The sequence below is a fragment of the Luteimonas aestuarii genome (assembly GCF_004357985.1).
Lineage (GTDB): Bacteria > Pseudomonadota > Gammaproteobacteria > Xanthomonadales > Xanthomonadaceae > Luteimonas > Luteimonas aestuarii.
Genome location: NZ_SMTF01000010.1, coordinates 1 through 57,671 on the forward strand (window position 1 = coordinate 1; position 57,671 = coordinate 57,671).

Below are 57,671 nucleotides of genomic sequence, written 5' to 3' on the forward strand. Positions count from 1 at the left end.
CCTCCGGCGAGGTGCAGGTGGAGTTCACCGTGGGCGTCGATGGCTCGGTCACCAACGCCCGCGTGGTGCGCGCCAACCCGCCACGCGTGTTCGATCGCGAGGCCGTGGCCGCGGTGCGTCGCTGGCGGTTCGAGCCGGTGGCCGCGCCAGTCACCACCCGTCGTGCGATCGCGTTCGATCCCGGAAGCTGAGCCGGGCGACAAGGCAAGGCAAAAGCCCGGCTTTCGCCGGGCCTTCTATCTCGCGCTGCAAACGCTGACCCTTACGCCGAGATCGCCAGCTTCTCGCGATGGTACAGGCGCGATGCGGCGAGCCAGAGCAACAGCCCCAGGCCAAAGCCCGCGCCGAGGTACACCGCCCACTCCAGCATCTGGATCGCCTCGCTGCGCACCAGCTTGAGGATCATCTGGTTCTGCGCGAGGAACGGCACCGTGAACTGCCACAACTGGTCCTTGACCGGATTCACCATCAATACCACGGTGGGGATGATCGGCAGGAACATGAGCATGCTCATGTAGCCCTGGGCTTCCTTCATCGACTTCACGGTCGCCGAGATCAGGGTCAGCAGCGTGGTGCCGATCAACACCATCGGCAGCAACACCAGCAGCAGTTTCAGGATCACCGGCGTGGACACGTCCACCAGTCGCAGTGGGCCGGGCGCCATCGTGAAGCTGAATTTCAGCGCCAGCACCACCAGCAGCAGGCTGAGCATGCCGAACAGGCACGCGGCCAGGATCTTCCCGCTCATGATCGCCGAGCGCGATGCCGGGGTTGCCAGCAAGGGCTCGAGCGACTGGCGCTCGCGTTCGCCCGCGGTACTGTCCATCACCAGGTGCGCGCCGCCGAGGAAACTCAGCAGGATCAGGATGTAAGGCAGGAAGGCCAGCAGCATCCCGCGACGTGACTCGGGCGTGGCCACGTCGCGCTGGGCGACCTGCACCGCGAACGCGGCTTCGGGGCTGATGCCACGGTTCACCCCGCGAAGCACGCCGACGGTCCGGCTGTATTCGGCCAACGCCGCGTTCAGCCGTTGCACCGGAATCTCGGAGTTCTGCCGCGAGCTGTCGTGGATCAACTCCACCTGCGCCGGCCGGCTGTCGCGCCACTGTTCCTCGAATGTCGGCGGAATGCGCAGGATCACGTCCTCGTCCTGGCGACGCACGCGGGCGTCCGGATCATCCACTGCGGGCATCGCGTCGATGTTGCGCGTCTTGAGGAAGGCCACCAGGTTGGGCGCGTGCTCGGCGCCGATCACCGGCAGCTCGAGCGTCGACTCCATCTGCGTGCGCGCCTTCTTCTCTGCCATCGACCCCAGTCCCAGGATCAGCGCGGGGATCATGATCGGGCCCAGCAACAAACTGAGCATCATCGTGCGGCGGTCGCGGAACAGGTCGAGAAGTTCCTTCCTTGCGACGGTCCAGAGTGTCTTCATGCGCGTGCCTCCATGGTGCCTTCTGCTTCAAGGGCGGCGAGGCGGACGAACACGTCCTCCAGGTCCGCCAGCCCGGTCTGGTCGCGCAATTCATCGGGCGTGCCGATGGCGCGCACTTCGCCGTGCGCGATCACCACGATGCGATCGCACAGCGCCGCGACCTCCTGCATGATGTGGCTGGAGAAGATCACGCAGCGCCCCTCCGCCTTCAGGTCGCGCAGGAAGCCGCGCAGCCCGCGCGTGGTCATCACGTCCAGACCATTGGTCGGCTCGTCCAGGATCACGTTGCGCGGGTCGTGCACCAGCGCGCGTGCGATCGCGGTCTTGGTGCGCTGGCCTTGGCTGAAGCCCTCGGTGCGGCGATCGAGGAAGTCGCGCATGTTGAGCGTGTCGGCCATGCCGTCGATGCGCGCGCGGATGGTCGCGTCGTCGAGGCCGTGCAGGTGGCCGAAGTACTCGATGTTCTCGCGCGCGGTCAGGCGCTTGTACACGCCGCGCGCGTCGGGCAGCACGCCCAGCCGCTTGCGCACTGCCGTGGGATCCTTCGCAACGTCGATACCGTCCACCTCGATGCGTCCCTGGTCGGGCGACATCAGCGTGTACAGCATGCGCAGCGTGGTGGTCTTGCCGGCGCCGTTGGGCCCGAGCAGGCCGGTGATCTCGCCGTCGCGGGCTTCGAAGCCGACGCCCTTCACCGCGTGGACGGGGCCGGACTTCGCCTTGAAGGATTTATGCAGGTTGTCGATCAAGATCATCTCATGGCTCCCAGCCGTAGTTGCCGGTGAACGGCGGTTGCGCGGACAGGCGGTCCAGGCATGCGGGGTCGAGCGCGCTGGCGTCGGTCGACTCGATGAACTGCGCGAACAGCTTCGGCATGCAGCCGGTACCGAGCACGCTGTGCCCCTGTCCCGGCAGCACCAGGTGGCGACCGTTCGGCAGGTGTTCCACCACCTCGTCGCCATAGCGCGCGGGCGTGACCGGATCGAACTCGCCGCTGATCGCCAGCACCGGAACGTCGCCGGACAGCGGCGTGCGGAAGTCGTCGGCACGTGTGCCGCGCGGCCACACCTCGCACTGTGCCGTCATCATGTCGACCAGCGCATTGCCCATCACCGTGCCGTCGTCGTCCGGGTTGTTGCGGAACTCCGACACGTCCTCGGCGCACCCCACCGACAGGCCCATGCCCACGGCGATCGCATCGCCCAGCTGCCGCGACAGCATCCGCGATTGCGCCAGCAGGCTTTCGTAACGGCCCTGCGCGGCTTCGTGCAGCAGCAGCGGCAGGGTCGACGCCATCGTCGGCTGGTAGGTGTACATGCGCAGCAGGCCGGCAAGGTGGCCGAAGCGCGGTACTTCCTCACGCCAGTCGCCGCTCACCGGGTCGCGATAGCGCACCGGCGCGATGCCGCCGGCCTGCAGGCGATCGCGCACGAGCGCCAGTTGCTCGCGCGGATCGCCGAGGTTGGCCAGGCAGGCCGCGTCCTCGCGACAGCGCGCGAACTGCGTGTCCAGTGCATCCTCGAGGTTGCGCGCGTGTTCCTGCCCGAGCACCAGCGTATTCGGCGCCACCGAGTCGAGCACGAGGGCGCGCGTATGCTGGGGGAAGGTCGCGGCGTATTGCTGGGCGACGCGGGTGCCGTAGGACACGCCGACGAGGTTGATCCGGTCCACGCCCAGCCTGCTGCGCACCAGGTCGAGGTCGCGGATGTGGTCGCCGGTCGTGTACAGGCGCAGGTCGGCGACCTTCGACAGTGCGTCGCGGCACTGCTCGGTGAACGCGCGCATCGCTTCCGGCGTCTCCGCGGTCGGGTCGGAGAGCAGCGGATCATCCTCGTCGATCCTGCAATGCAACGGGTTCGACTTGCCGGTGCCGCGTGCGTCCACCAGCACCACGTGGCGGTTGCGGCGCACGTCGCGGAACGCCGCGTGCAGGCCGGGATAGCTTTCCAGCGCGGATTGGCCGGGGCCGCCGGCGATCATGTATACCGGGTCGGGCTCGGCCATGCCGCTGGCGGGCACGAAGGCGACGGCGAGGTCGATCTGGCGGCCGTCGGGTGCGTCGTGGTCTTCCGGCACCGGCACGGTGGCGCACTGCGCCTCCACCGAGAGGTTGCCGCCCAGGCTGAGCGCGCATGGCTCGAAGGCGATCTCGCCGTAATGCAGCTTGCCGTCGGCATCGCCGCGCGGACCGCTGGCCTGGTGTGCACCGTCGCTGCACGCGGCCAGCGCCACGGCCAGCAACAGCAGCGGGATGGTTCTTGTTCGTTGGATCATGCCCCTTCCTCCGGGAAGAAAATGGATTCGATGGTGGCGTCGAACACGGCGGCGATGCGGAACGCCAGCGGCAGGCTGGGATCGTACTTGCCGGTCTCGATCGCGTTGACCGTCTGTCGTGAAACCTCCAGACGCTCGCCCAGCTGCGCTTGTGACCAGCCGGCGGCCTCGCGCAGTTCGCGCATGCGGCTTCTCATCGCCCGCGGCTCACTGGTAGCGCCGCGCCACGAACGCCTTGCACACGCCGTAGCAGAAGCAGACCAGCGGCAGCACCCAGATCATCGCCGCGCTGGCCGACAGGTCGATGACACGCGCCGACTGCAGGAACCCGCCCGCCATGTACAGCAGCGACACGAAGGCGGTGGCGATGCTGAGCGCTTCCAGTTCGATGCGCCGCTGCAATTCGTCCGCGCCGCGGATGTAGCGGACCATGGCGCGCACCGCGTAGGCCACCGGCGGCACCGGCAGCAGCGCGATGACGGCACGCAGCGCGACATCGTCCACGCGCCTGAGCAGCCAGACGGACAACAGCACCACGACGACATAGGTGCCCATGCCCAGCATCAGCTCGCGCGTGTAGCGGCGGCCCAGCGCGGCCGGTGCCACGTCGCAGGCCTCGGCCCGGCGATACAGCAGCCCCAGCACGGCGATCATCGAGGCGCTGAGCAGCAACACCGCCGCGACCCCGACCGGCACGCGGCCACCGGATGCCCACGGCAGCACCAGCGCGATCGCCGCCAGTGCCAGTCCACTGCCCACCATCCAGCGCATCGGTTTGCTCGCCATGGCTCAGCCCGGCCTGCGCGCACGCGCCATGACCACCATGCCCGCGCCGATCACCGGGAGGACGATGCCCACCCAGGGCAGCTGGCCGGCGACGGCTGCCGCCATCAGCAGGCCCAGGCCGCAACACAGGAAGCCGAAGCCGCTCCGGCGCATCGTCTGCAGTTGGTCCATGGAACCCTCGTGTCAAGGAAGCTTGACAACAGGTTGCCCGGCAGGACGCGAACTGTCAAGCGTCCTTGACACGTGGCTCAGTTGGCGCGGTGTGTGGGCAGTCGTCCGGACAGTGCATCGAGGTACTCGCCCAGCAGGCGCATGGTCACCGGGTCCGGTGCGAGGGGTAGCAGCGCGCGAGCAGCGGCGATGGCCGCGCCGGCGTCGGCCGCGCCGGTCAGGACGGCCAGTTCGGCATCCAGCCAGGCGCGGATGAACGACAGGTCGGTGATGCCGCCTTCGCAGAGCGGTCGCCACGCAGCCAGCACCTCGGCATCGCGCAGGTTGCGTGCGGCATGGCCGGCCAGCGCGGTCGCCAGGTGCGGTCGGAAGGCGACGGGCAGGTCGTGGTAAGCGGCGGTCAGCTGCCGCGCGGACCCGGCAGCGGTGGCGTCGTCGCCTCGATCCATCGCCCACGACAGCCGCAGCAGGTGGACGTTGGCGGCGAGCATCGGCGTGGGTGAACTGGCGATGGGGGGCGGTTCCGGCAGCAGGGTGTCCGGCCAATCGCGCGGGCGCACCCCGGCCATCGTCAATGCCATCACCTGGTTGAGGCGCTGCTGGAGCGCGGCGTCGGGGGAACCCCGCAGCAGGTCCAGCAGGCCGCGCCCGTCGGAGCGCCAACCCTGGCTATGGAACGGCAACAGGTTCACCAGCCCCAGCAGCAGCGCCCCGGCCGCCGTGCCGAACAGTACGGACGCCAGCCAGCGGCTGTCGGCGGCCACCCACGCCAGCGCGAACGCGACGGCGGCGGTCAGCAGGTTGGCCAGCGGCCCGCCGGACAGGAACAGCGCTTGGTCGCCGCGCGACAGCCCGCGCTCGCCCACCGGCAACAGCGCAGCGAAGCCGCTGATGCCGGCGATGCCGTTGCCACGGCGGAACCGCCAGCCCGATTCGCCACGATCCCAGCGCAGCGGACCCACGCCGAAAGCGATCGGCCGCATCCCGCGCGCCAGGCCCGCGACTGCATGCCCGGCTTCGTGCAGCACGATGTGCGGCCACAGCATCAGCAGGCCGGCCACCACCGCGATGCCGGCCGACACCGGCGGCAGCCAGGCCCCGGACAGCCGGTGCAGGCCGATGCCCGTCCATGCGGCGAGTGCGCCGATCACGCCACCGGCCACCAGCCAGAGCACGAACACCAGCAGCGAGCGCCACCCCGGCTTGCGCTTTGCAGCGGGCGGTTCCGGTGGTGGCAGGAACGCCGCATGCGGGGCGGCAACGTCGCCGGCGTCCGGACTCATCGCGGCGCGATGCCCGGGTTCCGGCCCAGCGGGTGCGAGCGGACCATGTCCGCCGGCCATCGCGCGGCGGGAGCAGGGCTACTTGCTGCTGACATATTTCTCGCGGCGGATCTGCGGCACCGGCAGCCCGGCCTCTTTCAGCGACTCGAAACAGGCATCGACCATGTTCGGGTTTCCGCACAGGTACGCGATGTCGGTTGCCGGATCAGGGGAAAATTCGGCGAGGAACTGCTGCACGTAGCCGTGGCGCACGTCCGGGTGCGGATCGTCCGGCAGCTCGCGCGAGAAGCAGGGCACGAAGCGGAACGCCGGGTGCGCGTCGGCGAAGGCGCGGAACTCGTCGCCGTACAGCAACTCCTGTGGCGTGCGTGCGCCGAACAGCAGCACCACTTCGATGCCGCGTTGGGCAATCGCCTTCTCCAGCAATGGCAGCATCGCGCGGTAGGGCGTGACGCCGGTGCCGGTGGCGATCAGCAGGTAGCGCTTGTTGGCGTCGTTCGGCATCAGGCAGAAGCGCCCGAACGGGCCGCTGGCCTGGATCGCATCGCCCATGGCCAGGCCTTCGAACAGCGCGGTGGCGGCGCCGCCGGGCACGTAACTCACCGCGATTTCCACCGCCTCGCCCGGTCCCAGCGCGTGGTCGTGCACGGTGGCCAGCGAATAGCTGCGGCGCGTGGCCGTGCCGTCGGCGTAGTGGAAGTGCACCTGGATGAACTGGCCGGGGATGTAGTCCAGCGGCTGGCCGTCGTCGCGCACGAACGACAGGTGGGCGACGCTGGGCGCGAGCATGCGCCGTGCGGTGAGCTTGAGCGGGAACTGGACGATGGCCAAGGGCGGGAATGGGACGGTCTGGCCCGGGAGTGGGCCGATGGGGCGCCTATACTAGCGACTTCGCCGCGAACGCCGCGGCCGGAAGCCCGCATGACACCGAACCCCACACCCGTCGCCGGCGCGCCCGCGCTGTCGGTGCGCGACCTGCGCAAGACCTACGACACCGGCGTCGAGGCGCTCAAGGGCGTCTCGCTGGACGTCGCCCCGGGCGATTTCTTCGCCCTGCTCGGCCCCAACGGCGCCGGCAAGAGCACCCTGATCGGCATCGTCTCGTCGCTGGTCAACAAGACCGCGGGCGAGGTGTCGGTGTTCGGCGTCGACCTGCACGCGCATCGCGACGCCGCGATGCGCCTGATCGGCCTGGTGCCGCAGGAAATCAACTTCAACTTCTTCGAGAAGCCGCTGGACATCCTGGTCAATTACGCCGGGTTCTATGGCATCCCGCGCAGCGAAGCGCTGCCGCGCGCCGAAGAGGAACTCAAGCGCGCCTTGCTGTGGGACAAGTCGCGCACCATGGCGCGCACGCTGTCGGGCGGCATGAAGCGACGGCTGATGATCGCCCGCGCGATGATGACGCGGCCACGCCTGCTGATCCTCGACGAACCCACCGCCGGCGTGGACATCGAGATCCGCCGCGGCATGTGGCAGACGCTGAAGGAGATCAACGCCGCCGGCACCACCATCATCCTGACCACGCACTACCTGGAGGAAGCGGAGAGCCTGTGCCGCAACCTCGCCATCATCGACCGCGGCGCCATCGTCGAGCAGGGCCCGATGAAGTCGCTGCTGGCCAAGCTCGACGTGGAAGGCTTCCTGTTCGACATCGACGGTACCCTGCCCGCCGCGTTGCCCGACATCCCCGGCGCCGAGATGCGTGCGGTCGACGACCACACCCTCGACCTCGACATGCCGCGCGCCATGGACCTCAACCGCGTGTTCGCCGCGTTCGAGGCCGCCGGCATCCGCGTGCGTTCGATGCGCACCAAGAGCAACCGGCTGGAGGAACTGTTCGTGCGGATGATCGCGCAGGGACAGGACGCGCAGGGGAGCCAGGCGGCATGAACACCGACACCCGACAGGTCGCCACGATGGCGGACGGCGGCGCGGCGCGCGCCAACTGGGTGGCGCTGGGCACCATCGTCCGCCGCGAAGTGATGCGCATCCTGCGCATCTGGGGCCAGACCCTGGTGCCGCCGGCGATCACCATGACGCTGTACTTCCTGATCTTCGGCGGGCTGATCGGCAGCCGCATCGGCGACATGGGCGGCTTCAGCTACATGGAGTTCATCGTCCCGGGCCTGGTGATGATGAGCGTGATCCAGAACAGCTACGGCAACATCTCGTCGAGCTTCTTCGGCGCCAAGTTCGGCCGCCACGTCGAGGAGCTGCTGGTCAGCCCGATGCCGGGCTGGGTGATCCTGGGCGGCTACGTGGCGGGTGCGGTGATGCGCGGGCTGATGGTCGGCGTGATCGTGCTGGGGATCGCGATGTGCTTCACCCGCGTGCAGATCCCGCACCCGCTGATCACCTTCGCCACTGTGCTGCTGGGCGCGACCATCTTCTCGCTGGCCGGCTTCGTCAACGCGGTGTACGCGAAGAAGTTCGACGACGTCGCCATCGTGCCGACCTTCATCCTCACCCCGCTGACCTACCTGGGCGGCGTGTTCTATTCGGTGAAGCTGCTGCCGCAATGGGCCGAGACCGCCACCCACTTCAACCCAGTGTTCTACATGGTCAACGCGTTCCGCTACGGCCTGCTGGGCGTGAGCGACGTGCCGGTGTGGATCGCGTTCGCGCTGATGGGCTTCTTCGTGGTCTCGCTGGGTGCGCTGGGGCTGTGGTTGCTGAAGAAGGGCGTGGGTTTGCGCAGCTGACACCAGCCACGCATGTCGATCTGTTAGGTTGTGGCCGACCGCGCGTGCGGATCGCCACACTGCAGGAGAATCGACATGGCGCGGATCGCCACGCCCCTTCCCACGCTTTCGCTCGTTGCAGGCATCGCGTTGGCCCTCGCAGCCTGTGGTGGCGCAACGCCTTCCGCAGAGGCAGGCGCCGACGCGCCTGGAGCCAGCTCCGTCGATGCCGCGCCCGCTGCCATCGAACACGCCGACGAGGCCGCGACCGGCGCGGATGACGCAGGCAATGCCGATGCCGCAGAGGGCTTCCGGATCGAGAGCGTTGCCGTCTCCGACGCGCCGTTGGGCGACTTTCCGTACTTCACGCTCCCCGAGGGCTACCACCACCCCAACCGTGCGCTCCCGATGCGCGATTTCGACCGGGTGGCGGCGTGGACCGGCGACCGGCTGGAATGGGTCGAGGGCCGGGTGTTCGAGTCCCTGGTGCATGCGGACCGCCGGGCCGGCAAGGGTTTCTCGCGAATCGAGGTGATCCGCAACATCGACCACCAGGTGGCCGAGGCCGGGGGCGTGAAGGTCACCGACTCGCGGGTGCCGCGCGAGGTCATCAAGGACTGGGACGAAGGACAGCAGCGGTCGCAGGGTCGCGGTGACGTCTACAACCACCCTGCGGCCACCTGGCTGGTCCGGCGCGCCGATCGCAACATCTGGATCCACTTCGTCGCCAGCAGCGCCAGCGGCAGCTGGATGGTCATCGAGAGCGCGCCGTTCGTGCCGACGGCGACCCTGCTGCCGAGTTCCGCGCTGAAGCAGCAGCTCGATGCCGATGGCCGCGTGGCGATCCAGGTCAACTTCGCCACGGACCGGGCCGAGATCCTGCCGGAGTCGCAGCCGCAGATCGAACAGGTGCTGGCGCTGCTGCGCCAGGACGATGCGCTGTCGCTCTCGGTCGAAGGCCACACCGACGACACCGGCACCGCCGCGCGCAACCGCACGCTGTCGCAGGCACGTGCGCAGGCAGTGGTGGATGCGCTGGTGGCCGAAGGCATCGGCGCCGATCGCCTGTCGGCAAGCGGCCATGGCCCGGACACGCCGGTCGCCGACAACGCCACCGAGGCCGGTCGCGCACAGAACCGCCGCGTGGAGCTGGTCAGGCGCTGAGCGCGCCGGTCATCCGGACAAGCGGAAGAACGCTTTTGCAGTCGCAGCCGTCGCGGCTGCGGTGACGGCGACATCCTCGCTACGGTCCAGCGCCAGCTCCTCGACGATGTGCGGCAGGAACGCCGGTTCGTTGCGACGGTCCTTTGGCATCGGCTTGAGGGTGCGCGGCAGCAGGTAGGGCGCGTCGGTTTCCACCATCAGCCGGTGTGCCGGGATGTTCTTCACGATCCCGCGCAGGTGCTGCCCGCGGCGCTCGTCGCAGAGCCAGCCGGTGATGCCGATGTGCCAGTCCCGGTCGAGGTAGTCGAACAGTTCCTCTCGCGTGCCGGTGAAGCAGTGCACCACCGCCGGGCCAAGCTGGCCGTCGAACTGCTTCATGACCGCCATGAAGTCGTCGTGTGCGTCGCGCTGGTGCAGGAACAGCGGCTTGCCCGTCTCGACCCCGATCTGCAGCTGGCGCTCGAAGGCCTTGCGCTGCGCCGGGCGCGGCGAGAAATCGCGGAAGTAGTCCAGCCCGGTTTCGCCCACCGCCACCACCTCGGGATGCGCATGCAGGGCGCGCATCTCGGCATCGCATTCCTCGGTGTACTCGGCTGCGTGGTGCGGGTGCACGCCGGCGGTGGCGAACAGCACGCCCGGATGCGCCTGCGCGAGCGCCAGCGCCTTCGGCGAATGCGCGCGGCTGGCGCCGGTCACGACCATCCGCGCCACGCCCGCATCGCGCGCGCGCTGCAGCACCGCGTCGCGATCGCGGTCGAAGCTGTCATGGGTGAGGTTGGCGCCGATGTCGATGAGATCCATGCGCCTATTGTAGGAGCGCCCCCGGTCGCGATGCTCTTCATCGCGCAGCCTGGTCACGCAAAGCATCGTGCCGGGGGGCTCCTACAATGCCGGCCATGGAATTCCCGATCACGCCGTTGCTGCCCGACATCGTGCGTAGCCTCGCCGAGCGCACGCGGCTGGTGCTGGAGGCGCCGCCGGGCGCGGGCAAGACCACGCAGGTGCCGCTGGCGTTGCTGGACGCGCCGTGGCTCGGCGGCAGCAAGATCGTGATGCTCGAGCCGCGTCGCGTGGCCGCACGCAGCGCGGCGATGTTCATGGCGAGGCAGCTCGGCGAGGACGTGGGCGGTACGGTCGGCTATCGCATCCGCTTCGAAAGCCGCGTCTCCGCGCGCACGCGGATCGAGGTGGTGACCGAGGGCATCCTGACGCGGATGCTGCAGGACGATCCGGAACTGACCGGGATTGGCGCACTGCTGTTCGACGAGTTCCACGAACGCCACCTTGCGGGCGACCTCGGCCTCGCGCTCGCCCTCGACGTGCAGGCCGGCCTGCGCGAGGACCTGCGCCTGGTGGTGATGTCGGCCACGCTGGATGGCGAGCGCTTGGCACAGCATCTGGATGCGCCGCGCCTGTCGAGCGCGGGCCGCAGCTTCCCGGTGCGCATCGAACACTTCCCCGCGCGTCGCGACGAAGCGCTGGAGCCGCAGGTACGCCGGGCGGTGGCGCACGCGCTGGAGAAGCATCCCGGCGACGTGCTGGTGTTCCTGCCGGGGCGGCGCGAGATCGCGCGGGTGGCGGCGGCGCTGTCGCAAGAGCGCCCCCACCCCGGCCCTCCCGGCCTGGCGCAGCGCGCCAGTCGTTCGCATGACCCGCACGGCAATGCCATGCACGCAGGTCATGCTGACCCCCCGCGCGCGGGGGAGGGAGTCAAAGCAGCAGCGGCGGGCGCTCCCTCCCCCGCTTGCGGGGGAGGGTCGGGGTGGGGGCAAGGCGTCGACGTACTGGAACTCCACGGCGACCTCCCGGTCGAGCAGCAGTCGCGCGTACTGCAGCCCGGCGATGGCAACCGTCGCCGCGTGGTGCTGGCCACCAACGTCGCCGAGAGCAGCGTCACCCTCCCGGGCGTGCGCGTGGTGATCGACAGCGGCCTCGCGCGCGAGCCGCGCTTCGATCCCAACAGCGGTTTCTCGCGGCTCGACGTGGTGGCGGTGTCGCAGGCCTCGGCCGACCAGCGCGCGGGGCGCGCGGGACGCGTCGCCGAAGGCTTCGCGTACCGGCTGTGGCCGCAGTCGCAGCGGCTGGAGCCGCAGCGGCGACCCGAGATCGCGCAGGTCGAACTGGCGGGGCTGGCGCTGGAGCTGGCGGCGTGGGGACAGTCGGATCTCCGGTTCGTGGATGCACCGCCACCGGGCGCGCTGGCGGCGGCGCGCGATCTGCTGCAGCGGCTGGGAGCGATCGACACAGGCCCCCACCCCAACCCTCCCCCGCACGCGGGGGAGGGGGCCGTGACATTGACAGTCACGGGCCGGCGCATGCTGAAGCTGGGCACGCATCCGCGGCTGGCGGCGATGCTGCTGGCGGCACGCGACGATGCCGAGCGCGCGCTGGCCTGCGACCTGGCGGCACTGGTCGAGGCGCGCGACCCGCTGCGCGCGCGCAACGACGGCTGGCGCGCGCGCTGGCTTGCGCTGGTGGCCTTCCGCGCCGGACGCAACGATCCCGACGCACATCGCGGCGGCCTGGCCGCCATCGATGCCGCGGCAAGACAGTGGCGCCTCCGCAGCGACGCAAAGGCACCGCCGCCGGGCGGAGTGCCCGCGCATGCGCTGGGCGACCTGCTGGCGCATGCCTTTCCCGACCGCATCGGCCACGTGCATCCACGCGATCCGCAGCGCTATGCGCTGGCCAACGGCCGCATGGCGCGCATCGCCGACGACAGCACGCTGCGAGGCGAACCCTGGATCGTGGCCAGCGAGTTGCGCTTCGAAGCGAAGGATTCGCTGGTGCTGCGCGGCGCGGCGGTGGACGAGGCGCGACTGCGCGCGGATTTCGCGCCGCGTTTCGTCGAACGCGACGAAGTGCGCTGGGATGCCGGCAAGCGCGCGCTCGTGGCCGAGCGCGTGCGCCGCTTCGACGGCATCGTGCTGGACGCGCGGCCTGCCGGTCGCGTCGACGGCGCACTGGCGGCGCGCGCGCTGACCGACGCCGTTGCGGAACTGGGGCTGGATGCGCTGCCATGGAGCGACGGCCTGCGCCAATGGCGCGCACGCGCACAGTCGTTGCGCGCATGGATGCCGGAACTCGCGCTGCCCGACCTGTCCGACGCCGTGCTGCTGGCGTCGCGCGAGGCGTGGCTGTTGCCGCTGTTCGAAGGCGGCACCCGGATCGATGCGCTCTCGTCCGAGGCCTTCGCGGAAGGCCTGCGCGCGCAGCTGGACTGGCCGTTGCGCCAGCAGGTCGACGCACTGGCGCCTGCACGCATCGTGGTGCCCTCCGGCCTGGAGCGGCGGATCGAGTACGCGCTTGCCCACGACGGCGCGCCGGAAGCGCCGGTGCTGGCGGTGAAGCTGCAGGAACTGTTCGGCCTGGCCGAAACGCCACGCATCGCCGACGGCCGCATCCCGCTGACCCTGCACCTGCTCTCGCCCGCCGGGCGACCGCTGCAGGTCACGCAGGACCTGCGCGGCTTCTGGGACCGCACGTACCCGGACGTGAGGAAGGAAATGAAAGGGAGGTATCCGAAGCATCCGTGGCCGGACGATCCCTGGAACGCCATCGCCACGCATCGCGCCAAGCCGCGCGGCACGTAACGAGGGGCGTGGCGGGTTGCGAGCGTCACCGGGGGCGGGCGAGGCCCCGTGCACGCCACAAGGATGGGCGATGACACCCGCGACCGACCCCTGTGTGCGCAGAGACATGCGGCGCCGGCACGCGTGACGCGCCTCCGTGCACCCGGCTTCATGGCGTGCAGCGCAGCGGCGCGACGCGCGATCAGGACCGCGTCCATGGGACATTGCGCGTGCCTCCTCCGCCCCCGGCCCAGTCGGGGCGCAATGTCCCCCAAGCAGGGTGAGGACCCGCCTTCCGTTTGCCGCCATACCTGCCCGCCCGTGCCCTGGAAGCCACTGCCGTCACCGGCGCACACCCCAACGGCTCCTGACTGGATGCGGCCGCGATCACGCGCAATCCACGGGTGCGGCGGCAGACTCGTCCGACCACGGCCATGGGCCGGCGGGCAGTGGCTGCCTCCGGGCGATCCCTCCCACCGCATCCGCGCCGTCGCCTTATCTCCAAGGAAGCAGAACGATGAGCAGACTCGATTCGTACTCCAGCAAGGTCATGGACCTCGTCGGCCAGGTTGGCGACAACCTGCGTGGTGCCGTGCCCGGCAACGCCAGCAAGTGGCTGCAGACCGGCGTCGCCCTGGGCGCGGCGAAGACCGGTAGCCGGGTGGTTGGCTCATTCGTCCGTCGCAATCCCGCCGTGGCGGTGGCCGCGGCGGTCGGCGCTGGCGTGGTCTGGCTGGCGGTGCGCCACCAGCGCAAGAAGGCCAATGGCAACGGTGCCGTGATCGAGGGCAAGTCCAAGCGCGTCGACGCCAAGCGTGCCGCCCCGCGCGCTCGCAAGACGGCTACGCGTGCCCGCACGAGCCCGCGCGCGAAGCAGTAATCAGTCCGCCAGCGACGGTTCCCGATGCCCGGCCCGGTGCCGGGCGTTGTTCTGAGCGCCGTTGATGCGCGTCATCCCGCGCGCTTCAGGACCCGGGTGCCTGCGGCAGCGAAATCACGAATCGCGCGCCACCGCCGTCGCGGTCCTCGTACCAGAGTTCGCCACCCAGGTTGCCCACGATCTGTCGCGCCAGCGACAGGCCCAGGCCGCTGGACACGCCGTCGTCGCGGCTGCCCTCGATGCGGAAGAACGGCGTGAACAATGCCTCGCGCTGCGATGCCGGGATGCCGGGGCCGCGATCCTCGAAATGGATCTGCCAGAAGCCCGGGCCACCACTGCACACGCTGATGTCGAGGTCGCTCCCGGGCGCGTACTTCAGCGCGTTGCTGATCATGTTCTCGCACACCTGGCGCAGCACCACCGGGTCGATGCGGATCCGCGGCGGGTCCGGCAGGTCGGGAAGCCGCAGCCGTGACCCCTGTGCTTCCAGCTGCAGCGCGTAGCGGCCTTCGAGCCACTGCAGCAGTTCGCCGACCGAGGCGACCGCCGCGTCATCCCCGGCCTGTGGGGTGCTCACCGATGCGGCCTGCGTCTCCAGGTAGCGGCGGATGTAGCCGAAAGCATCGTCGGTACTTTCGCGGATCATCCTGAAATAGCGCGCGCGGCGCTCGTCGGACACGCCCCCGGCGAGCAGGATGTCGATTGCGAAATGCACGCTGGTCAGCGGGTTCTTGAGATCGTGCGCGACCAGGTTCACCAGCTCCTGGCGCTCGCGCGCCACGCGCTCAAGCCGGTCGCGCATGCGCTTCAGGCCCAGGTGCGCCTCCACGCGCGCCAGCAGTTCCTCCGGCATGAACGGCTTGGTGACATAGTCCACGGCACCGGTTTCGAACGCGCGCAGCAGCAGGTCGCGGTCCTGCGCGACGGTCAGGAACACCACCGGCAACTGTGCGAGCTCCGGCTGCCGGCGGATCTCGGCCATCAGTTCGAACCCGTCCATGCCCGGCATCAGCATGTCCAGCAGCACCAGGTCGGGCGGCTGCGTCTGCAGCATCTCCAGCGCGACCTCGCCGTTGGCGGCCGTCGTCACTTCATAGCCATGCCGCGCCAGCAGCGTGCTGACGACATGCAGGTTCGCAGGCTGATCGTCGACGATCAGGATCCTGCCGGTCAGGCGTTGGCGGCGGGCAGTCATGCAGCTCCCAAACTGGCTGGATACCGCGTCCCCATGCGCGGCGGCGGAGACGTTACCAAAACCGGATGCATTGTGGTGACGAAGCTGAATGCGGTTCAGCGAAGGTGTTCCAGCTGTCCAGGAAATGCGATCCGAATCACGTTTTCCGCCACCGTCCAGGTTGCAATCCATCCAGGCCATGCGGTCCGATCGCCACCCGCACCAGTCGCAGCGTGGGCAGTCCGACGGCCGCCGTCATCCGCCGGACCTGCCGGTTGCGGCCCTCCCGGAGTACGAGCTCCAGCCAGGCATCCGGCACGGTCTTGCGGAACCGCACCGGTGGATCGCGAGGCCACAGTTCAGGCGGCTCGATCCGGCGCACATCCGCCGGTCGTGTAGGACCATCGTTGAGCGCCACGCCCTGCCGCAACGCCTGCAGCGCTGCCGCACCCGGCTCGCCTTCCACCTGCACCCAGTACGTCTTGGGTTGCTTGTGCCGCGGATCGGTCAGGCGATGAGCCAAAGCGCCGTCGTCGGTCAGCAGCAGCAGGCCTTCGCTGTCGTGGTCCAGCCGCCCCGCGGGGTACACGCCCGGCGGCAGGCCGAACCCTGCCAGTGTGGGCCGCGGCGGCGCGCTGCGGTCGGTGAACTGGCAGAGCACGCCATAGGGCTTGTTGAACGCGATGAGCATGGATTCGCGACGCCGGAATGCAGGACGGCCCCGCAGGGCCGTCCTCGCACCCAGGCCATCACCGGGACGGAGTCAGCGCTTGATGAAACGCAGGGTCATGCGGTCGCTTTCGCCGATGGCCTGGTATTTCGCGGCATCCTCGGCGTCGTGGTTGTTGCCGGGCGGCAGCGTCCACACGCCGTTGGGATGGTCCTTGGTGTCGCGCGGATTGGCGTTGACCTCGCTCTTGCCATCCAGCGTGAACCCCGCGGCCTCGGCCATCGCGATCACCTGCGCCTCGCCGACGTAGCCGGTGCGGTCGTCGTCCGGCACGTCGGCATTGGCGCGGTGCTCCACCACGCCCAGCACGCCGCCCGGCTTCAGCACGTCGTAGAAGCCCTTGAACATGCCCTCGGCCTGGCCGCTGCCGCGCCAGTTGTGCACGTTGCGGAAGGTCACCACCAGGTCGGCGGAACCGGGCGTGCCGAAGTTGGGCGCGGCCGGATCGTAGGCGACGAAGGTGGCCTGGCCATACTGTGCGGGCGCATCGGCGAACTTCTTTTCCAGCGCATCCTTCTGCCGCTGCTGGTAATCGCGGCCACGGCCTTCGGGCAGCGCGGCCGGATCGACGATCGCCGCCACATAGGTGCCGCCATCGCGCAGGTACGGCGCCAGGATCTCGGCGTACCAGCCGCCGCCGGGGGTGATCTCCACGACGGTGTGGCCAGGCTGCAGGCCGAAGAACGCCAGCGTCTCCGCCGGGTTGCGGAAGCCGTCGCGTGCACGGAACTCCGCGGTGCGCCACTCGCCGGCAACGGCGGCGCGCAGCTCCGCCGAAGGCTCGGCGTGGTGCGCGGGCGGTGGCGGCGTGGTGGCCGACGGCCCGGCGGCGAAGACCAGGGGGGAAAGCGCCAGCAGGGCGCAGGCAAGCAGGGTGTGGTGCATGTCCTCTCTCCTCGTACGGGTGTGCGAGCGTGCGTGGCGACGGGTTAAGACCCCGACAACGCTGCCAGCGCGGCGTTGAAGGTGTCGCTGGGGCGCATCGCCGCGGTGACCTTCACCATGTCCGGGCGGTAGTAGCCGCCGATGTCCACGCCGCGACCTTGCACGGCGTTGAGCTCGGCGACGATCTTGCCTTCGTTGTCCGACAGGGCCTGCGCCAGCGGCGCGAACCGCGCCTTCAACGCCGCATCGTCGTCCTGCGCGGCCAGCGCCTGCGCCCAGTACAGGGCGAGGTAGAAGTGGCTGCCGCGGTTGTCGATCGTGCCCAGCTTGCGGCCCGGCGACTTGTCGGTGTCGAGGAACCGGCCGTTGGCTTCGTCCAGCGCCTTCGCCAGCACCGGCGCCTGCGAGTTGAGCCAACGCTGGCTGATGTGTTCCAGCGACGCGGCCAGCGCCAGGAACTCGCCCAGCGAATCCCAGCGCAGGTAGTTTTCCTCCATGAACTGCTGCACGTGCTTGGGCGCGCTGCCGCCGGCACCGGTCTCGAACAGGCCGCCGCCGGCCATCAGCGGCACGATCGACAGCATCTTGGCGCTGGTGCCCAGTTCCATGATCGGGAACAGGTCGGTCAGGTAGTCGCGCAGTACGTTGCCGGTGACGCTGATGGTGTCCTCGCCCCGGCGGATGCGTTCCAGCGACAGCTTCATCGCCTCGACCGGCGGCAGGATGCGGAGGTCGAGCGACGTGGTGGTGTGGTCCTTCAGGTATTGCTCGACCTTGGCGATCACCTGCGCATCGTGCGCACGGGCCTTGTCGAGCCAGAACACCGCCGGCGCGCCGCTGATGCGCGCCCGGTCGACCGCCAGCTTCACCCAGTCCTGGATCGGCGCATCCTTGGTCTGGCACATGCGCCAGATGTCGCCGGCCTCGACCGCGTGTTCGAACACGGTGTTTCCATCCACGTCGACGACGCGGATGGTGCCGTCGCCCGGCGCCTGGAAGGTCTTGTCGTGGCTGCCGTACTCCTCGGCCTTCTGCGCCATCAGGCCGACGTTGGGCACGCTGCCCATCGTCGCCGGGTCGAACGCGCCGTTGGCCTTGCAGTCCTCGATCACCGCCTGGTAGATGCCGGCGTAGCAGCGGTCCGGGATCACCGCCTTCGCATCCTGCAGCTTGCCTTCGGCATTCCACATGCCGCCGCTGTCGCGGATCATCGCCGGCATCGACGCATCGACGATCACGTCGCTGGGCACGTGCAGGTTGGTGATGCCCTTGTCGGAATTGACCATCGCCAGCCCCGGCGCATCGGCGTACACCGCGGCGATGTCGGCGGTGATGGCGTCCTGCACGTCCTGCGGCAGCGTGCCCAGGCGCGCGTACAGGTCGCCGATGCCGTTGTTGGCATCGAACCCGGCCTGCGCCAGCGCATCGGCATGCTTGTCCAGCGCGGCCTTGTAGAACTCGCGCACCACCACGCCGAACATGATCGGGTCGGAGACCTTCATCATCGTCGCCTTGAGGTGCAGCGAGAACAGCACGCCTTGCGCCTTCGCATCGGCGATTTCGCGGGCGACGAACGCCGACAGCGCCTTGCGCGACATGCGCGCGGCATCGACGATCTCGCCGGCCTGCACCTTCACCGCGTCCTTCAGCACCCGGGTGCTGCCGTCGTTGCCGGTGAACTCGATCCTCAGGCTGCCGGCCTGCGCCATCGTCGCCGACTGCTCGCTGCCGTAGAAATCGCCGTCGGCCATGTGCGCGACGTGCGACTTCGAGTCGCCGGCCCACTGGCCCATGCGGTGCGGATGCTTCTGCGCGTAGGCCTTCACCGACTTCGGCGCGCGGCGGTCGGAATTGCCTTCGCGCAGCACCGGGTTGACCGCGCTGCCCATCGCCCTGGCATAGCGGGCGCGCGCGTCCTTCTCTGCGTCGGTCTTCGGGTCATCGGTGTAATCCGGCAGCGCGTGGCCCTGCGCCTGCAGCTCCTTGATCGCCGCCTTGAGCTGCGGCACCGAGGCGCTGATGTTGGGCAGCTTGATGATGTTGGCTTCCGGCGTCTTCGCCAGCTCGCCCAGTTCGGCCAGGTCGTCGTTGACGCGCTGGTTGTGGGTCAGCAGTTCCGGGAACTGCGCCAGGATGCGGCCCGACAGCGAGATGTCGCGCGTCTCCACCGCGATGCCCGCGGCGCCGGCGAAGGCCTGCACGATCGGCAGGAACGATGCGGTGGCCAGGAACGGCGCTTCGTCGGTCAGGGTGTAGAGGATCTTCGGCGTGTCGGACATGCGGATACCTGTGGGGCGGAGGGATGCGCGATGGCGAGGCATCGCGGCCGCGGCATGCGGGAGGGAACGCGCATTGTCGCGGTTTGCAGGGGCCGGGGCAAAACGCGTGGTGCGGCGCGCAAGCAAAAGGGGCACGGCTTGCGCCGCGCCCCTTTCGTCATTGCGGTTGCAAGCGGCTCAGCGCACTTCGAACTCGGTGGTGCTGACCGCGCTGCCGTTCAGCGCGATGGCCACGCTGTACTTGCCGGTCGGCCAGCCGTCGGGCTTGCTGATCTGGAACGTGGTGGTGCCCGGGCCGGTGAACGAGAAATCCTTGGATTCCTCATGCACGGTCTGGTTGCTGTCGACGTGCGTCCACGTGGCCGACAGCGTGCCGGTCACGGCCGCGGCCGGGTCACTGGTCTGGGTGGCGACGTTGGCGTGGATGCTGTCGCCGGGCGCGAACGTGGTGGTGGACAGCGTGGCGCCTGCATCCTTGCCCAGCGTGACGCCGGTGACGGACACGGTGGCGGCAGCCGCCTGGGTCGCCGGCGCGGTGGCAGGCTGCGCGGTCGGTGCCGGCGCGGGCGCCTCTTCCTTCTTCTTGCAGCCGATCAGCGCAACGCTGCCGATCACGGCAACCAGCAGGGCCTGGGACAGTCGGGTGGTCTTCATCTGGAGTTCCTTTCTGGATTTCTGGATTGCGGGGAATGGGGGGTATGCGGGTCAGCCCGCGGTCGGCTCGTCGGGCGTGCCGTCGCCATCGATGTCGATCGCGGGCAGGCGGATGACCTGGCCCGGGAAGATACGGTCGGGATTGTCCAGCGTGTCCTGGTTGGCCTCGAAGATCTGTCGCCAGAACTTCGCCTTGCCATAGAAACGCTGCGAGACGGCGGACAGCGTGTCGCCCTTCTCGATGGTGTAGGTGCGTTCCTGGCCTCCGATCATCTCCTCGGTGGAGGTGACGGACGACTGCACGTTGCTGAAATCAGGCTTGGGTGGCGCGGCCTGCTCGGTGCTGGTCACGCTGCCCTGGACGTTCGAAAAATCCGGTTTCTTGTCGTTGCTCATGCGGGGCTCCTCCCCTGTGGATACAGCGGCGCGAACATTGGCACGGGGCGCGTTAAAAAGCGGTTGGGCGCGGCCGGTACCGCCTGCGGGCGTTGACCTGCCGGAGATGGCCTTCCCCGTCATCCCCGCGCAGGCCGGGGTGAAGTCGGATTGCTTGCGAGCCATCGGCCCGCATCCGGGCGAACGCCCGAGCGCTGTGCGCCAGGGCCGGTGGTCGAAAACCCATGGACGCCGGGCGGGAACGACGGCACGCCATGCCCGGACGCAGCGCTGATCCGGGCGGAACATCGATTCCCCAGAAGATTCATAGACTTGGACGCGCAGGCATCGGGCCTTCTCCCTCGCACAGCAACCAGCGTTCGGTCCGGTTGGCCGTCGATGGCCAACCGCAGCCGTCCACCCGGCCTGCGCGGGAACGACTACTGCCGCAGGTCGCGGATCGCCACCGGCGCCGCGTGGCCCGGCGTCGCCCGCCACGGATTGATGTCCAGCCCGCCGCGGCGGGTGTAGCGCGCTTCCACCGACAGCCGCTCCGGGCGGCAGCGTGCCAGCAGGTCCACGAACATGCGTTCGACGCACTGCTCGTGGAACCCGGCGTGGTCGCGGAACGACACCACGTAGCGCAGCAGGCCCTCGCGATCGATCCGCGGCCCGCGATAGGCGATGCGCACGCCGGCCCAGTCGGGCTGGCCGGTGACCGGGCAGTTCGACTTCAGCAGGTCGCTGCGCAAGGTTTCCTCGACCACGTGGCCGTCTTCGGCGCGCAGCAGGCCGGCATCGGGCGGACCGTAGTGGTCGATGTCGACCTCCAGCGCGTCGATGCAGGTGGCGTCGTTCGCTTCGCCGTCGGTGAACGGCGGCAGGCCGAATGCAACCTCCACGACCGCACCCGTGGCCTGCGACAAATCCGCCGCGATGCGGCTGCGCACCGCATCGGCCTCGTCGAAGCGCGTGCCGTTGAGCGAGTTGAGGTAGAGCTTCAGCGACTTGGATTCGACCAGGTGCGGCGTGGTCGCCGGCACGGTGATGGTGGCGGTCTCGACCACCGGCTTGCCGCGACCGTCCAGCCAGGACAGCTCATAGGCATGCCAGCGGTCGTGGCCGATGAACGGCAGCGCCGCGTCCGCACCAATCCCGGTCTCGGCGCGCGCGGGAGCGCGCGGGATCGGGAACAGCAGCGCAGGGTCGTAATGCGCGGGATACGCGACCTCGCGGCCGAGCAGGGAGTCTTCTGGGGTGGGCATGGGGGCATTCTAGGGCGTGGGGTGTTCGGTTGGCGGCAAGGTGGCTGCCAAGCGCCGCACGTCACTCCCTTCCGCACTGAACCGCAATGCCATGCGGCAGAACGTGACATGAGGTGCTCGTCAACACTGATGATGCGTCATCCCCGCGAAGGCGGGGACCCAAGGACGTTGCTTTCGCATCCCGTTGCCAGAGCAACAGCAAAGGCTTCCGCCTTTCGGCAGGTTACTTTTCTTTGCTTGCCCACTGCGAATCGAACGGCGAAGCCGGTCAAGAAAAGTAACCAAAAGAAAGGGCCCTTCCCTGACGGAGCTAACGATCGGGCGGAGAGTACGTCGGGATTTTCCGACTCGCCACAGAGCTGCTCTTTGGGCGCGTTCATGTTGTCACGCGTTGCGACGCGTTCATCCTAGTTGAGCTGGAAGACAACGTTTGGCGCGGCTCGGTCGGAAAACGCCGCACTTTGTCTGCTTCGCAGCCAAAGGCCGGCCCGCGCCAGCGGCGCGGGCGTTCGTCGGTGCGCGAGCCAGTGGCTCGCAAGCGCACCTCCTCACCCATGTGCGGCGCCCTACGGGTCTGGAAAATTCGGTCGCAGTTCCCCAGAAGAGTTTGGGAGCCGTCATCCCGGCGCAAGCCGGGACCCAGCATCTTCGCCGCATTGGAGTGAAGTGCAAAAGCACTACGTCCCGGCTTGACCAGACATTCGCCTGTTGAAAGTTGCCGGGATGACGAAGCTCAAGCTTCTGATCTACGACCAGCTGAAACGTTGCTTGTAGACCCGGAGGGCGCCCGGCATGGACGCCGGGCGTTTTTCGACAGGACATGGATGTCCTGTCGAAAAATCCCGTCGAGACACGCATGGCCGGTGAGCTCCGTCGGGGAAAGGCCCTTCTCTTTGGTGACTTTCTCTTGGGCCAGCAAGAGAAAGTTACCCGGCCGCGAAGCGGGCGGAACGCTTCGCATCTCCCGGAAAAGCAGAAGGCAGGACCTGACCGGCTCAAAGGTCGACTCTGACCCCCTGTTTTGCTCGTGTTTTGTTTAGGGCTCACGTACGTCACGGTGACCTACCGATACCAATCTGAGTTTCTCGGCAAGATCCGACAAAGGAATCCGCAAGCTCAGATGCCTCAGTGGTCCAAGCATATGCGGCTAAGGTTCCACTGTTTCTATTCCATTCAACTCTGCAGCGAAGGCCGACGCGATCTAGGTTTTCATCAGCGACAAAGAACCCATCACGATGTCCTCTGGAGATTTTGAGTGGCTGATCGTTGTTGTTCATGCTGCTGCATCCGCCAAGAACGGACTGGATGAAAATTAATTCACTTGCCTCATCGACTTTCGCGTGAAACTGAGCGCGCCGTGCTTCGCATGCAATGAAGTAAGGGGCCGTTACATCGCCGCGAGCGCAGCCACTGATTGCGGCTGCAATGATGGCGAACATAGTCAACAGTCGATAGTTCATCTGAATAGTTAGACTAATGAGGTGGGTGGGGTGAGCCCTAACACCTGAACTAAGCCGCGCCGCGAAGCGGCATTGGCTTGAATGAATTGTTAGAGGTCTTTGCCATGAAAATCAGGTGGGGGCCTTGTACCAACTGTAATCTCCAACTGACCTTTCATGAGGCCCACTTGGTCAGACTCATAAAGAGGTAAACCGGCCGCGTGGAAAGCTTGCAGCAGAGTTTGACGCTCCTCCGAAGTGCCGCCCTTCACAGAAAGTCCAACGGCCCTAGCGTAACCGCTAAAGTACTTTGTCTTGATCCCGGCGGCGGAAAGAGCAGCCTCTAAGTCGCCCCGAAACATGGTCGCTTCTGGATCGTCACCAACCCAGGCTAGCCACGGCTCTATTGACTTATCGGAGAGTGCAGTCGCCAACTTTTTGGCTTGAGTCGGTGTGACACGTCGCCATGACATGACTGACTTGAGGCGCTCTTGCTCTAGCAACGCCTGAGCAGTTTCAGCTTTTGCTTTCGCCGTCTCTGCCTCATTGGCCGTAATGCGCTCGTCGGCAAACTTTTCGCGAACGCCACCGCTCCAAACTGCACCGACGGTACCTACTAACGCCAGCATTGCGCCTAGTACAATGAGCAAGTTTGACCACGAATAGATAGCGTCAGCGGCCTGCGGAATGATGTTAAACATTGAGCGTTTCCACCAGTTTGCGATCACGGTCGGAAAGACCTCTAACGCCTGAATTAAGCCGAGCCGCGAAGCGGCTTCGGCTTGAATGAATTGTTAGCTCTCTGTGCGACTCTGCTGCACATAATTGATGAAGGCTGAGCATGTAACAAGCATGAACTGTGCGTCCGCGTGTACGACACTGTCCTTGTCGAGCAACGCGTGCCTGACACCGCCCTGATCTGATGTGTATCCGTATAGACTGCTGAATGCGGATTTCAACGCAGGATGCAGGTTGCCTGAATCTTCGAGTTGCTTGAGCATCTGCCCCAGAGTTCCCTTGTCTGAGCCAAGGCGGAGCGAAACAAGGCTCTCGACCGCTGATATCGACTCCTTTACTGAATTGCGATAGTCAGGGCTCTCCCGCGACGTTAGCAAGTCAAGAGCTCTATCTAGGTGCGCCCTGACTGGAGAGGGCGACGAGCTGATGGCTCTTTCGACTTCAGCAATCTCAGATGGCTCTGTGATTGATGCGATCGACCCACCAACAAATCTGTATGCGGATGACTCTCGCTCCAGAATTATGTTGCACGCAGAAGCAAATGTTTCGCCGAACTTGTACTTATCGTAGTTGTCGTGAACGAACTCTAGAAAGTCATAGACCTCATACCACTGGCAACCGAAGAAGTATTTTCGAAGCTGCTCGTGTACTTTCGACCAATGATCAGACAACTGGTCTATTGGCTTCTTGAAGTAGCTGTGCCACAGCTTTAAGCAGAGCGCATTTATGTCCCGATTCTCGGAACTGCGCATATTCCAGTTTTGGCCAGGATTCTTGACGTGATTCCAGACGCGCAGCGTTAGCACGTTCCACAAGCCGTTCCGCAATTCCTCGTCGATTGACTCGATTTGGATGCGGTCGCGTACTGGGCGGTACCCATGTCTTTCCGAGAATCGCAATTCTGTCTCCAGAGGGCTAACGCCAATTAGCTTCCGGTTTCGGCAAAATAATCCATCACCACCTGCAACATCGCCCGAAACCCCACGTCCAGCGACCCCTCGTCCAGATAGAACTCCGGCGAATGATTGCTCGGCGCCGTCTTCGGGTCCGTGCCCTGCGGCGTGGCACCGACGAAGAAATACATCCCCGGCACCTCGCGCGCGAAGAACGAGAAATCCTCGGCGCCGGTGATCAGCCCCGGATCGACCACGTTGCCGGCGCCCACGGCCGCTTCCAGGCTGGGCAGCATGCGCGCGGTGAGCTCGGGGTCGTTGGCGGTGACCGGGTAGTTGTGGCTCAGCGGGATGGTCGCCTCGATGGCGGCGCCGTGCGCGGCGGCGACGTGTTCGGACACGTTGCGCAGGTCGGCGAAGATGGCCTTGCGCATGTCGTCGTCGAAGGTGCGGATGGTGCCGATCAGCTCCACCGAGTCGGGGATGATGTTGTGGCGGATGCCGCCCTTCACCGCGCCGAAGGTGACGATGGCCGGCAGCTTGGTGATGTCGGTGCGGCGGCTGACGATGGTCTGCGCGGTGGTGACCAGGTCCGCCGCGGCGACGATGGGGTCCACGCCGTTCCACGGCCGCGAGCCGTGGGTCTGGCGGCCGTTGACGGTGATCTCGAAACTGTCGGACGCCGCCATCATCGGCCCGGGGCGCACGGCGACCTGGCCGACGTTCATGGTCGAGCCGACGTGCAGGCCGAACACGGCGTCGGGGCGGAAGTCGTCGAACACGCCCTGCGCCAGCATTTCCTTGGCGCCGCCGACCTCGCCTTCGGGCACGCCTTCCTCGGCCGGCTGGAACAGGAACATCACCTCGCCCGCCAGCTCGTCCTGCATGGCGACCAGCGCTTCGGCCAGGCCCATCAGGATGGCGACGTGCGCGTCGTGGCCGCAGGCGTGCATCACGCCAACGGTCTCGCCGCGGAAGGTGGTGGTGGCCTTCGATGCGAACGGCACGTCGACGCGTTCGGTGACCGGCAGTGCGTCCATGTCGGCGCGCAGTGCGATGCGCGGACCGGGCTTGCCGCCCTTGAGCACCGCGGTCACGCCGGTGGTGGCGATGCCGGTCTTGGGTTCCAACCCGAGCGACCGCAGGTGGTCGGCGACCAGCGCGGCAGTGCGCGTCTCGCGGTTGCCGAGTTCGGGGTGCTGGTGGATGTCGCGGCGCCACTCCACCACCTTGGCCTGCAGCGCGCGCGCGGCCTCGGCGACTTCCGGGCGTTGCGCGTCCTGTGCGTGGGCCGGCAGGCAGCAGGCGGCGGCGATGGCGAGCGAAAGCAGCGTGGCGATGCGTGGCATGGTGGTCTCCCCGGTGATGGGGCGATCTTAGCGCGCATGCCGGAACGAGGCGGGCGATGGCGCTTACCCGGGCGAATTCGTGATCCACCAGCGTGTCGCGAACCGGGATCTGGATGCGCGGATCGTACGTGTGCATTGGCGACACGAGGAGGCCGTCTTGCCCACGACTGCAAAGCGAACGGCGAAGCCGGTCAGGCGCGCACCCGTGGATGTGAAGTCGCGCAGCACGGACGCCCTTGGGCCCCCGCCTGCGTGGGGCGCGCGCGTGTGTCAGGCAATGCAGCGCCCTGCCGCCGCGCTTTGCTCGCGCCTACGACGCCGGGCCTTGCAGGAAATCCAGCGTCGCCTGCAGCAGTGCGCGCAGGCCGACATCCAGTGCGGCTTCGTCGGGTGCGTACTGCGGTGAATGGTTGATCGGCGCGGTGAGCGGATCGGTGCCCGCCGGCGTGGTGCCGACGAAGAAGTAGAACCCGGGCGCGACGTTGGCGAACTCGGAGAAATCCTCGGCGATGGTGTAGCGCGGCACCTCCACCACGTTGCCCTCGCCCACCGCGCGTACCAATGACGGGCGCAAGCGTTCGGTCAGTGCCGGCTCGTTGCGCGTCACCGGTGCGTTCATGTCGACGTTGAGCGTCGCGGTGGCGCCACTGGCGGCGGCGAAGTGCTCGGCGGTGCTGCGGAAGCGGTCGATCACGTCCTGGCGCACGTCCATGTCGAAGGTGCGCAGGGTGCCGACCATCGTCGCCGTGTCGGGGATGATGTTGAAACGCAGGCCGCTGTTGATCTGGCCCGCGGTCAGCACCACCGGGTGCGCGGTGATGTCCACCTGCCGCGCGATGATCGATTGCGCGCCCAGCAGCACCTGCGCGGCGACGGTGATCGGGTCCACGCCCGCCCACGGCTGCGAACCGTGCGTCTGTTTGCCGGTGATCTCCAGCGTCCATTCGTCGGCGCTGGCCATGAACGGACCGGCGCGCACGCCGACCTGTCCCGCATTGAGCCGCGACCACACGTGCAGGCCCAGCACGGCATCGGGCTTGAAGTCGTCGAACACGCCTTCGTCGAGCATGCGCTTCGCGCCGGCCACCTCACCGGGCACCGGCGGGCCTTCCTCGGCCGGCTGGAACACGAACATCACTTCGCCCGGCAGTTCGTCGCGCATCGAGGCCAGCGCCTCGGCCACGCCCATCAGGATGGCCACGTGCATGTCATGGCCGCAGGCGTGCATCACGCCCACCGGCTGGCCGCGGTACTCGCTGCGCACGGTGGACGCGAACGGCAGGCCGGTCTGCTCGGTCACCGGCAGCGCATCCATGTCGGCGCGCAGCGCGATGCGCGGGCCGGGCTTGCCGCCCTTCAGCACCGCGGTGACGCCCGTGACCGCGATCCCGGTGCGCGGCTCCATGCCCAGCGCACGCAGGTGGTCGGCGACGACCTGCGCCGTGCGCACCTCGTGGTTGCCCAGCTCCGGATGCTGGTGCAGGTCGCGACGCCATTCGACCACCTTGTCCTGCAGGGCTGCAGTGACCGGCAGCGCGTCGGCGGCGTGGGCGGTCGCTCCGGCGGAGGCGCAGGCGAACGCGCCGGCGATGGCGAGGCAGGTGGTCAGGCGCATGGGCATCTCCCGTCGTAATGACGCCAGCGTAGCCCAGGCAACGCACCGGGATACCGGCTGGACGGGGCATTCGGCATCGACAAGCAAGCAAAGGTATCTTCTGAATCCCCGGCAGGCGGCTTTGATCGGCCCCCGGAATGCGCACACTGGCGGGGCGATACCGGGAGGGCGGATGCGCAGCAAACTGTTCGTGCCGGGCATCCGTCCGGAACTGTTCGCCAAGGCCTGTGCGGGCGAAGCCGATGCGGTGTCCTTCGATCTGGAGGACGCGGTGCCGCCCGCGCGCAAGGCCGAGGCGCGCCGCGCCGTCGCCGCCTTCCTGTCTGCGCAGCCGCGACCGGCGCAGGGCAAAGACGTCGTGGTGCGCGTCAACCCGGTGGGCACGGCCGAGTTCGAGGACGATCTGGCGACCCTGCTGCCGCTGCCCGTGGACCTGCTGAACCTGCCGCGCGTGGAGTCGGCCGAAACGGTGCATGCCGCGGTCGCGGCGATCGAACGCCATGCGTCGGCGCAAGGCCACGCCACGCCGCTGCGCCTGCTGGTCAATATCGAAACGCCCCGGGGCCTGCGCCGCGCGGCCGGCATTGCGGGGGCGCATCCGCGGATCGCCGGGCTGCAGCTGGGGCTGGGCGATCTGTTCGAACCGCATGGCATCCGTCGCAACGAACAGGCGCATGTCCGCATGGCGATGTTCCAGGTGGCGATGGCCGCGGCGGAAGCGGGCGTGTTCGCGTGTGATGGCGCGCACCCCGACTACACCGACGATGCCGGCTTCGTGCAGGAGGCCAGGATGTCGCGCGCGCTCGGCTTCGCCGGCAAGAGCTGCATCCATCCGCGCCAGGTGTCGTGGGCGAACGCGGCGTTCGCGCCGACCGCGGAAGAACTGGACTGGGCGCGCCGCGTGATCGACGCGGCGGCCGTTGCGGACGCGCAAGGCAAGACCGTGTTCAGTGTCGATGGCCGGATGGTCGATCCCCCTTACTTGCGGCGTGCGCAACGCCTGCTGGCGGATGCGGGAGAGCGGGCGTGAGCTTGCGTGGCGGACGCGTCGGGCTGCGGCGCGCCGGCGTGCGATGGCTGGCGTTGGGGTGGCTGCTGCTGGCGGTTTCGCTACCGGCCTGGGCCGAGGGGTTGGTCTCGGTGCATGAGCAGGCGTTGCCGGCATTGCCGGCGGGCGCGGATCCGCTGCGCCTGCAGGTGGTGGCGGAGCGGGTGGTGGTTCGCGGCAGCGGCGGCGCCTGGGTGCTGGATGCCGCCGGCACGGCGTGGCGCGACGCGACGATGCCGGACGACACGGGGTTGCAGGCGGTCGCCAGCACCGACAGCGGCGCGCAGGCCTGGCAGCTGTGGAGCGATGATGCCGGGCTGCAGCGCATCGATGCGTTGGCATGGCAGGGCGACGTGTTGCAGGCGACGCCGATGGGCGTGCCTCCGGTTGCGTTGCATGACGCGCGCGCGGCCGTGCTGTCGGGCGCGCTGTTCGTTGCCGGGCTGGACGCGGCCGGGCGCACCCAACTGTGGTCATGGCCGCTGGGCTCCGCGCGCGCCACCTGGACGGCCCATGGTGGCTGGCCCGGCGACGAGGCCCCTGCCGTGCTGGTGGCACAGAAGTTCGCGCTGTACGTCGCCACGCAGGGCGGCGGGCTGTGGCAGTGGAACGCCACCGACGGCTGGCAATCGCAAGGCCCGTTGCCGGCGGCATTGGCAACGGACGCAGCCCGCGCGATCGGACAGGCACACGTGCTGTTCCTGCTGCAGGGCGCGAACGGCCGCGAACCGCGCCTGTTCCACACCATCACCGGATCGTGGGCGCCGCTGCCGGCGACCCTCCCGTCCGATGCCGGTGCGCTGGTGCCGCGGGGCAATGGCTGGCTGTGGAGCGGCGGCGATGGCGGCGTGCACGAGGCACGCATCGAATCCGGCAAGCACCTGCTGGCGTGGCTGGACTGGCTGGTGATCGTGGTCTACCTGGCCGGCGTGATGGGCATCGGCGTGTACTTCTATCGCAAGGACCAGACCGCATCGGGCGCGGATTTCTTCGTCGGCGGCCGCAGCATTCCGTTCTGGGTGGCGGGCGTGAGCCTGTACGCCACCAACACCAGCTCGATCAGTTTCATCGCCATTCCCGCCAAGGCCTACGAGAGCAACTGGCAATACATGACCAACAACCTGGTCGCCGTGCTGGGCCTGATGTTCGTGGCGGTGTGGATCGTGCCGCTGCTGCGGCGGCTGGACCTGATGAGCGTGTTCTCCTACCTGGAGACGCGCTTCCACCCCGCCATCCGCATGCTGGCCAGCGCGCTGGCCATCGCCATGCAGGTCGGCAGCCGCCTGAGCGTGATCCTGTTCCTGCCGGCGCTGGCCATCGCCACCATCACCGGCATCGACGTGGTGTGGAGCATCCTGATCATGGGCGGGTTCACCATCGCCTACACCGCGATGGGCGGCATGCGCGCGGTGGTGTGGACCGATTTCGTGCAGGTGTTCGTGAAGATGGGCGGCGCGCTGTTCGCGATCGGCTTCATCCTGTGGTCGCTGGGCGGCGATTTCGACAGCGTGCGCGAGGCCGTGGTGGACCAGCGCAAGACCCAGCTGCTGGATTTCAGCTTCGACCTGACCAAGGCCACGGTGTGGGGGTTCATCTTCCTCGTGGTGTTCGACGTGGTGCTGACCTTCCCCAAGGACCAGGTGTTGATGCAGCGCACGCTGTCCACGCGCTCGGACAAGGAAGCGGGACGCTCGATCTGGATCTTCGCGGCGATGATGATCCCGGGCGGTTTCATCTTCTACGGCATCGGCACGGCGCTGTGGATGTACTACCGCAACAACCCGGAACGGCTGGACCCGTTGCTGCCGATCGACGCCACCTTCCCCCTGTTCATCGCCGCCGAACTGCCGATGGGCGTGACCGGGCTGATCATCGCCGGCATCTTCGCCGCGGCGATGTCCACGCTGTCGAGCATCATCAACAGCGTGGCCACGCTGCTTTCGGTGGACTTCTACGGCAAGCTGGCGCGCAACCCCACGGACAAGGGCGGCGTGCGCTTCGCCGAGTGGATGACGGTGCTGGTGGGGCTGGTGGGCATCGGCCTGGCGCTGCTGCTGTCGCGCTACGACATCCACTCGCTGTTCGACGTGTCGATCGAACTGGCCGGGCTGCTGGGCGGCGGCTTCGCGGGTGCCTACACGCTGGGCATGTTCACCCGCCGCGCCAATTCCGCGGGCGTGGCCATCGGGGTCGCGGGCGCCATCGCGCTGACCCTGCTGGCCTGGTCGTTCGACCTGGTCCACCCGTACTTCTACCTGGGCATCTCGATCATGCTGTGCATCGTGATCGGATACCTCGCCAGCCTGTGCTTCCCGCCGCCGGACCGGTCGCTGGAAGGGCTGACGATCCACGACCGGGTGAAGGCGCGGGCCTGACCGGCCACGACTTGCGGCACGCGCGCGGCGCCTGCCGCGATGCTGTCATCATGCACCGGAGCCCGCCCGTCGCGGGCGCACGGGCTTCGCTTCCCGGGTAGCGCAGGCAGCCAGCGTGGACACGCAGTTCCTCAACACCTTCCTCCAGGTCGCCGATCGCGGGTCGATGGCCGCGGCCGCGCGCCACCTCAACATCACCCCGGCCGCGGTGGCGCAGCAGATCCGCACGCTGGAACGCGAACTGGGCGTGCCGCTGATCGCGCGTGCCGGCCGCACGGTCAGCGTGACCGAGGAAGGCGCGCGCATCCTGCAGCGCACGCGCGAGGTGTTGCGCGACGTCGCCGACCTGCGCAGCATCGCCAACGATCGCGCGGTCTCCGGCGAATTGCGCCTGGGCGCCTGCCCCACCGCGCTGGCGGGCATGCTGCCCGACGTGCTGGCGGGCATGGTGCGCAAGTTCCCGCTGATCAACGTGTTCATCAAGCCCGGCTATTCGGCGGAGCTCTACGCCGACGTGGAAAGCGGCGAACTGGATGCCGCCATCGTGCTGCAGGCGCCCTTCGCCCTGCCCAAGACCTGCAACTGGGAAGTCCTGCGCGAGGAACCGCTGGTGGTGCTGGCGCCGGAACGCCTGGCCCATTGCGATCCGCACGACCTGCTGCGCGACGAGCCGCTGATCCGCTACGACCGCCACCAGTGGGGCGGCCGGCAGGCGGACGAGTACCTGCGGCGTGTGGGCATCGTGCCGCGCGAGCGCTTCGAGTTGAATGCACTCAATGCCATCGCGGTGATGGTGGACCGGGGCCTTGGCGTGTCGCTGGTGCCCGACTGGGCCGAGCCCTGGCCGGCGGGCGTGCGGGTGGCACGACTGCCTTTGCCGGAACCCTCCGAGCCGCGGCGCATGGGCATCGTCTGGTCCAGCACCAGCGTCCGCGGGCGGCTCACGCTCGCGCTGCGCGAGGAGTGCCGCCACGTCACCCGCCGCCAGCGTGGCGGGAGCGATCCGCACCACTGAGCACGGCTGCTGCAGCGCAACATACTTTTGCTCGCATCGTAAGCAATAAAAACTAGCGTCTGAACATAGCGGGCGACAGTTCATTCGCCTGCGGTCGACGCATAGTCTTCCGGTCAATGTCGCACGGCGTATCGCGTCGCATGGCAGCACGGGGACGGCAGTGGAAGAGGAAGTGCCGGCCCACGGACGACAAAAACAACATCCGGCGCCAGGCACCGGACCAATCAATGGGGCCATCCATGATCAAGCCACTTTCCGCCGCGATCGGCATCGCGCTCGCGTCCATGCTGACTGCCACCGGCGCGTTCGCGCAGCAGGCAGACGAGGAACAGGGCAGCGAGGCCGCCCGGCTCGACCGCGTCATCGTCACCGGCACGCGTGCACCCAAGGCGGTGGACAAGATCCCCGGCGCCATCTCCGTTGTTTCCACCGAAGACATCAGGCACACGCTTTCGCTGACCGAGGACGCGACCGCGGTGCTGGCGCGCACCGTGCCCGGCTATTCGGAAGCGTCGCAGGCCATGAGCAACACCGGCGAGAACCTGCGCGGGCGCATTGCCTTGCGCCTGTTCGACGGCGTGCCGCAGGGATCGCCGTTGCGCGAGGGCACCCGCAATGCCACGTTCACCGACATGGGCATCGTCGACCGGATCGAAGTCATCAACGGTCCTTCCGCGTCCGAGGGCGTCGGCGCCGCAGGCGGCATCATCAACTACATTTCCGCCACGCCCACGCAGGAAGGCAGCCAGTTCCGCCTGCTGACGCGCTACTCGACGCAGTTCAAGGACGACAGCGCGGGATGGAAGGTCGGCGTGAATTTCATGCACAAGCAGGACAACTTCGATGCGGTGGTGGGTGCATCGCGGATCGATCGCGGAATGGGTTACGACGGCAACGGCGTGCGGCTCGGCATGAATACCAGCGGCTCGGTCAACGACTCGGTGGCCAACAACCTGTTCATGAAGTTCGGCTTCAACTTCGGCGAGATGGGGGAGAAGCGCCTGCAGGCCAGCTACAGCGACTTCAAGATCGAAGGCAACGGCAACTACATCCAGGTCGATGGCTGCCGGTACGAACCCGGCTTTTGCGAGGATCCGCGCCCGAACACCTCGGAGCGCGGCAACCTGTTCGGCACCAAGGCCGAGTTCAATGATTTCCGCCAGGTCAACGTGATCTACAGCGATGGCGACTTCCTTGCCGGCACCCTGGTGCTCAACGCGTATTGGGCCGACCAGGCGATGCGCTATCCGCCGGAGGACGGCGATGACCGCCAGGATCCGCTGATCCCGCCGAACGGCCCCAATGGCCGCATCTGGGACCAGTCCGAAATCCGCTCGGACAAGCGTGGCCTGCGCGCGTCATGGACGCGTCCGGAACTGTTCGGCGTGGATGGACTCGAGCTGCACACCGGCATCGACTGGGTACAGGACACCGCCGACCAGCGCCTGGCACTGACCGACCGCCTGTGGGTGCCGCCGATGGAATACACCAGCCTGGCGCCGTACGTGCAGCTGAGCTACGACATCGGGCCGGTGACCGTGAGTGGCGGCGTGCGCCGCGAGGACGGTGAGCTGCACGTGGACTCGTACACCACCACATGGTTCCGCAACCGCGTGTTCGTCGAGGGTGGCACGCTGTCCTACACCGACACCATGAAGAACCTCGGCGCGGTCTGGCAGATCAGTCCGGAATGGTCGGCATTCGTTGCCTACGGCGAAGGCTTCGGCCTGCCGAACGTAGGCATCCCGCTGCGCAACATCAACATCCCGGGTCAAAGCGTCGACGGCATCCTCGACCTGCAGCCGATCATCGTGGACAACCGCGAGGTCGGCGTGAACTGGCGCGGGCGCTCGGCCTCCTTCGGCGCGTCCTATTACGACTCGAAGGCCGATTTCGGCACGTCGCTGGCGGTCGATCCGGTGACCAACGACTTCGTGCTCAATCGCGCACCGACCCGCATCAAGGGCTTCGAGGCCACCGGCGAATGGAACGTCAATGCCGACTGGCGGCTGACGGCGGTGTACGCCCGCACGCGCGGCAAGACCTCGTTCTGGACCGCCGACACGCTGGGGCGCTATCCGGCTGGCGGGCTGAACCGGCCGATGGGTGCGCTGGACGTCAATCCGGACAAGCTGGTGCTGTCCGCGCGCTGGCGGTTCTCCGACCAGGGCGACGTGACCCTGGGTTCGACCACGCTGATGTCGCGCGAACTGTCCGGCAGCGACTTCCGCGACTTCGATGACCGAACTTTCAGCTACAGCGAGCGCACCGATGGCTATACGCTGTTCGACCTGGGCGTGAACTATCGCGTGGAGAACGTCGGCCGCTTCTCGCTGGGCGTCGAGAACCTGCTCGACAAGCAGTACATCCTGACCTGGTCGCAGGTACCCGGTTTCCGCAACTACTGGGCCGGCCGTGGCCGCATGTACTCGGTGACCTACGAGTACACGTTCTGAGCAGGCATCGTCGGGCGCGACCACGAATCCGCGCCCATCTGCCGCGGAGGGCCGATCGCCGGGGCCGTCCGGTTTCCTGCGGCAGGCAGTGACGATCCGGTGTCGCGTGGAGGGCAACAGTGAATCTGCATCGTGATGTCTGGCGGGGAGGGTTGCTTGCCCTGTGCATCGCGGTGTCACCCGTTACCGCGGCGCCCGGGCATGCACCTCTCCCGCATCCCGGGTCGCCGCTTTTCGACGCACGGGCGTGGTTGCAGCACGAGGTGTTGGCGGCAGGCTATCCGGGTGCGCGACTGTTGGTCGTGCAGGATGGCGCAGCGGTCGTTGACGAGACGGTTGGATACGCCGACCTGGCCCGCACGCAGCCGCTCGCGCCTGACGCGATCTACCGCATCTACTCGATGACGAAGCCGGTGGTGTCGGCGGCTGCCTTGCGCCTGGTCGGCGAAGGCCACGCCACCCTGGACGATCCGCTCGCGCTGCATCTCCCGCAGTTCGCCGGGCAGCAGGTGCTGGAGGCCGGCGGTCAGCCGCGCATGCCGGTGCGGGCGGTGACGATCCGCCACCTGCTTACGCACACCGCGGGTTTCCCGGTGGCCGGTGATGGCGAGGCGATGCGACTGCGCGAATCGGCAGGTCCCGAACAGGCGACAAGCCTGGCGGAATACGTCGATCGACTGCGCGGCGTGCCGTTGGCCCGCGATCCCGGCAGCCGCTTCACCTACGACAGCATGGCGACCGAAGTGCTGGGCCGTCTGGTCGAAGTCTGGAGCGGCCAGTCGCTTGAGGACTACCTCGGCGATGCCTTCTTCGCGCCCCTCGCCATGGTGGACACCGGCTTCGAAGTGCCGGTCGCGCAGCGCCACCGGATCGTCGAGCTGGGTGTCATGGGCGATTCGGGCGCGCTGGTGCCGGCCGACGAGGCGCACGTGCGCGACCCCGGGACACGCATCCGCGCCTACACGGGCGCCGCGGGTGGACTGTACTCGACGGCATCCGATTACCTGGCGTTCGCGCGCATGCTGCTGGCACGGGGCGAAGCCGGCGGTCGCACCTTCGTGCAAGCCGACCTGGTCGATGGCATGTTCCGCGACCAGCTCGCTGCCATGGCGCTCGAGCGTCCCTTCGTCGATGACTCGCCGGGACGCGGCTTCGGGCTCGGGTTGTCGGTGCTGGTCGATCCCGCCGCACTTGGTCGCGCCGGACGGGCCGGACAGGCGGGGTGGAGTGGCGCGGCATCGACGTACTTCGTCATCGATCCCGCCACCAGGACCGTGGCGCTACTGATGTTGCAGCACCTGCCGAACGGCCGTGCCGATGACCTGCCGCGCGTTGCCACGGCCTTCTACAACCACGTCCAGCAGGCGGTCGCGCCATGACCGCGGGACGGGTGCTGGTGGCGGGCTCCGCCAACCTGGACTACGTGGTGCGCGCCAGGGCGATCCCTTCGCCGGGTGAAACCGTGCTGGGGCATGCATTCCGCACCTTCCCGGGCGGCAAGGGCGCCAACCAGGCCGTGGCCGCCGCGCGCGCCGGTGGCGCCGACGTGGGCATGCTGGTCGCGCTGGGCGACGATCCGGCCGCGCGCGTGCTGGAGGACTCGCTGCGCGACGCGGGCGTTGCGCTGGATGTCCGCCGCCAGCGCGACCTGCCGACGGGTGTGGCCTTCATCTGCATCTCCGATGACGCCGAGAATGCGATCACGGTTGCGCCGGGCGCCAACGACGCACTGTCCGCGACGGACCTGCCGGCGCTGGATGGCGTGGATTGCCTGTTGCTGCAGCTGGAAACGCCGCTGCCGACGGTGCTGGCGTACGCGCAGTCGGCGCGCGCGGCCGGCGTGACCGTCATGTTGAATGCGGCCCCGGCGCAGGTGCTGCCCAATGCGCTGCTGCAATCGGTCGACGTGCTGGTGGCCAACGAGGGCGAGATCGCGCTGCTCTCCGGCATCGAAGGCGACGTCCGCGCCGCCATGGACGCGCTGCCGGTCGCGACCATCGTGGTCACGCTGGGCGATGCGGGTGCCATTGCGCGCGATGCCAGCGGCACGTACCTGCAGCCGGCGTTCGTCATCGATGCCATCGACACCACCGCGGCAGGCGACACCTTCTGTGGCGTGCTGGCGGCCGCACTGGCGCGTGGCGCGGCGTTGTCCGCGGCATTGCGCGAGGCCTCGGCGGCATCGGCGCTGGCCTGTACGACGCTGGGTGCACAATCGAGCATCCCGCAGCGCCCGCAGGTGCGCGCAGTGCTCGCCCGGCCCGACGTGGCGGACACCCTGCAGGCCTTGGCCAGGCTGACGGCAAGCTACGGCGAGCCCCGGGACTCCGCAGACGAGAATCGCAGAACGCAATGACCAATCGCTACGACATCATCGACGACGACACGCCCGACCGCGGCCCGCCGCCGCTGCGCACGGAATACAAGTTCTCGCACGTCACCACCGGGCGCTACCTGCCCGTGCCGGGCAAGGCGCCGGGCTGGCCGTTCGCCGACATCGGCGAGTGGATGATCGATGCCAATGCCAGCGCCGACGACTGGCTGGCCGAGCTGCGCGACTGGCGCCGCGAGCACCTGGTGCGCATCGGCTACGACGACACCCAGTACCGCCGCCCGGAACTGCAGTGGGCGCAGCGAAATTTCGTGCATGCGCAGATGATGGTCGAGGACCGCTACTTCTTCGATGTCGAGACCGGCGAGTACACGGTCGATCGCTACCTCGACGACCTGGAGCAGCGCTTCGGCGGGCTGGACTCGGTGCTGATCTGGTACATCTACCCGAACATCGGTATCGACGACCGCAACCAGTTCGACCTCGCGCACGACCTGCCCGGTGGCCTCGACGGCCTGAAGCGTGCGGTCGACGCGTTCCACCGCCGTGGCGTGAAGGTGTTCCTGCCCGCCAAGCCCTGGGACCACGGCACGCGCGACCCCGGCACCACGCACTGGGACGGCCTGGCGGAGATCGTCGAGGCGGTGGGCGCCGACGGCATCAACGGCGATACCTTCAACGGCGTGCCGCGCGCGTTCTTCGATGCCTGCGACCGGCTCGGCCACCCGGTGGTGGTGCAGCCCGAGTCCACCATCAGCGCCGAGGAACAGCTGATCTGGAACGTGCAGAGCTGGGGCAAGAAGGCGCCCGACGGACCGGTGCCGCCGGTGTCGAAGTGGAAGTGGCTCGAACCACGGCACATGGTGAACTACGAGAACCGATGGGGCCGCGACCGCACCCACGACCTGCAGTACTGCTTCCTCAACGGCATCGGCTACAACGCCTGGGAAAACATCTGGGGCATCTGGAACCAGTTCACGCCGCGCAACGCCGAAGCGCTGCGCCGGATCGCGACGATCTACCGCGCGTTCCCGGCGCTGGTGGTCAGCATGGACTGGGCGCCGTACCAGCAAAGCCTGCAGCGCAGCGTGTTCATCAGCCGCTTCCCCGGCGACGACACGGTGCTGTGGACGCTGGCCAACCGCAACGAATACAACGTCGACGGCGAGCAGTTCGCCATCGAACACGTCGAAGGCACGCGGTACTACGACGCATGGAACGGTCGCGCGCTGTCGCCGCGGGTGGTCGACGGCCAGGCCTTGGTGGAACTGTCGCTGGAGGCGCGTGGCTTCGGTGCGGTGCTGGCGCTGTCGCCGGGTGCGGACGACAGCGGGCTCGATGCCTTCCTCGCCACCGTCGCCGAGGGGGCGAAGACGCCGATCAATGCGTATTCCGGCGAATGGCGCGCCTTGCCGCAGCAGATCGTCGACGTGGCACCGACGACGCCACGTGCCGATGCGCCCGAAGGCATGGTGAGCGTGCCGGCCGGCGAGTTCCTGTTCAAGGTCGGCGGCATCGAGATCGAAGGCTTCAACTGGGCCGGCGTGGACGTGCAGTACCCGTGGGAGGACGTGCCGCGCCGCCATCATTACAAGCGCATGCAGGTGCCGGCGTTCCACATCGACCGCCATCCGGTGACCAACGCGCAATTCAAACGCTTCATCGATGCGACCGGCTACGCGCCGCGCGATGCCGCCAACTTCCTGCGCCAATGGATCGACGGTGCGCCGCGCCCGGGCTGGGACAACAAGCCGGTGACCTGGGTGGCGCTGGAGGATGCGCGTGCCTATGCGCAGTGGGCGGGCAAGCGCCTGCCGCGCGAGTGGGAATGGCAGTACGCGGCGCAGGGCCACGATGGCCGGCGCTATCCGTGGGGCAACGACTGGGATGCGTCGCGCGTGCCGCAGGCCAATCGCGGCCGCCGCCTGCTGCCGCCGGACGATGTGGGTGCGCATCCGCAGGGCGCTTCGCCGTTCGGCGTCGAAGACCTGGTCGGCAACGTCTGGCAATGGACCGACGAATTCGTCGACGAGCACACGCGCGCCGCGATCCTGCGCGGCGGCAGCAGCTACCAGCCGCAGACCTCGCACTGGTACTTTCCGCAGGCCTACCGCCTCGACCAGCACGGCAAGTACCTGCTGATGGCACCGTGCAAGGACCGCGCCGGCACGGTCGGCTTCCGCTGCGCGGTCGATGCCGCCTGAGCCGTGGTGCGCAAGGTGCCGACGCGAGGATGCGTGCTCCTGCTCCTGGCCTGCAGTCTGCTGGCAGGCTGCGGGCGCGAGCCGCCGCGCAAGATCGTGTTGATCGGCGGCGCTGCGAGCGAGGCGCCGGGGCGCCACGATTACCCCGACGGCATCCGCGCGCTGCAGGCGTTGCTGGAGGCCTCGCCCGATGCGCGCAAGGCCGGGGTCGAGGTCGTCGCGTTCCCCGACGGCTGGCCCGAGGATGCCTCCGCGCTGGAAGGCGCGCATGCGCTGGTCTGGTACTTCGATGGCCTCGACAGGCATCCGCTGACGGATCCTGCGCGACGCGCCCAGGTCGAGTGGCTGGTGCGCGAAGGCGTTGGCCTGGTGGCGCTGCACCAGGCCTCGACCGTGCCGACGGACGACGACCTCGGCTTGCGCGAGTGGCTGGGCGCGGTTCGTGCAGGCACCTTCGACCGCACGACCCAGTGGGCGCGGATCGAACCTGCCGTCCTGTCGCACCCGGTCGTGCGTGGCTTGCAGGCGTTCGAGCATCGCGACGAGTTCTATCCGACGCTGCGGTTCGCACCCGGCGCCCTGCCCGTGCTGGTCGCCGACCTCGACGTGCAGTACCGGCAGGGCGCGAGGCTGGTCGAGACCACGCCCGGGCGCGCGACGGTTGCGTGGACCTACACGCGCCCCGGTGGTGGACGGTCCTTCGGCTTCACCGGCACCCACTTCCTCGCCGCATTTGACGATGCGGCCATGCGCAAGGTCCTGCTCAACGCGATGTTGTGGAGCGCGGGCACCGAAGTGCGCGGAAAAGGCTCGCGCGACGCTCTCGGTGGCAGCGTATTCGCACACGCACCGGAAGCGCCGCAACGCCCGCGCGTGTCTGCCGACTGGCCCACGTTCCAGCGCGATCCGTTGCGCAGCGGTTGGGACGACGGCGGCAACGCGCCATCGCGCACGGACATCGTCGGCGGATCGTTCGGCCTTGCCTGGGAATCACCGCGGCTCGATGGCTTCGAAGGCCATCCACCGCGACTGTATGCGTCGCCGCTCTATCTCGATGCCTTGCGCCTCGGCGAAGGCCCGCTGCGCGGCGATACGTTCCCTGCGGTCATCGCGGCCAGCAATACCGGCTACGTGTATGCGGTGAACGCCGCAACCGTCGCTGATGTCGCCGCGGGACGAATCCTGTGGCGCACCCGCCTGGGCGCGCCGTGCCGCCTGCAGCCATCGCCGCTCGACGGGGTGCCCACCGGGATCCTGTCGACACCGGTGATCGACGTTGCCCGCGGTCGCCTCTACGTGACCCATTGCGATCCGGCCAACAGCTGGCAGGCGTATGCGCTCGACGTCCACACCGGGCACGTCCTGCCCGGATGGCCAGTGCGGCTGGACGAAGACACGTTGAATGCGGTGAACCGCAACGCCGGTCCACGGCGCGTTCCGCCGCGGCGCAAGCACGACTTCCGCGTGCAACGCGCAGCGCTCAACCTCAGTCCCGACGGCACGCGCCTGTACGTCGGCTTCGGCGAAACCGAAACCGGCTGGACCGTCTCGGTCGATACCGTGCAGGCACGCGTGCGAAGCGCCTTCGCCAGCCAGGCCATGCCGCACCGTGGTGCCGGCGGCATCTGGGGGTCCGGTGGCCCGGCCGTGGACGACGACGGCCATGTCTACGTGGTGACCGGCAGCGGTTTCGAGGGCTACAAGGACCAGCCACACGACTGGACGCAGTCCGTGATGAAGCTGTCCGACGAGGCCAGCGGCCTCACCCTGCGTGGCACCTACACGCCGTTCAACCACTGTCGTTCGGCGACGGCCGACATCGACCTCGGCTCTGGCGGCGCGATGCTGGTGCCCGCCCTGCCCGGCGAACCGCGGCTGATGGTGGTGGGCGGCAAACAGGGCAACGCCTACCTGCTCGACCGCGACCGCCTGCCGGGCAGGCTCGATAGCAGGCCGCGATGCGATACGCCCTCTTCGCAGGACGGGTCGCTGCTACCGCCGCAGGTACAGCCGCAATTCGGCGCGCGCGGCCCGCTGAACGCCTTTGGACCGTACTCCGAAGACGATGGTGCGATGGATATCGCACGGGCGCGATCGGTGCCGGCATTCTTCCGCGATGCGCAGGGTCGGCAACATGTCTTCCTGACCGGCAACACGCGCCGGCACGTCGCGATGCCGGAAGCGAAACCTCCCTCGCTGGTCAGGCTGCAGATCGAACGCCACACCGACGCGTCGCCCTACCTCCGCATCGCTGCGCGGCAAGACAGCGAAGTGATGCTCAACCCGGGCCCGCCCATGGTGACCAGCCGCAACGGGCAGGATGCCATCGTCTGGGTGCTGGACGAGAACGCACGGCGATCCACATCCCTGGCTGGAGACGATGCGCCACGACCCGTGCTGTATGCGTTCGACGCGGACACACTCACCCTGCTCTGGCGCAGCGCGCCGGGCCAGCTCTACACAAGCGGCAAGTACAACGCGCCTGCGTTCGCACGCGGCACGGCATTCGTCGGCACCGATCGCATCCAGGCTTTCCGCGTGGCTGAAACGCTGCTGTCGGGAGGCGCGGCGACCGCGCCTGCGCCGGCACTGCCGTCGAGACTGGAGGACGCCAGCGAGGCCAATATCGCTGCCGTCGATGCGGCAGCGCTTTACGCCGCGCGATGCGCGGCCTGCCACGACCATCCGTTCGGCAACATCCCGCCGCGCAGCGTTATCGCCGCGCATCCGCTGCCGCGTATCGTGGAGGCCTTGAGCCACGGCGCGATGCGCGTGCAGGCGTCCGGGCTCACCTCTGCAGAAATCCAGGCCCTGGGCCGGTACATGAAGCAATGAACGTGGAATCGGTACAACTCCATGGTCTGCTGGGCGAGGCGCTCGACGCCAACCGGCGCGGTCGCCTGTCGCAGTTCATCACCGGGCCGGACAGCCCGGCAATCGCGATCTTCAATCCTGTGCATCGCGACCACAACGAAGAAGGCGACTGGTACGGCGAGCACGCCGGCAAGTGGCTCGTGGCCGCGGCGAAAGCGGCTGCGCGCAGCGGCGATGCCGCCTTGCAGGCGAAGGTGGTCGCCGTGGCCGACCACCTGCTGTCGGTGCAGGACGATGATGGCTACCTCGGCAACTACGTCGCCTCGCGCCGCTTCATGGTGCCGCAGCCGCCGAAGCCGGAAAGCTGGAATGGCGAGCCGGCGCTGCGGACCTGGGACATCTGGACGCACAGCTACCTGCTGCTCGGCCTGGTCGAGGTGCATCGCTGCTTCGGACACGACCGCCACCTCGACGCCGCGCGCCGCATCGCCGACCTGTGCTGGCAGGTGTTCTGCGAAGACGGCATCGACATCACCAGCGTCGGCAACCACCATGGCATGTCGGCGTCGGTGCTGCTGGATCCTGCGGTCGACCTGTACACGTTGACCGGCGAAACGCGCTACCTGCAGCTTGCCGAGTGCGTGCTGGCGCAGGCCGATGCCAACCCGCGACTCGCGCTGCTGCAACGCGCGCTGGCAGGCGCCGATCCATCCGAGATCGCCACCGGCAAGGCCTACCAGCTGTGCTGGAACCTGGTGGGGCTGGCCAAGCTGCATCGCGCCACCGGCAATGCCGACTACGCACGCGCCCTGGGCCTGCAGTGGCAGGCGATCCGCGACCACCACATCAGCCTGGGTGGTGGCCCGTTCGGCGGCATCGGCCATCGTTCGCGCGAAGTGTTCAATCCCGCCTTCGTGTTCGATCCCGGGGCCTACGTCGAGACCTGCTCGATACTGGCGTGGCTGCAGCTCAATCGCGAGCTGCTGGCGATCACCGCCGACGTGCGCCACGCCGAAGAGATCGAGCGTACGGCGTACAACGACCTGCTGGGCGCGCAGGCCCCCAATGGCGAGGACTGGTGCTACTACTCCTTCGCCAACGGCCGCCGCATCCACACCAACTACTGGCGCTGCTGCAAATCCAGCGGCGCGATGGCGCTGGAGGAATTGCCGGCGGTGGCCTACACCGCCGATGCGCGAGGCGTGGCAGTGAACCTGCTGGGCCCGGGCGAGGCCATCCTGCGACTGGCGGACGGCAACGACGTCACGCTGCGCCAGCACACGGCGTATCCGTTCGACGGGGAGATCCGTATCGATGTGCTGCCGGCGGCGGCGACGCGGTTCCGCATCCGCGTACGCATACCGGAATGGGCGGAAGGCGCGATGCTTGCCATCGCGGCCGGTGCGCCGACGGCCGTGGCCGCGGGGCGTTATGCCGACATCGAGCGCGAATGGGCGCCGGGCGACACGGTCGCGTTGTCGCTGCCAATGCCGCCGCGCGTGCATCGCCGCACTTACCGCAACATCCAGGAATCGCGCGCGCCCGGCGGCGCGCCGGTGCGCCAGCAGGTGCTGCACTACAGCCATGTCGCGTTTACCCGCGGTCCGCTGGTGTATGCGACGGGGCTGGTGGATGGTTACAAGACCAGCGAAGTCGTGCGCCTGCCAGCGGCAGACGACCAGATCCGCGTCGAGACACTGCCGCCGACGGGCGATGAACCCGCGGCCACGCTGCGCGTGCATTTCGATGGCCGCCCGGCAATCGACTTCCTGCCGTACTACGGCCTGAATGGACGCATGGACCGCAGTTGGCGCATCACCTGGCTGGGGCTGGCACCCGGCCCGACCGGCGCCGATGCCGACGATTGCGGGCAGGTCTGACGATGGTGCAGTGGCTGGTTCGCGGGCGTACACAAGTTTCTGTGCACTCAGAAGGTAGTGTGGCTGACTGGATGCCCGGGCCCGCGGCGGCAACACTGCGGCGGATTCTGGCGCGGGACGCGCAAGGGAGGCCATCTTGACCACTTCGGTATTCGACCCTCCGCAGCGTGGCCATGGCGGCCCGCTGGCCGGCGTGCGCGTGCTGGACCTGAGCGCCTACATCGCCGGTCCGTATGGTTGTTCGCTGCTCGCCGACCAGGGCGCGGACGTGATCAAGGTCGAGCCTCCGGGCGGCGACAACCTCCGCAACTACCCGTCCACGCTGGAAGCCGAGAGCCGCGCGTTCCTTGGCGTGAACCGCAGCAAGCGCGGCGTGGTGCTCAACCTCAAGGCCGCCGACGATCGCGCCGTGCTGTACCGGCTGGTGCGCGACGCCGACGTACTGGTGCACAACTTCCGCCCCGGCGTGCCCGAGCGCCTGGGGATCGGTTTCGATGCACTGTCCGCGATCAACGCGCGCCTGGTCTATTGCGCGGTCACCGGCTATGGCGAAACCGGCCCGATGAAGGACAAGGCCGGGTACGACCAGGTGCTGCAGACGATGACCGGCATGTGCGTGATGCAGGGCAAGCGCGGCGGGACGCCCGAGATCATCTACGGCTCGGTCGTCGACTACTACGCCGCGGCGCTGCTGGCGGCCGGCGTGTCGTCGGCACTCTACGAACGCGAGCGCAGCGGCAAGGGCCAGTATGTCGGCGTGTCGCTGCTGCGCGCCGCATTGACCATGCAATCGGCGCGGATGGTCTGGGCCAAGGGCGAGGCGCTCGACATCGGCCGGGACATGCGCTCCGGTGGGGTCACCGGCATCCACCCCACCCGCGGGGGACACCTTTACGTATCTGCCAACACGCCGCGCTTCTGGCAGGCGCTGTGCCGGCTCACCGGGATGGACGACCTGCTCGAAGATCCACGCTATGCCAGCGTGCGCCTGCGTGCGCAGCACGCCGACGTGCTGGTGGAGCGCCTGCACGCGGCGCTGGCCGAGCGGACCGCGCTGGAGTGGGAAGCGCTGTTCGGCGATGAAGTGCCGTGCGCGGCCGCGCGGCCGGTGGAGGACATGTTCGAGCATCCGCAGGTGTTGGCCGAGGGCATGCTGGCCGAGGTGTCGCACCCCACCCTGGGCAGCTACCGCGGCGTGGCGCATCCGATCCGTTTCGGACGTACGCCGGGCCCGGACCCGTTCGCCGCACCCACGCTGGGGCAGCACGACCAGGACATCCGGGAAGCGACCACGGAGCGCGCCGCTTCGCGGCCGGCATTGCGATCGGTGGAGTGACTTGCCGTGGCGCGCTCAGGGGAATCCGACTGCCGAGCCGCCACCGCCTGCCGCAGGCGACGGCAACGGGGAGCCGCGGTCACCCGAGCCGGCGGGAGCCGGCAGTGCCTCCGGCTCGCCCTTCCAGCGCCGCGTGCTGCGCTGGAAGAACAGGCTGTTGGGGATGCGCAGCAGGCTTTCTCCGCCCTGCGGGTGGGTCTCGCGCAGGGTGACGTAGATCAGGTTCATGTCGACCACCTGTCCGCGCAGCCCCGGACGGTCGCCGCCTTCCAGCAGCTCGATGTGGTCCTGCAGCCGGAACGGCCGCGTGATCAGCAGCAGCAGTGCGCAGAAGAGGTTGGTGAGCACGCTCCACGCGGCGAAGAACGCGATCGCCGCCACCGCCGCGAAGCCGGTGAACGCCGTCCACAGTACGCTGCCGGACACGCCGAGACGTTCGAGCACCATCAGCAGCGCGCCGAATCCGATCAGGAAGGCGGCGATACGCCGCGCGCTGACCGTGATCTGGATCGGCAGGTCGTAGCGGCGCGACAGGCGCGAGATCAGCCGGTGCATCAGCGCCCGCAGCAACAGGGCGGCCAGCAGGATCAGCACCACCTGCGCCAGCAGGGTGGCTTCCACGTACCAGGCCTGCAGCCAGGCGGGCGACTGTTCTCGGAGGTTGGCGAGCATGCGTTCGGGCCGGTCGGGCGCGGGAATGGCCCGGGTGTGCGCGCATTCTAGCCAGCGCGCGCGTCGCGCCGGCCTTGATCAGAGCGACTTGAGGAACGCGACCACCGCCGCGCGATCCGTCGCAGACAGGGCTTCGTAGCGCTGCTTCGCCGCCGTGCCCTGGCCGCCGTGCCAGAGGATGGCTTCCTCCAGCGTTGCCGCGCGGCCATCGTGCAGGTAGCGCACGTTGGGGTCGATGGCCTCGGCCGTGCCGATGCCCCACAGCGGCGCTGTGCGCCATTCGCTCGCACGCGCGCGTCCCTCGACATAGGTATCGGCAAGTCCCGGGCCCATGTCATGCAGCAACAGGTCGGTGTAGGGGCGGATGCGCTGTTCGCGCAGCTCGGCGAAGGCATGGTTGCCGGTGGTCATCTCCGGCACATGGCACGCAGTGCAGCGCATCGTGTCGAACAGGGTCTCGCCGCGCGACACCACGGCCTGCATCTGCCGCGCGGAGGCGTCCAGTTCCAGCGGATTGTGGAAGTGGCGGCGTGGCGGCACGCCCAGCAGGCCGAGGTAGAGCGCGGTGGTCTCGATATCGGCCTGGGTGAGCCGGGCCACGCCGTCGTCGACCGTGCGACAGGCCGCGCCGGCGGTGCCACGCGCGCACTCCAGCCGCGGCGCCAGCGGCGAAGTCACGCCCATGTCGGTGTTGAACGCCACGGCGACCTGTTGCGCCAGCGTGGCCGTGGCCGCCTTCCAGCCGAAGCGGCCGACGCGGCGCACGCTCGGATCGCTGGCGTCCTGCACGACCTGCAACCGTCCGGCGATGCCATCGGGATCCGTCGCCTGCCGCGCGACGAACCGTTCCAGCGTGTCCTCCGACACCGCTTCCAGCAGGCCCAGCCCGACCAGCGACGGCGCGGTGCGCACCGACAGTGCCGGCGGCAATGGCAGCGCGTTGCCGGCGCGGTCGCGCAGCTCGTACACCGGTTTGCGCAGTACATAGGCCGTGCCGTCGCCAAACCGACCGGCGACCTCGTCGTGGCGCACGATGCGCAGTTCGCCCTCGCGGCCGTCCACGGTTTCGCCGCCTTCGGCGTAGCGGCCCTGCTGCAGGCGGTCGCCGAACCTCGGATCGTCCTGCTGCGCGCCGGTGGCGTTGAAGCTGCCGACGAACACGCCCAGTCGGCGCAGCGGCACCTGCACCTGCGGCGAGCTGCGGCCGTTGTCGTGGTGGCAGTCGACGCAGCGCGTCTGCGAGAACCGCGGCGCACTCTTCCCGGCGTGGGCGGCGAACACGGTGTTGCTTTCCTCCGAATGCCGACCGCTCAGGAACGAGGTGTGCAGCAGGCGCCGGCCTTCCGCCCACGGCTGCATGCGTGCACCGGCGATGTTGTGCGATGCCTGCATGAACATCCGGAACTGCTCGTCGGAGGCATTCTCGTGCAGGGTCATCCACGGCCCCGCCGACTGCGCATGGTGCGGTAGTTCCAGCGAATCGAGCGGGCGCTGCACCCCGTGGCCGGGGCCACGGAACCACGGCAGCAACCCGGGGGCACCGGCCTTGTAGACCAACGCGTCGGCGTAGTAGTTGAAGCGCCCGATCACGTCCGGGTTGCCGGCCAGGAAGATGCCCAGCTCGAACTCGACCAGGTCGCCGCGGCGCAGCGGGCGGTGGCCGTCGTTGGCGGCGGTACGGATTTCGGTGACCAGCACGAAATCGTTGCCGGGCGGACCCACGGGGGGCGTGTAGTTCGATTGCGGGTCGGGGACCAGCGTGGCGTAGTTGGCCAGCGGCGTGCTGCCGACGACCCCGCCGGGCAGCACCCGCATGCCGCCGTTGCTGGCGTACAGCGCCAGCGCGGTCGGTTCCAGCGGATCGTCGGCGCGGCGGCCGAGGAAGCCGTGGCGGAAGTTGGTGCCGTACCAGTAGTGCTGCGGCCTGACCACGATGGTCAGCACGCGGCGGTCGGGGTCTTCCGGCAGGCCGTTGTCGTAGATGACGATCTCGTGCGTGCGGCGCTCGAAGTAGTGCGGCGGGAAACGGCCGTAGCTGTCGTCGGTGAACGGCTCGCGCGCATGGCGGTTGCGCACCCGACCGGCGACGTGGGTGACCAAGGTACCGTCGGGCAAGCTGTATTGCGTGCGCGGTCCGCCGCCGGGCCATTGCAGCGGCCGGTATTCCGCCGAGCGCACCACCGGCGGCAGCGGTGGCAGCAGCGGTGCACCGCCGACCTGAGGCACGCGCGGGCCGCCTGCGACCAGGTGGAACAGCTGCGCCGTGGCACCGCTGCACCCCATCTGGACCAGTGCGACACCGGCCGCCGGCGACGCGCCGGCCAGCGCCAGGCACCGACCGCTGTGGACGTTGGCGATGCGGTAGCGGTCGCTGGTGCCAACGCGCTCGATACGGAAGCGCTGCGCACCGCTGCCGTTGTCGGTCCACTGCTGCACGCGGGCGCCATCGGCGGTCGAGGCGCCCGCGATGTCGACCACCTTGCCGCTGCCGAGGTTGCGCAGGCGCAGGCCACTGCCGGCGACATCGACGTCGAAGAACTGGAAGGCCCGCCCGGCGTCGCAGGCCGCCGTCACCACCGCAGCGCCGTCCTCGCGGATCCCGCGATCGATCTCGACGCAGTGGCCACCATGCACCGCGACCAGTTGATAGCGTCCGGGCGGCACGGGGTCGGTGGTGATGTTCATGGCCTGCGCTGCGGCCATGGCCCCGGACGCAGGCGGGATCGCACCCGTCTTGCCGCGGGAGGCAATCCACGTGCCATCGCCGCAGGCCACCAGCAGCAGGCTCGCCAGCAGCGCGCCGGCACCGACGCGGGGGCCCTGCCCGCCACGCATCATCGCCATCGTGGTCATCCGTCTTCCCTTGGTCGTCGTGCCGGTTGGCACGAGGAACCTCCCACGGACTTCTTACCAGCCATTACGGTCGCTGGCATGGCACCCATGCGTGAACCTCGCGCCAGGTCACGTTTCGCGGCGGCGTTGCCCCGGCTGGGCGGGGGGTGGGCGTGCCGGTATGATCACGGGCCCATGCCAGTCCCGGGTGCCGGGCGAAAGGAGACGAGTTCGTGGCCATCCATTCCCAGCAGCGCGACCGCATCGCATCGGGCAACGGTTTCATCGCCGCGCTCGACCAGAGCGGCGGCAGCACGCCGAAGGCGCTCAAGCTCTACGGCATCGAGGAATCGGAATACGCCGGCGACGCCGAGATGTTCGCGCTGGTGCACGCGATGCGCGAACGCATCGTCAGCAGCCCGGCGTTCAACGGCGAGCGCGTGTTCGGCGCGATCCTGTTCGAGCGCACCATGGACGACAAGTTCGGCGGCAAGGACGCGGTGGCCTACCTGTGGGAAGACAAGGGCGTGGTGCCGTTCCTGAAGATCGACAAGGGCCTGGAGGACGAGGCCGATGGCGTGCAGCGGCTCAAGCCGATCCCCGGCCTGTCCGGACTGCTGGCGCGGGCGAAGGCCAAGGGCGTGTTCGGCACCAAGGAGCGCTCGGTCATCAAGCAGAACAACGCCAAGGGCATCGCCGACGTGCTCGACCAGCAGTTCGAACTCGGCCAGCAGGTGCTCGACGCCGGCCTGGTGCCGATCATCGAGCCGGAAGTCGACATCAATGCCGCCGACAAGGCAGCGATCGAGGTCGAACTGAAGCAGGGCCTGCTGGCGCGACTGGACAAGGTCGATCCTGCCACCCCGGTGATCCTCAAGCTCACCCTGCCCAGTGTGGACGGCTACTTCCGCGAGCTGGTCGACCACCCCAGCGTGCTGAAGGTGGTGGCGCTGTCGGGCGGCTACAGCCGCGACGACGCCAATGCCAAGCTGGCGAAAAATCCGGGCGTGGTCGCCAGCTTCAGCCGCGCGTTGAGCGAAGGGCTGAGCGCGAAGCAGAGCGACGAGGAGTTCAACGCGGCGCTTGATGCCTCCATCGAATCGATCTATCGCGCTTCGATCGCCTGACTTGCCGTGTCGCAGGACGGAAGGCCGGCGCTTGTCGCCGGCCTTTTCCTTGGTGCACGTATGCGGGTGCGCTAGAGCCCGGTCCGCGCCTTCACCGCATCCTCGTGCAGCGACTCGTTGAGCTGGTCGACCACCATCGCCCACGCCGCATCGACGCGCAGTTGCTCGGAGACGAACTGGCGCTGCGCGTCGCTCCAGTACGGCGCCTCGGTGAGCTTCACGTCCGCGGGCAGCTGGTGGCTGCGGATGAACGTGGCGATGTCGGCCTCGCCGGCATCCAGGCCGAGCTGCAGGAACAGGTTGGTCATGCTGGGTTCGGTCGCGTCCATCGGGGCTCCCTTCGATGCGTCGGCATGGAATGTCGTCCGGCACGGTAGCGGCGGCGGATCGAACGCCGCGTGATGCCAGTGCGATCAGTCGACGGCCACGGATGGCGCGGGCAGCGATGGCACCGGCGTCGGCTGGCCCAGCGGATCCAGGGCGATCATCACGAACTTGCCGCGGGTGCACAGCTTGCGCTCGCCATTGAGCAGGTTCTCGGTGATGACCTCGACCTCGACATGCATCGAGCTGCGCCCCACCTTGGCGATCCGCGCGACCACTTCGACCAGGTCGCCCTTGTGGATCGGCTGGTTGAAATCGACCTGTTCGGAACGGGCGGTGACCACGGTACTGCGCGCGTAGCGCGAGGCGGCGATGAACGCCGCCATGTCCATCCACGCCAGCGCCTGCCCGCCGAACAGGGTGCCCAAGTGGTTGGTGTGGTCGGGGAAGACCATGTGCAGCAGGCGCGCCTCGGTGGGCGGCGCGGCGATGGCGGCGATCTCAGGCATGCGTGTACTCCGGTTGCAGAACGCGATGCCCTCCCGGTGGCGAGCATGGCTGAATCCCGGGCTGGCGTCGACACTCCATCGGCCGGGCAATGCCACAACCGGACGCCGATGCCGGCGACGGGCGACAACGCCAGGCCTTGCCGACGCATCGCCCGGTTCAGAACGCCTCGTCGAACGCCACCTCGCCCTCCACGCCGACCTGGTAGGCGGACACGCGGCGCTCGAAGAAGTTGGTCAGCTCCTGCACGTCCTGCAGGTCCATGAACGGGAACGGGTTGCGCGAGCCGAAGTGCCTGGGCATGCCCAGCTGCGCCATGCGCTGGTCGGCGCAGTACTGCAGGTACTCGCGCATGTCCTTGAGCGACAGCCCTGCGACGCCGCCCGACAGCGTGTCCTCGGCAAAGGCGTACTCGCACGCCACCGCCTCTTCCATCATCTCCACCACCTGGCGCCTGAAGTCGTCGTCCACCAGGTCCGGTTCTTCCTCGCGCGCGGTGCGGATCACCTCGAACGCGAACGCCATGTGCGCGCTCTCGTCGCGGAACACCCAGTTGGTGCCGCTGGCCAGCCCATGCAGCAGGCCGCGCGAACGCAGGTAGTACACGTAGGCGAACGCGCCGAAGAAGAACAGGCCTTCGATGCAGCCCGCGAAGCACACCATGTTCAGCAGGAACTGGCGGCGCTGCTCGCGCGTCTCGATGCGCTGCACGTCCTGCAGCGAGTCGATCCACTTGAAGCAGAACTCGGCCTTGCGCCGGATCGACGGGATGTTCTCGGTCGCGGCGAAGGCCTTGGCGCGCGCGGCCGGGTCGGGCAGGTAGGTGTCGAGCAGGGTCAGGTAGAACTGCACGTGCAGCGCTTCCTCGTACAGCTGCCGCGACAGGTACATGCGCGCTTCCGGCGCGTTGATGTGCTGGTACAGGTTGAGCACCAGGTTGTTGGACACGATGGAGTCGCCGGTGGCGAAGAATGCGACCAGGCGTTCGATCAGGTGGCGCTCGGCCGGGCCGAACTTGTGCTTCAGGTCGTGGGTGTCCAGCGAGAAGTCCACTTCCTCCACCGTCCAGGTGTTGCGGATGGCGTTGCGGTACATCTCGTAGAACTGCGGGTAGCGCATCGGGCGCAGGGTGAGTTCGAACCCGGGGTCGAGCAGGAGTTGGCGGTTGTGGGTGGACATCAGTCTTCTTCTTTTGGCCCCTTCCCCCGCGTGCGGGGAAGGTTGGGATGGGGGCGCGAAGCGCGAGGGTTGGCGTGGCGGCGGTGGCCCCCACCCCGGCCCTCCCCCGTGAACGGGGCAGGGTGACAAGCAGGGTGAGGGGTGAACGGCTACTGGCAGGCCTCGCAGCTCTCCGGGTTCTCCAGCGAACAGGCGATGGCGTCGTCGGGCGTGTATGCCGATCTCGGCGCATCCGCGGCCACGCTGCCCACGGTGGTCTTGGCGATCTTCGTCGCCGGGCGCGAGCGCAGGTAGTACGTGGTCTTGATGCCCTTCTTCCACGCGTACATGTACATCGACGACAGCGCTCCGATCTTCGGGCTTTCCATGAACAGGTTGAGCGACGCGGACTGGTCGATGAAGGCGCCGCGGTCGGCGGCCATGTCGATCAGCGCACGCATCGGCACTTCCCAGGTGGTGCGGTAGATGCTGCGCAACACCTCGGGGATCTCCGGGATCGACTGGATCGAGCCTTCGGCCAGCTTGATCGCGTCGCGCATCTCCGGCGTCCACAGCCCCAGCTTCTTCAGCTCGGCCACCAGGTAACGGTTGACCTGCAGGAAGTCGCCCGACAGCGTCTCGCGCTTGAACAGGTTGCTGGTCTGCGGCTCGACGCATTCGTAGCAGCCGGCGATCGAGGCGATGGTCGCGGTGGGCGCGATGGCGACCAGCAGCGAGTTGCGCAGGCCGTGGGTCTTGATCCGTTCGCGCAGCGCATCCCAGCGCTCGGCGTTGTCGGGTACCACGCCCCAGGCGTCGAACTGCAGTTCGCCACCGGCCGCGCGCGTGTCGGCGAACGACGGGTGCTTGCCTCGCTCCTGCGCCAGTTCGCACGAGGTTTCCAGCGCGTGGAAGTAGATGGTCTCGGCGATCCGCGCCGACAGCGCGCGTGCGCCCTCGCTGTCGAACGGCAGGCGCAGGCGGAAGAACACGTCCTGCAGGCCCATGCAGCCCAGCCCCACCGGACGCCAGCGCAGGTTGCCGCGGCGCGCGGATTCGATCGGGTAGAAGTTGAGGTCGATCACCCGGTCGAGCTGGCGCACCGCGAGGCGCACGGTCTCGGCCAGCTTGTCGAAATCGAACTGGCCGTCGCCGTCGAAATGGCGCGACAGGTTGATCGAACCAAGGTTGCACACCGCGGTTTCCTCGGCCGAGGTGACCTCGAGGATCTCGGTGCACAGGTTGGACAGGTGGATCACGTTGCCGGCGCGCAGCGTCTGGTTGCTGGCGCGGTTGCACTTGTCCTTGAACGTCATCCAGCCGTTGCCGGTCTGCGCCAGCGTGCGCATCATCCGCGCGTAAAGCTCGCGCGCCTTGACCGTCTTCACCGCCCTGCCCTGCGTTTCGGCCTGCTCGTACGCGCGCTCGAAGGCTTCGCCGTACAGGTCGGTGAACTCGGGCACGATGCGCGGATCGAACAGCGACCACTCGGCGTCGGCCTCGACCCGGCGCATGAACAGGTCCGGGATCCAGTTGGCCAGGTTGAGGTTGTGCGTGCGCCGCGCCTCGTCGCCGGTGTTGTCGCGCAGTTCGAGGAATTCCTCCACGTCCGCATGCCACGGCTCCAGGTACACGCAGGCCGCGCCCTTGCGCTTGCCGCCCTGGTTGACCGCGGCGACCGAGGAGTCCAGCGTCTTCAGCCACGGCACGATGCCGTTGCTGTGGCCGTTGGTCGACTTGATCAGCGAGCCGCGCGAACGCACCCGGGTGAAGCTCACCCCGATGCCGCCGCTGAACTTCGACAGCTGCGCGATGTCGCCGTACTTCTGGTAGATCGATTCCAGCGTGTCGGTGGGCGAATCGAGCAGGAAGCACGACGACAGCTGTTCGTGCGTGGTGCCGCTGTTGAACAGCGTCGGCGACGACGGCAGGTAATCGAGTTCGGCCATGCGCCGGTACAGCGCCAGGGCCTCGGGTACGTCCTCGGAGAGCGCGCAGGCGATGCGCAGGAAGAACTGCTGCGGGGTCTCGATCACCTTGCGCGTGTGCGGGTGGCGCAGCAGGTAGCGGTCGTACAGCGTGCGCAGGCCGAAGTAATCGAAACCGGCGTCCAGCGACACGTCGATGGCGTCGTTGAGCTTGCGCGCATTGGCCTGCACGAAGCCGAGCAGGCGGTCGTTGATCAGCCCCACCTCGTGCCCGCGCGCGACCGATTGCGAGAACGCGTGGATCTCCTGCCCCATCACTTCCTTGGCGACCACGCCCGCCAGCAGGCGCGCGGCCAAGCGGCTGTACTCGGGCTCCTCGCCGGTCAGCAGCGCGGCGGTGCGGATCGACAGCTCGTCGAGTTCCTGCGTGGTCGCGCCGTCGTACAGGCCGCTGATGGTGCGGGTGGCGACGCGCATCGGCTCGACCGCGTGCAGGCCCTCGGCGGCGCGGGTGACCGCGCGCACGATCTTGTTGAGGTCCACCGCCTCGCTGCCGCCGTTGCGCTTGGTCACGCGCATGGTGGTGGCGGTGGGCGGCGGAGTCAGGTTGAATCCATTGCCGGGCGACGCATCGTTGCGCGTTGCGGCCTCGGCGCGGCCGGCTTCGGCCACGACGGTGTCGATCTGGGTCATGTTGCGGTCCTCCATGCGGATGCACGGCGCGCGCCTGTCCCTCGAAGGCGAGCGTGGCGTGGGACCTGCAAGGTGGAACGGAGGCGTCGCAGGGACCGCGACCACGGGCGTGGCGCGAACTGCTTCGCCAGCCCTCTCCCCCCGGAGATCCTTCGGCCGGCACCGCGCGGCGTGCATGCGCGCGGCTGTCGGCAGGTCTTCGGACTCGTGGACGCGGAAGGCCTGGCCTTCCTCCTAGCCCATCGCTTCCCGGAGGCTGCGCTCCAGTGCCAATGACGGGTTCGTTTCCACCTACCGCTGCGGGGCAGTGCCGGGTTGGGTGCGAAGGCACCTGGACCGGCTTCCCTTTTCATCCCGCGGCTTGCGGCCGCGGGAACCGACGGCCACAACATAGTGGGGTGTCATGGAATCGTCAACACGAAATGTTGTGGAACAAGGCCTGCGGTGGTTCCACGGGCCTGGCCTGCGACCGGGCGCGAGGCCAGTGGATCGCGCGTTGCATGCCGCCCCGCGACACCGGGTGGGAGGCGATGCGTGCCCCGTGGCCCGCTTGCAATGACGCAAGGCCCGCGGCGGGGCTTCCGCCCTACGCGCGCAACGCATACTCGAGTGCAGTCGGTCGAGCGTGGGGAAGCGGGATGGCAGCAGTGGCAGGATGGCGGACGCTGGTCGCGGCAAGCGTGCTCGCAGTGTCCATGGCACCCGGTCCGGCGGCACCGGCACCACGGCCGATCACGCCCGCCGACCTGGTCCAGCTGCACCAGGTCGAGGCCCCGCGCTTCGATCCCGCCGGGCGGCGCGTGGCCTACGTGGTGCGGGCGCATGTCGACGATGCGGACGAACGGAGCAGCCGGATCCGGATCGTGCCGGCGGAAGGCGCGGGTGACGTGCACGAGGTCCCGACTCCGGACGGTGCGGGCGACCATGCGCCACAGTGGTCGCCGGATGGGCGCTGGCTCGCCTTCCTGTCCGATCGTGGCGGGACGCAAGACGAGGAGGCCGCCACGCGCGTGTGGCGCATCCCGGCCGAGGGCGGCCAGGCGCAGCCCGTCACCGAGGCGGGGGTGTCGGTGTCGTCGTTCTGGTGGTCCCCCGACGGGCGTCGCATCGCCTACGCCGCCGAGGACCCGCGCCCCGATCCGGACAAGTCCGGCGAGGTGGTGGAGGTGGACCGTCACGACCGTTTCGCACGGCTGTGGGTGCACGACATCGATACCGGCGCGGCGCGCGTGCTCACCCCGCCACGCGTGCACGTGCTGGACGCGGCATGGTCCCCGGACGGCAATCGTTTCGTCTTGCGGGTTGCCGATGCGCCGACGATCAACGACTACTGGTACCGCTCGCGCATCGTCCTGCACGATGCCGAAGGCGGCGACCTCGGCCCCACCGTGTTCGCCCGCGCCGCGGCACGCGACCTGGCGTGGTCGCCGGATGGGACGCGGCTGCTGTACTCGGAGCTGCATGCGCATGCGATGAGCGCCGACGCGATCGTCCACGACCTCGCCACCGGCACCCGTACCGTGGTGGCGCACGACTGGCCGGGCACGACCTGGAACGTGCGCTGGCGCGACGCTTCGTCGCTCGTCGTACAGGGCCTGCGTGGCGTGCGCAGCGAGTTCCTGGCGGTCGACGCAGACACCGGCCGTGCGCGGATGCTGGCGCGCGTGCAGTCCGCCGGCAACGGCTTCAGCGTGTCGCCCGATGGCACGATCGCGTACGTGGGCATGGCGTCGGACATGCCCGCGGACATCTGGTTGCTGCGCGATGGCGATGCCTCCCCGCTGACCCGCAGCCACCCCCAGGTCGCGCAATGGGCGCGCGGCGAAGTGCGCGAGCTGTCGTGGAGCAGTTCGCGCGACGGGCTGCCGATCCACGGCGTGCTGGTCTTGCCGCCGGGCGAACGCGAGGGTCCGCTGCCGGCGCTGGTGCAGATCCACGGCGGTCCGGCATGGGCGTGGTGGTCGGGCTGGATGGGATCGTGGCACGACTGGGGGCAATTCCTGGCGTCGCATGGCTATGCGGTGCTGCTGCCCAACCCGCGGGGCTCGGAAGGCCAGGGCCAGGCGTTCGCCGAAGCCAGCCGCAACGACTGGGGCGGCGCGGACCTGCAGGACGTCCTGGATGGCGTGGATGTACTCGTGGCCGAGGGCCTCCTCGACCCGGCGCGACTGGCCATCGGTGGCTGGAGCTACGGGGGCTATCTGTCTGCGATGGCGGTGGCGAGGACCGATCGCTTCCGTACCGCGATCGTCGGCGCCGGGGTCAGCGACATCGGTGCGATGGCGCTGACCACCGACACGCCCGACTACCTGCCCGGCTATTTCGGCGATCCCGTCGAGCGGCGCGCGCACTACGACCGGCATTCGCCCATCCGCCACGTCGGCCGGATCGCCGTGCCGATGCTGATCCTGCACGGCGACCGGGACACCCGCGTCCCGCTCGACCAGGGCCGGATGCTGCATCGCGCACTCGCCTTCCAGGGAACGCCGGTGACGATGGTGCGCTACCCAGGCGCGCGCCACTGGCTGAGCGATCGGCGCCAGGAAACCGACCTGCTCGAGCGCGTGCTCGACTGGCTCGACAGGCACCTGCAGGCGCCCTGATCCATCGCCGCGGGCGGTGTGTTCGCGGCTTGGCCTGAATTCGATGGCATCCGACCCACGCGATGCAATCGACAGGCCCTGCCCGGCCCATATTCGAAGTGCAGACAAAGAGCACCCTGCTTTCGACGCCGATCATTGCCAGCCAGCCGAACCACTTCCGGGGAACCACATGACCATCCGCAGCACGCCTCCCCGCCTCGGCGGACATTGTCGCCGCATCCTCGCCGGCGCGATTTCGCTCGTCCTCATCGCGGGCGCCGCGCATGCGCAGCAGGCGGACCCTGCCACGAGCCGCAGCGCTTCGGACCTGGACCGCGTGGTCGTGACCGCGCCCGACTACGTGCCGTCCGGCAGCATGACCGCCACCAAGTCCGGCGCGCCGCTGATAGAAACGCCGCAGTCGATCTCGGTGGTGACCCGCGACCAGATCGACCTGCTCGGCTTCACCGACGTGCAGCAGGCGATCCGCTACACGGCCGGCATCGTCGGCGAGAACTACGGGCCCGACCTGCGCTTCGACTTCCTCACGCTGCGCGGCTTCACCCCCAAGCAGTACATCGACGGCCTGCAGGCGCCGATCACCACCACCATCTTCAACGTGGGCGTGGACCTGTATGGGTTCCAGGAAGTGGACGTGCTGAAGGGCCCGGCCGCGGTGCTGTACGGCAATTCGCCGCCGGGCGGCATCTACAACCTCACCAGCCGTCGCGCGGAGCAGACCTTCG

46 protein-coding genes and 1 riboswitch (1 of these 47 running past the window's edge) are annotated in these 57,671 nt (G+C 68.4%); of the genes, 19 read left to right on the forward strand and 27 right to left on the reverse strand.

Features of this window, described 5'->3' with window-relative positions; all coding sequences use genetic code 11:
• Positions 1 to 191: energy transducer TonB (locus E2F46_RS11840; RefSeq protein WP_133322295.1), on the forward strand; the 191-nt coding region annotated here is incomplete at its 5' end.
• Positions 192 to 262: 71 nt separating this feature from the next.
• Here the strand turns inward: E2F46_RS11840 and E2F46_RS11845 are convergent.
• The 8 genes from E2F46_RS11845 to E2F46_RS11875 form a co-directional block, all read right to left on the reverse strand.
• Positions 263 to 1,432 carry an ABC transporter permease gene (locus E2F46_RS11845; RefSeq protein ID WP_133322297.1) on the reverse strand — a complete coding sequence of 390 codons (1,170 nt, stop codon included), beginning with the start codon at positions 1,430 to 1,432 and terminating at the stop codon, positions 263 to 265.
• Positions 1,429 to 2,187 carry an ABC transporter ATP-binding protein gene (locus E2F46_RS11850; RefSeq protein WP_133322299.1) on the reverse strand — a complete coding sequence of 253 codons (759 nt, stop codon included), beginning with the start codon at positions 2,185 to 2,187 and terminating at the stop codon, positions 1,429 to 1,431. Before E2F46_RS11850 ends, E2F46_RS11845 begins: the two co-directional genes overlap by 4 nt.
• A gap of 1 nt (position 2,188) precedes the next feature.
• Positions 2,189 to 3,706: an alpha/beta fold hydrolase gene (locus tag E2F46_RS11855; protein WP_133322301.1), complete on the reverse strand. Its 1,518-nt coding sequence runs from the start codon at positions 3,704 to 3,706 to the stop codon at positions 2,189 to 2,191.
• On the reverse strand, positions 3,703 to 3,903 hold the full coding sequence (locus E2F46_RS11860; RefSeq protein ID WP_133322302.1) for a helix-turn-helix transcriptional regulator: 201 nt from the start codon (positions 3,901 to 3,903) through the stop codon (positions 3,703 to 3,705). The genes E2F46_RS11855 and E2F46_RS11860 overlap by 4 nt, the downstream gene beginning before the upstream one ends.
• 10 nt (positions 3,904 to 3,913) lie before the next feature.
• Entirely contained in the window at positions 3,914 to 4,492 is a 579-nt protein-coding gene (locus E2F46_RS11865; protein ID WP_133322304.1) for a hypothetical protein, read from the reverse strand.
• Positions 4,493 to 4,495: 3 nt separating this feature from the next.
• Positions 4,496 to 4,663: a hypothetical protein gene (locus E2F46_RS17470; protein ID WP_165967446.1), complete on the reverse strand. Its 168-nt coding sequence runs from the start codon at positions 4,661 to 4,663 to the stop codon at positions 4,496 to 4,498.
• Between the two features lie 77 nt (positions 4,664 to 4,740).
• Positions 4,741 to 5,946 carry a M50 family metallopeptidase gene (locus tag E2F46_RS17475; protein WP_165967447.1) on the reverse strand — a complete coding sequence of 402 codons (1,206 nt, stop codon included), beginning with the start codon at positions 5,944 to 5,946 and terminating at the stop codon, positions 4,741 to 4,743.
• A gap of 78 nt (positions 5,947 to 6,024) precedes the next feature.
• Positions 6,025 to 6,735, reverse strand: a complete 711-nt coding sequence (locus tag E2F46_RS11875) for a ferredoxin--NADP reductase (RefSeq protein WP_133322493.1) — start codon at positions 6,733 to 6,735, stop codon at positions 6,025 to 6,027.
• A 132-nt stretch (positions 6,736 to 6,867) separates the two neighbouring features.
• Between E2F46_RS11875 and E2F46_RS11880 the strand changes: the two genes are divergently transcribed.
• From E2F46_RS11880 to E2F46_RS11890, 3 genes are all read left to right on the forward strand, one after another.
• Positions 6,868 to 7,839, forward strand: coding sequence for an ABC transporter ATP-binding protein (locus E2F46_RS11880; protein ID WP_133322306.1), 972 nt, complete (start codon positions 6,868 to 6,870; stop codon positions 7,837 to 7,839).
• Between the two features lie 26 nt (positions 7,840 to 7,865).
• Positions 7,866 to 8,651, forward strand: coding sequence for an ABC transporter permease (locus E2F46_RS11885; protein WP_133322495.1), 786 nt, complete (start codon positions 7,866 to 7,868; stop codon positions 8,649 to 8,651).
• A 75-nt stretch (positions 8,652 to 8,726) separates the two neighbouring features.
• Positions 8,727 to 9,794, forward strand: coding sequence for an OmpA family protein (locus E2F46_RS11890; protein WP_133322308.1), 1,068 nt, complete (start codon positions 8,727 to 8,729; stop codon positions 9,792 to 9,794).
• A 9-nt stretch (positions 9,795 to 9,803) separates the two neighbouring features.
• On the opposite strand, the gene E2F46_RS11895 is transcribed toward E2F46_RS11890, so the two are convergent.
• On the reverse strand, positions 9,804 to 10,595 hold the full coding sequence (locus E2F46_RS11895) for a TatD family hydrolase (RefSeq protein ID WP_133322310.1): 792 nt from the start codon (positions 10,593 to 10,595) through the stop codon (positions 9,804 to 9,806).
• Positions 10,596 to 10,681: 86 nt separating this feature from the next.
• Here E2F46_RS11895 and hrpB point away from each other — a divergent pair, with 86 nt between their 5' ends.
• Both hrpB and E2F46_RS17480 read left to right on the forward strand, forming a co-directional pair.
• A complete protein-coding gene (gene hrpB / locus E2F46_RS11905; RefSeq protein ID WP_425599831.1) occupies positions 10,682 to 13,387 on the forward strand; it encodes an ATP-dependent helicase HrpB in 2,706 nt (901 codons plus the stop codon).
• A 496-nt stretch (positions 13,388 to 13,883) separates the two neighbouring features.
• Positions 13,884 to 14,246 (forward strand): hypothetical protein, encoded by a 363-nt coding sequence (locus E2F46_RS17480; RefSeq protein ID WP_165967448.1) that lies wholly within the window; start codon positions 13,884 to 13,886, stop codon positions 14,244 to 14,246.
• An 85-nt stretch (positions 14,247 to 14,331) separates the two neighbouring features.
• On the opposite strand, the gene E2F46_RS11915 is transcribed toward E2F46_RS17480, so the two are convergent.
• From E2F46_RS11915 to E2F46_RS11970, 12 genes are all read right to left on the reverse strand, one after another.
• Entirely contained in the window at positions 14,332 to 15,441 is a 1,110-nt protein-coding gene (locus E2F46_RS11915; protein ID WP_165967449.1) for a hybrid sensor histidine kinase/response regulator, read from the reverse strand.
• Between the two features lie 136 nt (positions 15,442 to 15,577).
• A complete protein-coding gene (locus E2F46_RS11920; protein WP_133322314.1) occupies positions 15,578 to 16,111 on the reverse strand; it encodes a pseudouridine synthase in 534 nt (177 codons plus the stop codon).
• Between the two features lie 72 nt (positions 16,112 to 16,183).
• Positions 16,184 to 17,035 carry a class I SAM-dependent methyltransferase gene (locus E2F46_RS11925; protein WP_341777562.1) on the reverse strand — a complete coding sequence of 284 codons (852 nt, stop codon included), beginning with the start codon at positions 17,033 to 17,035 and terminating at the stop codon, positions 16,184 to 16,186.
• A gap of 44 nt (positions 17,036 to 17,079) precedes the next feature.
• On the reverse strand, positions 17,080 to 19,314 hold the full coding sequence (locus tag E2F46_RS11930) for an NADP-dependent isocitrate dehydrogenase (protein WP_133322316.1): 2,235 nt from the start codon (positions 19,312 to 19,314) through the stop codon (positions 17,080 to 17,082).
• A 177-nt stretch (positions 19,315 to 19,491) separates the two neighbouring features.
• Positions 19,492 to 19,968 carry a hypothetical protein gene (locus E2F46_RS11935; RefSeq protein ID WP_133322318.1) on the reverse strand — a complete coding sequence of 159 codons (477 nt, stop codon included), beginning with the start codon at positions 19,966 to 19,968 and terminating at the stop codon, positions 19,492 to 19,494.
• A 51-nt stretch (positions 19,969 to 20,019) separates the two neighbouring features.
• Positions 20,020 to 20,364 carry a LysM peptidoglycan-binding domain-containing protein gene (locus tag E2F46_RS11940; RefSeq protein ID WP_133322320.1) on the reverse strand — a complete coding sequence of 115 codons (345 nt, stop codon included), beginning with the start codon at positions 20,362 to 20,364 and terminating at the stop codon, positions 20,020 to 20,022.
• Between the two features lie 419 nt (positions 20,365 to 20,783).
• Positions 20,784 to 21,608 carry an NADPH-dependent 7-cyano-7-deazaguanine reductase QueF gene (gene queF / locus E2F46_RS11945; RefSeq protein ID WP_133322322.1) on the reverse strand — a complete coding sequence of 275 codons (825 nt, stop codon included), beginning with the start codon at positions 21,606 to 21,608 and terminating at the stop codon, positions 20,784 to 20,786.
• A 1,052-nt stretch (positions 21,609 to 22,660) separates the two neighbouring features.
• On the reverse strand, positions 22,661 to 23,068 hold the full coding sequence (locus tag E2F46_RS11950; RefSeq protein WP_133322324.1) for a hypothetical protein: 408 nt from the start codon (positions 23,066 to 23,068) through the stop codon (positions 22,661 to 22,663).
• 89 nt (positions 23,069 to 23,157) lie between these two features.
• Entirely contained in the window at positions 23,158 to 23,748 is a 591-nt protein-coding gene (locus tag E2F46_RS11955; protein WP_133322326.1) for a hypothetical protein, read from the reverse strand.
• 93 nt (positions 23,749 to 23,841) lie between these two features.
• Positions 23,842 to 24,684: an AbiJ-NTD4 domain-containing protein gene (locus tag E2F46_RS11960; RefSeq protein WP_133322328.1), complete on the reverse strand. Its 843-nt coding sequence runs from the start codon at positions 24,682 to 24,684 to the stop codon at positions 23,842 to 23,844.
• A 26-nt stretch (positions 24,685 to 24,710) separates the two neighbouring features.
• Positions 24,711 to 26,027, reverse strand: a complete 1,317-nt coding sequence (locus tag E2F46_RS11965) for an amidohydrolase (RefSeq protein WP_133322330.1) — start codon at positions 26,025 to 26,027, stop codon at positions 24,711 to 24,713.
• Positions 26,028 to 26,337: 310 nt separating this feature from the next.
• Positions 26,338 to 27,642: an amidohydrolase gene (locus E2F46_RS11970; protein ID WP_243720404.1), complete on the reverse strand. Its 1,305-nt coding sequence runs from the start codon at positions 27,640 to 27,642 to the stop codon at positions 26,338 to 26,340.
• Positions 27,643 to 27,814: 172 nt separating this feature from the next.
• On the opposite strand from E2F46_RS11970, the gene E2F46_RS11975 reads away from it, so the two are divergent.
• From E2F46_RS11975 to E2F46_RS12020, 10 genes are all read left to right on the forward strand, one after another.
• On the forward strand, positions 27,815 to 28,672 hold the full coding sequence (locus E2F46_RS11975; protein ID WP_133322334.1) for an HpcH/HpaI aldolase/citrate lyase family protein: 858 nt from the start codon (positions 27,815 to 27,817) through the stop codon (positions 28,670 to 28,672).
• Positions 28,669 to 31,065, forward strand: a complete 2,397-nt coding sequence (locus E2F46_RS11980) for a sodium:solute symporter (RefSeq protein ID WP_133322336.1) — start codon at positions 28,669 to 28,671, stop codon at positions 31,063 to 31,065. Before E2F46_RS11975 ends, E2F46_RS11980 begins: the two co-directional genes overlap by 4 nt.
• A gap of 115 nt (positions 31,066 to 31,180) precedes the next feature.
• The gene (locus E2F46_RS11985; RefSeq protein WP_133322338.1) at positions 31,181 to 32,080 is read left to right on the forward strand and encodes a LysR family transcriptional regulator; all 900 of its coding nucleotides are present in this window, start codon (positions 31,181 to 31,183) and stop codon (positions 32,078 to 32,080) included.
• Between the two features lie 239 nt (positions 32,081 to 32,319).
• Complete coding sequence (locus E2F46_RS11990; protein WP_133322340.1) at positions 32,320 to 34,536, forward strand: TonB-dependent receptor; 2,217 nt, start codon at positions 32,320 to 32,322, stop codon at positions 34,534 to 34,536.
• A 266-nt stretch (positions 34,537 to 34,802) separates the two neighbouring features.
• A complete protein-coding gene (locus E2F46_RS11995; protein ID WP_165967450.1) occupies positions 34,803 to 35,915 on the forward strand; it encodes a serine hydrolase domain-containing protein in 1,113 nt (370 codons plus the stop codon).
• Positions 35,912 to 36,892 carry a ribokinase gene (locus E2F46_RS12000; protein WP_133322344.1) on the forward strand — a complete coding sequence of 327 codons (981 nt, stop codon included), beginning with the start codon at positions 35,912 to 35,914 and terminating at the stop codon, positions 36,890 to 36,892. Before E2F46_RS11995 ends, E2F46_RS12000 begins: the two co-directional genes overlap by 4 nt.
• A complete protein-coding gene (locus E2F46_RS12005; RefSeq protein WP_133322346.1) occupies positions 36,889 to 39,072 on the forward strand; it encodes a formylglycine-generating enzyme family protein in 2,184 nt (727 codons plus the stop codon). Before E2F46_RS12000 ends, E2F46_RS12005 begins: the two co-directional genes overlap by 4 nt.
• A 33-nt stretch (positions 39,073 to 39,105) precedes the next feature.
• Positions 39,106 to 41,907, forward strand: coding sequence for a ThuA domain-containing protein (locus E2F46_RS12010; RefSeq protein WP_165967451.1), 2,802 nt, complete (start codon positions 39,106 to 39,108; stop codon positions 41,905 to 41,907).
• 2 nt (positions 41,908 to 41,909) lie between these two features.
• On the forward strand, positions 41,910 to 43,766 hold the full coding sequence (locus E2F46_RS12015) for a glycoside hydrolase family 127 protein (protein ID WP_425599832.1): 1,857 nt from the start codon (positions 41,910 to 41,912) through the stop codon (positions 43,764 to 43,766).
• Between the two features lie 136 nt (positions 43,767 to 43,902).
• Positions 43,903 to 45,102, forward strand: a complete 1,200-nt coding sequence (locus E2F46_RS12020; protein ID WP_133322352.1) for a CaiB/BaiF CoA transferase family protein — start codon at positions 43,903 to 43,905, stop codon at positions 45,100 to 45,102.
• 15 nt (positions 45,103 to 45,117) lie between these two features.
• Here E2F46_RS12020 and E2F46_RS12025 read toward each other — a convergent pair whose 3' ends face one another.
• Together E2F46_RS12025 and E2F46_RS12030 are read right to left on the reverse strand one after the other, a co-directional pair.
• Complete coding sequence (locus E2F46_RS12025; protein ID WP_133322354.1) at positions 45,118 to 45,774, reverse strand: mechanosensitive ion channel domain-containing protein; 657 nt, start codon at positions 45,772 to 45,774, stop codon at positions 45,118 to 45,120.
• A gap of 78 nt (positions 45,775 to 45,852) precedes the next feature.
• Positions 45,853 to 48,627: a di-heme oxidoredictase family protein gene (locus tag E2F46_RS12030; RefSeq protein ID WP_133322357.1), complete on the reverse strand. Its 2,775-nt coding sequence runs from the start codon at positions 48,625 to 48,627 to the stop codon at positions 45,853 to 45,855.
• 212 nt (positions 48,628 to 48,839) lie between these two features.
• Here E2F46_RS12030 and E2F46_RS12035 point away from each other — a divergent pair, with 212 nt between their 5' ends.
• A complete protein-coding gene (locus E2F46_RS12035) occupies positions 48,840 to 49,733 on the forward strand; it encodes a fructose bisphosphate aldolase (RefSeq protein ID WP_133322359.1) in 894 nt (297 codons plus the stop codon).
• A gap of 71 nt (positions 49,734 to 49,804) precedes the next feature.
• Here the strand turns inward: E2F46_RS12035 and E2F46_RS12040 are convergent, their stop codons facing one another.
• The 4 genes from E2F46_RS12040 to E2F46_RS12055 form a co-directional block, all read right to left on the reverse strand.
• Entirely contained in the window at positions 49,805 to 50,062 is a 258-nt protein-coding gene (locus tag E2F46_RS12040) for a DUF2789 domain-containing protein (RefSeq protein ID WP_133322361.1), read from the reverse strand.
• A gap of 84 nt (positions 50,063 to 50,146) precedes the next feature.
• The gene (locus E2F46_RS12045; protein WP_133322363.1) at positions 50,147 to 50,566 is read right to left on the reverse strand and encodes an acyl-CoA thioesterase; all 420 of its coding nucleotides are present in this window, start codon (positions 50,564 to 50,566) and stop codon (positions 50,147 to 50,149) included.
• Between the two features lie 157 nt (positions 50,567 to 50,723).
• Positions 50,724 to 51,743: a ribonucleotide-diphosphate reductase subunit beta gene (locus E2F46_RS12050; protein ID WP_133322365.1), complete on the reverse strand. Its 1,020-nt coding sequence runs from the start codon at positions 51,741 to 51,743 to the stop codon at positions 50,724 to 50,726.
• A 149-nt stretch (positions 51,744 to 51,892) separates the two neighbouring features.
• Positions 51,893 to 54,229, reverse strand: coding sequence for a ribonucleoside-diphosphate reductase subunit alpha (locus E2F46_RS12055; protein ID WP_243720410.1), 2,337 nt, complete (start codon positions 54,227 to 54,229; stop codon positions 51,893 to 51,895).
• A 287-nt stretch (positions 54,230 to 54,516) separates the two neighbouring features.
• A riboswitch (cobalamin riboswitch) is annotated at positions 54,517 to 54,739 on the reverse strand.
• Positions 54,740 to 55,038: 299 nt separating this feature from the next.
• On the opposite strand from E2F46_RS12055, the gene E2F46_RS12060 reads away from it, so the two are divergent.
• Both E2F46_RS12060 and E2F46_RS12065 read left to right on the forward strand, forming a co-directional pair.
• Positions 55,039 to 56,946, forward strand: coding sequence for a S9 family peptidase (locus E2F46_RS12060; RefSeq protein ID WP_165967452.1), 1,908 nt, complete (start codon positions 55,039 to 55,041; stop codon positions 56,944 to 56,946).
• Positions 56,947 to 57,115: 169 nt separating this feature from the next.
• Positions 57,116 to 57,671 carry the start of a TonB-dependent siderophore receptor gene (locus tag E2F46_RS12065; protein ID WP_133322371.1) on the forward strand. 1,601 nt of this gene lie beyond the right edge of the window, so only the first 556 of its 2,157 coding nucleotides appear in the window; it begins with the start codon at positions 57,116 to 57,118; its stop codon lies beyond the right edge, outside the window.

Bases quoted from the DNA above. Each gene is read 5' to 3' on its own strand.
- E2F46_RS11845 (WP_133322297.1), bottom strand. From the start codon at position 1,432: ATGAAGACACTCTGGACCGTCGCAAGGAAGGAACTTCTCGACCTGTTC.
- E2F46_RS11850 (WP_133322299.1), bottom strand. From the start codon at position 2,187: ATGATCTTGATCGACAACCTGCATAAATCCTTCAAGGCGAAGTCCGGC.
- E2F46_RS11855 (WP_133322301.1), bottom strand. From the start codon at position 3,706: ATGATCCAACGAACAAGAACCATCCCGCTGCTGTTGCTGGCCGTGGCG.
- E2F46_RS11860 (WP_133322302.1), bottom strand. From the start codon at position 3,903: ATGAGAAGCCGCATGCGCGAACTGCGCGAGGCCGCCGGCTGGTCACAA.
- E2F46_RS11865 (WP_133322304.1), bottom strand. From the start codon at position 4,492: ATGGCGAGCAAACCGATGCGCTGGATGGTGGGCAGTGGACTGGCACTG.
- E2F46_RS17470 (WP_165967446.1), bottom strand. From the start codon at position 4,663: ATGGACCAACTGCAGACGATGCGCCGGAGCGGCTTCGGCTTCCTGTGT.
- E2F46_RS17475 (WP_165967447.1), bottom strand. From the start codon at position 5,946: ATGAGTCCGGACGCCGGCGACGTTGCCGCCCCGCATGCGGCGTTCCTG.
- E2F46_RS11875 (WP_133322493.1), bottom strand. From the start codon at position 6,735: ATGCTCGCGCCCAGCGTCGCCCACCTGTCGTTCGTGCGCGACGACGGC.
- E2F46_RS11880 (WP_133322306.1), top strand. From the start codon at position 6,868: ATGACACCGAACCCCACACCCGTCGCCGGCGCGCCCGCGCTGTCGGTG.
- E2F46_RS11885 (WP_133322495.1), top strand. From the start codon at position 7,866: ATGGCGGACGGCGGCGCGGCGCGCGCCAACTGGGTGGCGCTGGGCACC.
- E2F46_RS11890 (WP_133322308.1), top strand. From the start codon at position 8,727: ATGGCGCGGATCGCCACGCCCCTTCCCACGCTTTCGCTCGTTGCAGGC.
- E2F46_RS11895 (WP_133322310.1), bottom strand. From the start codon at position 10,595: ATGGATCTCATCGACATCGGCGCCAACCTCACCCATGACAGCTTCGAC.
- hrpB (WP_425599831.1), top strand. From the start codon at position 10,682: ATGCCGGCCATGGAATTCCCGATCACGCCGTTGCTGCCCGACATCGTG.
- E2F46_RS17480 (WP_165967448.1), top strand. From the start codon at position 13,884: ATGAGCAGACTCGATTCGTACTCCAGCAAGGTCATGGACCTCGTCGGC.
- E2F46_RS11915 (WP_165967449.1), bottom strand. From the start codon at position 15,441: ATGACTGCCCGCCGCCAACGCCTGACCGGCAGGATCCTGATCGTCGAC.
- E2F46_RS11920 (WP_133322314.1), bottom strand. From the start codon at position 16,111: ATGCTCATCGCGTTCAACAAGCCCTATGGCGTGCTCTGCCAGTTCACC.
- E2F46_RS11925 (WP_341777562.1), bottom strand. From the start codon at position 17,035: ATGCACCACACCCTGCTTGCCTGCGCCCTGCTGGCGCTTTCCCCCCTG.
- E2F46_RS11930 (WP_133322316.1), bottom strand. From the start codon at position 19,314: ATGTCCGACACGCCGAAGATCCTCTACACCCTGACCGACGAAGCGCCG.
- E2F46_RS11935 (WP_133322318.1), bottom strand. From the start codon at position 19,968: ATGAAGACCACCCGACTGTCCCAGGCCCTGCTGGTTGCCGTGATCGGC.
- E2F46_RS11940 (WP_133322320.1), bottom strand. From the start codon at position 20,364: ATGAGCAACGACAAGAAACCGGATTTTTCGAACGTCCAGGGCAGCGTG.
- queF (WP_133322322.1), bottom strand. From the start codon at position 21,608: ATGCCCACCCCAGAAGACTCCCTGCTCGGCCGCGAGGTCGCGTATCCC.
- E2F46_RS11950 (WP_133322324.1), bottom strand. From the start codon at position 23,068: ATGAACTATCGACTGTTGACTATGTTCGCCATCATTGCAGCCGCAATC.
- E2F46_RS11955 (WP_133322326.1), bottom strand. From the start codon at position 23,748: ATGTTTAACATCATTCCGCAGGCCGCTGACGCTATCTATTCGTGGTCA.
- E2F46_RS11965 (WP_133322330.1), bottom strand. From the start codon at position 26,027: ATGCCACGCATCGCCACGCTGCTTTCGCTCGCCATCGCCGCCGCCTGC.
- E2F46_RS11970 (WP_243720404.1), bottom strand. From the start codon at position 27,642: ATGCGCCTGACCACCTGCCTCGCCATCGCCGGCGCGTTCGCCTGCGCC.
- E2F46_RS11975 (WP_133322334.1), top strand. From the start codon at position 27,815: ATGCGCAGCAAACTGTTCGTGCCGGGCATCCGTCCGGAACTGTTCGCC.
- E2F46_RS11990 (WP_133322340.1), top strand. From the start codon at position 32,320: ATGATCAAGCCACTTTCCGCCGCGATCGGCATCGCGCTCGCGTCCATG.
- E2F46_RS12000 (WP_133322344.1), top strand. From the start codon at position 35,912: ATGACCGCGGGACGGGTGCTGGTGGCGGGCTCCGCCAACCTGGACTAC.
- E2F46_RS12005 (WP_133322346.1), top strand. From the start codon at position 36,889: ATGACCAATCGCTACGACATCATCGACGACGACACGCCCGACCGCGGC.
- E2F46_RS12025 (WP_133322354.1), bottom strand. From the start codon at position 45,774: ATGCTCGCCAACCTCCGAGAACAGTCGCCCGCCTGGCTGCAGGCCTGG.
- E2F46_RS12030 (WP_133322357.1), bottom strand. From the start codon at position 48,627: ATGACCACGATGGCGATGATGCGTGGCGGGCAGGGCCCCCGCGTCGGT.
- E2F46_RS12040 (WP_133322361.1), bottom strand. From the start codon at position 50,062: ATGGACGCGACCGAACCCAGCATGACCAACCTGTTCCTGCAGCTCGGC.
- E2F46_RS12045 (WP_133322363.1), bottom strand. From the start codon at position 50,566: ATGCCTGAGATCGCCGCCATCGCCGCGCCGCCCACCGAGGCGCGCCTG.
- E2F46_RS12050 (WP_133322365.1), bottom strand. From the start codon at position 51,743: ATGTCCACCCACAACCGCCAACTCCTGCTCGACCCCGGGTTCGAACTC.
- E2F46_RS12055 (WP_243720410.1), bottom strand. From the start codon at position 54,229: ATGCGCGTGACCAAGCGCAACGGCGGCAGCGAGGCGGTGGACCTCAAC.
- E2F46_RS12060 (WP_165967452.1), top strand. From the start codon at position 55,039: ATGGCACCCGGTCCGGCGGCACCGGCACCACGGCCGATCACGCCCGCC.